This is a genomic window from Streptomyces sp. NPDC005263, from assembly GCF_042872365.1.
Taxonomy (GTDB): Bacteria; Actinomycetota; Actinomycetes; order Streptomycetales; family Streptomycetaceae; genus Streptomyces.
On record NZ_JBIAKJ010000003.1, the window covers coordinates 681,432 to 738,250 of the forward strand.

The 56,819-nt window shown below is 70.0% G+C and carries 54 protein-coding genes and 1 pseudogene (1 of these 55 only partly in view); 38 read left to right on the forward strand and 17 right to left on the reverse strand.

What is annotated here, in order from left to right:
- The 9 genes from ACFYRY_RS16765 to ACFYRY_RS16805 form a co-directional block, all read left to right on the forward strand.
- Positions 1–783, forward strand: partial view of an ABC transporter family substrate-binding protein gene (locus ACFYRY_RS16765; protein ID WP_389145313.1) — the 3' end only. Its footprint begins 1,437 nt before the window's first position; 783 of the gene's 2,220 nt are visible here — the last part of the coding sequence; the start codon falls outside the window, past its left edge; its stop codon occupies positions 781–783.
- Positions 784–913: 130 nt separating this feature from the next.
- The gene (locus tag ACFYRY_RS16770; RefSeq protein WP_389145316.1) at positions 914–1,264 is read left to right on the forward strand and encodes a type II toxin-antitoxin system RelE/ParE family toxin; all 351 of its coding nucleotides are present in this window, start codon (positions 914–916) and stop codon (positions 1,262–1,264) included.
- A complete protein-coding gene (locus ACFYRY_RS16775) occupies positions 1,261–1,566 on the forward strand; it encodes a helix-turn-helix domain-containing protein (RefSeq protein ID WP_389145319.1) in 306 nt (101 codons plus the stop codon). The genes ACFYRY_RS16770 and ACFYRY_RS16775 overlap by 4 nt, the downstream gene beginning before the upstream one ends.
- A gap of 143 nt (positions 1,567–1,709) precedes the next feature.
- Entirely contained in the window at positions 1,710–3,617 is a 1,908-nt protein-coding gene (typA, locus tag ACFYRY_RS16780; protein ID WP_389145321.1) for a translational GTPase TypA, read from the forward strand.
- 681 nt (positions 3,618–4,298) lie between these two features.
- Positions 4,299–5,924: an ABC transporter substrate-binding protein gene (locus ACFYRY_RS16785; RefSeq protein WP_389145323.1), complete on the forward strand. Its 1,626-nt coding sequence runs from the start codon at positions 4,299–4,301 to the stop codon at positions 5,922–5,924.
- Positions 5,925–6,064: 140 nt separating this feature from the next.
- Positions 6,065–6,997, forward strand: coding sequence for an ABC transporter permease (locus ACFYRY_RS16790; protein ID WP_389145326.1), 933 nt, complete (start codon positions 6,065–6,067; stop codon positions 6,995–6,997).
- Entirely contained in the window at positions 6,990–7,940 is a 951-nt protein-coding gene (locus ACFYRY_RS16795) for an ABC transporter permease (RefSeq protein WP_389145329.1), read from the forward strand. Before ACFYRY_RS16790 ends, ACFYRY_RS16795 begins: the two co-directional genes overlap by 8 nt.
- 11 nt (positions 7,941–7,951) lie before the next feature.
- Complete coding sequence (locus ACFYRY_RS16800; protein WP_389145331.1) at positions 7,952–9,001, forward strand: ABC transporter ATP-binding protein; 1,050 nt, start codon at positions 7,952–7,954, stop codon at positions 8,999–9,001.
- Positions 8,994–10,142, forward strand: a complete 1,149-nt coding sequence (locus tag ACFYRY_RS16805; RefSeq protein ID WP_389145333.1) for an ABC transporter ATP-binding protein — start codon at positions 8,994–8,996, stop codon at positions 10,140–10,142. The genes ACFYRY_RS16800 and ACFYRY_RS16805 overlap by 8 nt, the downstream gene beginning before the upstream one ends.
- A gap of 144 nt (positions 10,143–10,286) precedes the next feature.
- Here the strand turns inward: ACFYRY_RS16805 and ACFYRY_RS16810 are convergent, their stop codons facing one another.
- From ACFYRY_RS16810 to ACFYRY_RS16835, 6 genes are all read right to left on the reverse strand, one after another.
- Entirely contained in the window at positions 10,287–11,024 is a 738-nt protein-coding gene (locus tag ACFYRY_RS16810) for an SAM-dependent methyltransferase (RefSeq protein ID WP_389145335.1), read from the reverse strand.
- 177 nt (positions 11,025–11,201) lie between these two features.
- Positions 11,202–12,179, reverse strand: a complete 978-nt coding sequence (locus ACFYRY_RS16815; RefSeq protein WP_389145338.1) for an ABC transporter ATP-binding protein — start codon at positions 12,177–12,179, stop codon at positions 11,202–11,204.
- Positions 12,176–13,174, reverse strand: coding sequence for an ABC transporter ATP-binding protein (locus ACFYRY_RS16820; protein ID WP_389145340.1), 999 nt, complete (start codon positions 13,172–13,174; stop codon positions 12,176–12,178). Before ACFYRY_RS16820 ends, ACFYRY_RS16815 begins: the two co-directional genes overlap by 4 nt.
- Positions 13,171–14,130 carry an ABC transporter permease gene (locus ACFYRY_RS16825; protein ID WP_389145343.1) on the reverse strand — a complete coding sequence of 320 codons (960 nt, stop codon included), beginning with the start codon at positions 14,128–14,130 and terminating at the stop codon, positions 13,171–13,173. Before ACFYRY_RS16825 ends, ACFYRY_RS16820 begins: the two co-directional genes overlap by 4 nt.
- Positions 14,127–15,179, reverse strand: coding sequence for an ABC transporter permease (locus ACFYRY_RS16830; protein WP_389145346.1), 1,053 nt, complete (start codon positions 15,177–15,179; stop codon positions 14,127–14,129). Before ACFYRY_RS16830 ends, ACFYRY_RS16825 begins: the two co-directional genes overlap by 4 nt.
- Complete coding sequence (locus ACFYRY_RS16835) at positions 15,172–17,046, reverse strand: ABC transporter substrate-binding protein (RefSeq protein ID WP_389145349.1); 1,875 nt, start codon at positions 17,044–17,046, stop codon at positions 15,172–15,174. The genes ACFYRY_RS16830 and ACFYRY_RS16835 overlap by 8 nt, the downstream gene beginning before the upstream one ends.
- A 440-nt stretch (positions 17,047–17,486) precedes the next feature.
- Here ACFYRY_RS16835 and ACFYRY_RS16840 point away from each other — a divergent pair, with 440 nt between their 5' ends.
- The 9 genes and pseudogenes from ACFYRY_RS16840 to ACFYRY_RS16880 all read left to right on the forward strand — a co-directional run bounded on the left by ACFYRY_RS16840 (position 17,487) and on the right by ACFYRY_RS16880 (position 26,430).
- On the forward strand, positions 17,487–19,115 hold the full coding sequence (locus ACFYRY_RS16840) for an ABC transporter substrate-binding protein (protein ID WP_389145352.1): 1,629 nt from the start codon (positions 17,487–17,489) through the stop codon (positions 19,113–19,115).
- A 7-nt stretch (positions 19,116–19,122) separates the two neighbouring features.
- On the forward strand, positions 19,123–20,046 hold the full coding sequence (locus ACFYRY_RS16845; protein WP_389145355.1) for an ABC transporter permease: 924 nt from the start codon (positions 19,123–19,125) through the stop codon (positions 20,044–20,046).
- Complete coding sequence (locus ACFYRY_RS16850; protein ID WP_389145359.1) at positions 20,039–21,079, forward strand: ABC transporter permease; 1,041 nt, start codon at positions 20,039–20,041, stop codon at positions 21,077–21,079. Before ACFYRY_RS16845 ends, ACFYRY_RS16850 begins: the two co-directional genes overlap by 8 nt.
- Positions 21,080–21,088: 9 nt before the next feature.
- Complete coding sequence (locus ACFYRY_RS16855; protein ID WP_389145362.1) at positions 21,089–22,090, forward strand: ABC transporter ATP-binding protein; 1,002 nt, start codon at positions 21,089–21,091, stop codon at positions 22,088–22,090.
- A complete protein-coding gene (locus ACFYRY_RS16860; protein ID WP_389145365.1) occupies positions 22,065–23,123 on the forward strand; it encodes an ABC transporter ATP-binding protein in 1,059 nt (352 codons plus the stop codon). The genes ACFYRY_RS16855 and ACFYRY_RS16860 overlap by 26 nt, the downstream gene beginning before the upstream one ends.
- Before the next feature lie 441 nt (positions 23,124–23,564).
- Positions 23,565–24,620, forward strand: a pseudogene (locus ACFYRY_RS16865) (type IV secretion protein Rhs); the annotation flags it as partial.
- Between the two features lie 33 nt (positions 24,621–24,653).
- A complete protein-coding gene (locus tag ACFYRY_RS16870) occupies positions 24,654–25,250 on the forward strand; it encodes a nucleic acid/nucleotide deaminase domain-containing protein (protein ID WP_389146278.1) in 597 nt (198 codons plus the stop codon).
- Between the two features lie 39 nt (positions 25,251–25,289).
- A complete protein-coding gene (locus ACFYRY_RS16875) occupies positions 25,290–25,844 on the forward strand; it encodes an SUKH-4 family immunity protein (protein WP_389145367.1) in 555 nt (184 codons plus the stop codon).
- Positions 25,845–25,872: 28 nt separating this feature from the next.
- The gene (locus ACFYRY_RS16880; protein WP_389145370.1) at positions 25,873–26,430 is read left to right on the forward strand and encodes an SUKH-4 family immunity protein; all 558 of its coding nucleotides are present in this window, start codon (positions 25,873–25,875) and stop codon (positions 26,428–26,430) included.
- A 64-nt stretch (positions 26,431–26,494) separates the two neighbouring features.
- Here the strand turns inward: ACFYRY_RS16880 and ACFYRY_RS16885 are convergent, their stop codons facing one another.
- Positions 26,495–28,624, reverse strand: a complete 2,130-nt coding sequence (locus tag ACFYRY_RS16885; protein ID WP_389145373.1) for a prolyl oligopeptidase family serine peptidase — start codon at positions 28,622–28,624, stop codon at positions 26,495–26,497.
- Between the two features lie 188 nt (positions 28,625–28,812).
- On the opposite strand from ACFYRY_RS16885, the gene ACFYRY_RS16890 reads away from it, so the two are divergent.
- Positions 28,813–29,007, forward strand: a complete 195-nt coding sequence (locus tag ACFYRY_RS16890) for a hypothetical protein (protein ID WP_356768854.1) — start codon at positions 28,813–28,815, stop codon at positions 29,005–29,007.
- A gap of 84 nt (positions 29,008–29,091) precedes the next feature.
- On the opposite strand, the gene ACFYRY_RS16895 is transcribed toward ACFYRY_RS16890, so the two are convergent.
- Entirely contained in the window at positions 29,092–29,301 is a 210-nt protein-coding gene (locus ACFYRY_RS16895) for a DUF397 domain-containing protein (protein ID WP_389145378.1), read from the reverse strand.
- Complete coding sequence (locus tag ACFYRY_RS16900) at positions 29,298–30,176, reverse strand: helix-turn-helix domain-containing protein (protein WP_389145380.1); 879 nt, start codon at positions 30,174–30,176, stop codon at positions 29,298–29,300. The genes ACFYRY_RS16895 and ACFYRY_RS16900 overlap by 4 nt, the downstream gene beginning before the upstream one ends.
- A 154-nt stretch (positions 30,177–30,330) precedes the next feature.
- Here ACFYRY_RS16900 and ACFYRY_RS16905 point away from each other — a divergent pair, with 154 nt between their 5' ends.
- Together ACFYRY_RS16905 and ACFYRY_RS16910 are read left to right on the forward strand one after the other, a co-directional pair.
- The gene (locus tag ACFYRY_RS16905; protein WP_389145382.1) at positions 30,331–30,795 is read left to right on the forward strand and encodes an ATP-binding protein; all 465 of its coding nucleotides are present in this window, start codon (positions 30,331–30,333) and stop codon (positions 30,793–30,795) included.
- A 202-nt stretch (positions 30,796–30,997) separates the two neighbouring features.
- The gene (locus tag ACFYRY_RS16910) at positions 30,998–31,876 is read left to right on the forward strand and encodes a helix-turn-helix domain-containing protein (protein WP_389145384.1); all 879 of its coding nucleotides are present in this window, start codon (positions 30,998–31,000) and stop codon (positions 31,874–31,876) included.
- A gap of 97 nt (positions 31,877–31,973) precedes the next feature.
- Here the strand turns inward: ACFYRY_RS16910 and ACFYRY_RS16915 are convergent, their stop codons facing one another.
- Positions 31,974–32,936, reverse strand: coding sequence for a pentapeptide repeat-containing protein (locus ACFYRY_RS16915; RefSeq protein WP_389145387.1), 963 nt, complete (start codon positions 32,934–32,936; stop codon positions 31,974–31,976).
- Between the two features lie 344 nt (positions 32,937–33,280).
- Between ACFYRY_RS16915 and mshB the strand changes: the two genes are divergently transcribed.
- From mshB to ACFYRY_RS16950, 7 genes are all read left to right on the forward strand, one after another.
- Positions 33,281–34,201, forward strand: coding sequence for an N-acetyl-1-D-myo-inositol-2-amino-2-deoxy-alpha-D-glucopyranoside deacetylase (mshB, locus tag ACFYRY_RS16920; protein WP_389145389.1), 921 nt, complete (start codon positions 33,281–33,283; stop codon positions 34,199–34,201).
- Positions 34,198–34,614 (forward strand): DUF6113 family protein, encoded by a 417-nt coding sequence (locus tag ACFYRY_RS16925; protein WP_389145392.1) that lies wholly within the window; start codon positions 34,198–34,200, stop codon positions 34,612–34,614. The genes mshB and ACFYRY_RS16925 overlap by 4 nt, the downstream gene beginning before the upstream one ends.
- A gap of 158 nt (positions 34,615–34,772) precedes the next feature.
- Entirely contained in the window at positions 34,773–37,355 is a 2,583-nt protein-coding gene (locus tag ACFYRY_RS16930; protein ID WP_389145395.1) for a hypothetical protein, read from the forward strand.
- A 179-nt stretch (positions 37,356–37,534) separates the two neighbouring features.
- On the forward strand, positions 37,535–38,446 hold the full coding sequence (locus ACFYRY_RS16935; RefSeq protein WP_389145398.1) for an ABC transporter ATP-binding protein: 912 nt from the start codon (positions 37,535–37,537) through the stop codon (positions 38,444–38,446).
- Entirely contained in the window at positions 38,443–39,183 is a 741-nt protein-coding gene (locus ACFYRY_RS16940) for an ABC transporter permease (protein ID WP_389145400.1), read from the forward strand. The genes ACFYRY_RS16935 and ACFYRY_RS16940 overlap by 4 nt, the downstream gene beginning before the upstream one ends.
- 5 nt (positions 39,184–39,188) lie before the next feature.
- On the forward strand, positions 39,189–40,376 hold the full coding sequence (locus ACFYRY_RS16945) for a sensor histidine kinase (RefSeq protein WP_389146281.1): 1,188 nt from the start codon (positions 39,189–39,191) through the stop codon (positions 40,374–40,376).
- Positions 40,373–40,987: a DNA-binding response regulator gene (locus ACFYRY_RS16950; RefSeq protein WP_389145403.1), complete on the forward strand. Its 615-nt coding sequence runs from the start codon at positions 40,373–40,375 to the stop codon at positions 40,985–40,987. Before ACFYRY_RS16945 ends, ACFYRY_RS16950 begins: the two co-directional genes overlap by 4 nt.
- 132 nt (positions 40,988–41,119) lie before the next feature.
- Here ACFYRY_RS16950 and ACFYRY_RS16955 read toward each other — a convergent pair whose 3' ends face one another.
- Both ACFYRY_RS16955 and ACFYRY_RS16960 read right to left on the reverse strand, forming a co-directional pair.
- On the reverse strand, positions 41,120–41,971 hold the full coding sequence (locus ACFYRY_RS16955; protein ID WP_389145406.1) for a transglutaminase-like domain-containing protein: 852 nt from the start codon (positions 41,969–41,971) through the stop codon (positions 41,120–41,122).
- Between the two features lie 26 nt (positions 41,972–41,997).
- Positions 41,998–43,053 carry a GNAT family N-acetyltransferase gene (locus ACFYRY_RS16960; protein WP_389145409.1) on the reverse strand — a complete coding sequence of 352 codons (1,056 nt, stop codon included), beginning with the start codon at positions 43,051–43,053 and terminating at the stop codon, positions 41,998–42,000.
- 141 nt (positions 43,054–43,194) lie between these two features.
- Here ACFYRY_RS16960 and fdxA point away from each other — a divergent pair, with 141 nt between their 5' ends.
- Complete coding sequence (fdxA, locus tag ACFYRY_RS16965) at positions 43,195–43,515, forward strand: ferredoxin (RefSeq protein ID WP_003973842.1); 321 nt, start codon at positions 43,195–43,197, stop codon at positions 43,513–43,515.
- A 102-nt stretch (positions 43,516–43,617) separates the two neighbouring features.
- On the forward strand, positions 43,618–44,712 hold the full coding sequence (locus tag ACFYRY_RS16970) for a bifunctional succinyldiaminopimelate transaminase/glutamate-prephenate aminotransferase (protein WP_389145412.1): 1,095 nt from the start codon (positions 43,618–43,620) through the stop codon (positions 44,710–44,712).
- 115 nt (positions 44,713–44,827) lie between these two features.
- On the opposite strand, the gene ACFYRY_RS16975 is transcribed toward ACFYRY_RS16970, so the two are convergent.
- Complete coding sequence (locus ACFYRY_RS16975) at positions 44,828–45,277, reverse strand: ATP-binding protein (protein WP_389145414.1); 450 nt, start codon at positions 45,275–45,277, stop codon at positions 44,828–44,830.
- 280 nt (positions 45,278–45,557) lie between these two features.
- Positions 45,558–46,541, reverse strand: coding sequence for a heavy metal transporter (locus ACFYRY_RS16980; RefSeq protein WP_389145417.1), 984 nt, complete (start codon positions 46,539–46,541; stop codon positions 45,558–45,560).
- An 84-nt stretch (positions 46,542–46,625) separates the two neighbouring features.
- Here ACFYRY_RS16980 and dapE point away from each other — a divergent pair, with 84 nt between their 5' ends.
- Both dapE and ACFYRY_RS16990 read left to right on the forward strand, forming a co-directional pair.
- Positions 46,626–47,705, forward strand: coding sequence for a succinyl-diaminopimelate desuccinylase (gene dapE / locus ACFYRY_RS16985; protein WP_389145420.1), 1,080 nt, complete (start codon positions 46,626–46,628; stop codon positions 47,703–47,705).
- 110 nt (positions 47,706–47,815) lie between these two features.
- Positions 47,816–48,574 (forward strand): TIGR00730 family Rossman fold protein, encoded by a 759-nt coding sequence (locus ACFYRY_RS16990; protein WP_389145422.1) that lies wholly within the window; start codon positions 47,816–47,818, stop codon positions 48,572–48,574.
- 112 nt (positions 48,575–48,686) lie between these two features.
- Here the strand turns inward: ACFYRY_RS16990 and folP are convergent, their stop codons facing one another.
- On the reverse strand, positions 48,687–49,547 hold the full coding sequence (gene folP, locus ACFYRY_RS16995) for a dihydropteroate synthase (protein WP_389145425.1): 861 nt from the start codon (positions 49,545–49,547) through the stop codon (positions 48,687–48,689).
- A 130-nt stretch (positions 49,548–49,677) separates the two neighbouring features.
- Between folP and ACFYRY_RS17000 the strand changes: the two genes are divergently transcribed.
- Both ACFYRY_RS17000 and ACFYRY_RS17005 read left to right on the forward strand, forming a co-directional pair.
- Positions 49,678–50,031 carry a DivIVA domain-containing protein gene (locus tag ACFYRY_RS17000; RefSeq protein ID WP_389146283.1) on the forward strand — a complete coding sequence of 118 codons (354 nt, stop codon included), beginning with the start codon at positions 49,678–49,680 and terminating at the stop codon, positions 50,029–50,031.
- Positions 50,028–50,648 carry a DNA-3-methyladenine glycosylase I gene (locus ACFYRY_RS17005; protein ID WP_389145428.1) on the forward strand — a complete coding sequence of 207 codons (621 nt, stop codon included), beginning with the start codon at positions 50,028–50,030 and terminating at the stop codon, positions 50,646–50,648. The genes ACFYRY_RS17000 and ACFYRY_RS17005 overlap by 4 nt, the downstream gene beginning before the upstream one ends.
- Positions 50,649–50,683: 35 nt before the next feature.
- Here the strand turns inward: ACFYRY_RS17005 and ACFYRY_RS17010 are convergent, their stop codons facing one another.
- Positions 50,684–51,487 (reverse strand): enoyl-CoA hydratase/isomerase family protein, encoded by an 804-nt coding sequence (locus ACFYRY_RS17010; protein ID WP_389146286.1) that lies wholly within the window; start codon positions 51,485–51,487, stop codon positions 50,684–50,686.
- Positions 51,488–51,866: 379 nt separating this feature from the next.
- Between ACFYRY_RS17010 and ACFYRY_RS17015 the strand changes: the two genes are divergently transcribed.
- Positions 51,867–52,034, forward strand: coding sequence for a DUF3117 domain-containing protein (locus ACFYRY_RS17015; RefSeq protein ID WP_069086806.1), 168 nt, complete (start codon positions 51,867–51,869; stop codon positions 52,032–52,034).
- A 122-nt stretch (positions 52,035–52,156) separates the two neighbouring features.
- Here the strand turns inward: ACFYRY_RS17015 and ACFYRY_RS17020 are convergent, their stop codons facing one another.
- On the reverse strand, positions 52,157–52,855 hold the full coding sequence (locus tag ACFYRY_RS17020; RefSeq protein ID WP_389146289.1) for an O-methyltransferase: 699 nt from the start codon (positions 52,853–52,855) through the stop codon (positions 52,157–52,159).
- Positions 52,856–53,090: 235 nt separating this feature from the next.
- Here ACFYRY_RS17020 and sigE point away from each other — a divergent pair, with 235 nt between their 5' ends.
- The 3 genes from sigE to ACFYRY_RS17035 all read left to right on the forward strand — a co-directional run bounded on the left by sigE (position 53,091) and on the right by ACFYRY_RS17035 (position 56,635).
- Positions 53,091–53,792, forward strand: a complete 702-nt coding sequence (sigE, locus tag ACFYRY_RS17025) for an RNA polymerase sigma factor SigE (RefSeq protein ID WP_389146291.1) — start codon at positions 53,091–53,093, stop codon at positions 53,790–53,792.
- Positions 53,789–54,784, forward strand: coding sequence for an anti-sigma factor family protein (locus tag ACFYRY_RS17030; RefSeq protein WP_389145431.1), 996 nt, complete (start codon positions 53,789–53,791; stop codon positions 54,782–54,784). The genes sigE and ACFYRY_RS17030 overlap by 4 nt, the downstream gene beginning before the upstream one ends.
- A 147-nt stretch (positions 54,785–54,931) precedes the next feature.
- Entirely contained in the window at positions 54,932–56,635 is a 1,704-nt protein-coding gene (locus ACFYRY_RS17035) for a trypsin-like peptidase domain-containing protein (protein WP_389145434.1), read from the forward strand.
- Positions 56,636–56,819: the final 184 nt, after the last annotated feature.

The window sequence follows — 56,819 nt, forward strand, 5'->3', positions numbered from 1 at the left end:
GAAGAGGGCAACGAGTCCGGCGGGGGCAACAGCGCGGACGACCGGACTCGGGGTGAGTCGGACCGGGAGAAGGAGCACCGGCGCAACGACCGGGGCCAGGAGGGCTCACCGCACCAGGACGACAAGCGGTACGCCGACAAGCCGGAGCAGGGCGGCGCGCCCGGCGCCTACGCCCCCAAGGGCACCGCCGCCCCCGCGGACGCCGCGGACCGGCCCCTCGCCAAGGACGGCAAGCCACTCACCCTCCGCTTCGTCCTCCCCACCGGACCCGGCTCGGAGACCCTGCGCACGGTCGCCGACCGGATCACCGACATGCTGGAGGAGGTCGGCATCCGCACCGAGATCTCCAAGGTCTCGGACGAGAGCTACTTCAAGGACCACATCGCGTCCGGCCAGTACGACCTCGCCCTCTACTCCTGGCCCGCGTCCGCCTTCCCCGCCACCGACGCGCGCCCCATCTTCGCCAAGCCGGTCCCGGCCGCCGACGGCTCCCTGAACGTCGAGCAGAACTACACCCGTGTCGGCACCGACCAGGTCGACCAGCTCTTCGACCAGGCCGTCGGCACGCTGGACCAGGACGAGAGCCGGGGCCTGATCCGCAAGGCGGACGCCCGCATCTGGGCGGCCGCCGGTTCCATCCCCCTCTACCAGCGCCCCCAACTGACGGCCGCCCGCAAGACCGTCGCGAACGCCGGCGCCTTCGGCTTCCAGACCCCGGTCTACGAGGACATGGGCTTCCTGGCGAAGGGGGCGAAGGCGTCGGCGCACCCGTCGGACAAGTAGGGTTCCGCGGATTTTCGAAGGCTCCGGCCGCCGCCCCACGACGACGTGGGGCGGCGGCCGATTGCACGATCGGGTGAACGCGGGGTCGGTTGGCTGCGGGCCGGTCACCTGCGAACATAGCGTTGATGCTATGACATGGGGTGCTGTCGAACTGGAGCCGGAGGTCGCCAGGTGGCTGGCCGGACTGGACGACAAACGCTGGGCGCAGGCGCTCATGCACCTTGACCTGTTGGAGCAGCGGGGAGGCCATCTCGGTGAGCCGTACACGCGCCAGCTCGACGGCAAACTCAGGGAACTGCGCTTCTATTGCGGCGCCGAACGAGTACGGATCACGTACTGGACCGCGACGGGGCGCCGCATCATCATGCTCACCGTGTTCGCCAAGACGAGGATGCGTGAGTTCGCCGAGGTGGAGCGGGCTCGGCAGGCCATGAAGCGATGCCAGGCCGAAGGTCACACCGCGGACGAGGAGGAGCTGTGACGGAGACCAGGAGAACCAGCCTCGACGAGGCTCGTCGGGCCCGGCCCGTGACTCCTGAGATCGAGGAGGAGTACGCGGCCGCCCGTCTGCGCTTCGCCCTCGGTGAGGCCGTGCGCGGGCGGCGGCTGGACCTCTCGCTGTCGCAGCGTGAGCTCGGCCGCCGGGCCGGCATGACCCAGTCGGCCGTGGCGCGCCTGGAGGCCGGCGGCACCGTGCCGACGATCCCCGTCCTCGACCGCCTCGCCCGAGCCCTGGGACTCGAGCTGAGGGTGGAGCTGGCGCCGCAGGTCAAGAGCGCCTGAACCGGGCCGGGAACCCCTCTGGGGCCCGCTTCCGCCGACGCCCCGTACCATGGGGTGAGGCCGTGGCGTGTTCAGCCCGGCAGGGCCCGCGTAACACAGATGTACGCGAAGGCCTTCCTCACACTCCGGGAGTACGCCGCAATATGGCCACGCGCCACGACATCCGCAACGTCGCCATCGTCGCCCACGTCGACCACGGCAAGACGACCCTCGTCGACGCCATGCTGAAGCAGGCCGGTGCCTTCGCCGCGCACGCCGCCGAATCGCTCGACGACCGCATGATGGACTCGAACGACCTGGAGCGTGAGAAGGGCATCACGATCCTGGCCAAGAACACGGCCGTCAAGTACCACCCGAAGGATGGCGGCGACGTCATCACCATCAACATCATCGACACCCCCGGCCACGCCGACTTCGGCGGCGAGGTCGAGCGTGGTCTGTCGATGGTGGACGCGGTGGTCCTGCTCGTCGACGCGTCCGAGGGCCCGCTGCCGCAGACCCGTTTCGTGCTGCGCAAGGCGCTGCAGGCCCGCCTGCCCGTCATCCTGTGCATCAACAAGACGGACCGCCCCGACTCGCGCATCGACGAGGTCGTCAACGAGGCCTACGACCTCTTCCTCGACCTCGACGCCGACGAGGACCAGATCGAGTTCCCCATCGTCTACGCCTGCGCGCGTGACGGAGTGGCCTCGCTGACCAAGCCGGAGGACGGCACCGTCCCGGCCGACAGCGACAGCCTGGAGCCGTTCTTCTCCACGATCCTGTCGCACGTCCCGGCCCCGGAGTACGACGAGGCGGCCCCGCTCCAGGCGCACGTCACGAACCTGGACGCCGACAACTTCCTCGGCCGTATCGCGCTGCTCCGTGTCGAGCAGGGCGAGCTGCGCAAGGGCCAGACCGTCACCTGGATCAAGCGCGACGGCACCATGGCGCCGGTGCGCATCACCGAGCTGCTGATGACCGAGGCGCTCACCCGCAAGCCCGCCGAGAAGGCCGGCCCCGGTGACATCTGTGCCGTCGCCGGTATCCCGGACATCATGATCGGTGAGACCCTCGCCGACCCCGAGAACCCGATCCCGCTGCCGCTGATCACGGTCGACGAGCCCGCGATCTCGATGACCATCGGTACCAACACCTCGCCGCTGGTCGGCCGCGGCGGCACCGGCAAGGGCGCGGAGAACAAGGCCGCGGTCAAGGACCGCAAGGTCACCGCCCGTCAGGTCAAGGACCGCCTCGACCGCGAGCTGGTCGGTAACGTCTCGCTGCGGGTGCTCGACACCGAGCGTCCCGACGCCTGGGAGGTCCAGGGCCGCGGTGAGCTCGCGCTCGCCATCCTGGTCGAGCAGATGCGGCGCGAGGGCTTCGAGCTGACCATCGGCAAGCCGCAGGTCGTCACGAAGGAGGTCGACGGCAAGGTCTACGAGCCGGTCGAGCGCATGACGATCGACGTTCCCGAGGAGCACATGGGCGCGGTCACGCAGCTCATGGGCGTCCGCAAGGGCCGGATGGACAACATGTCCAACCACGGCTCGGGCTGGGTCCGCATGGAGTTCGTCGTTCCGTCCCGCGGTCTCATCGGCTTCCGTACCGAGTTCCTCACCGGTACCCGCGGCACCGGCATCGCCCACTCCATCCACGAGGGCCACGAGCCCTGGTTCGGCACGCTGACGACCCGTAACAACGGCTCGCTGGTCGCCGACCGCTCGGGTGCCGTCACCGCCTTCGCGATGACCAACCTCCAGGAGCGCGGTGTGCTGTTCACCGAGCCCGGCACCGAGGTGTACGAGGGCATGATCGTCGGCGAGAACTCGCGCTCCGACGACATGGACGTGAACATCACCAAGGAGAAGAAGCTCACCAACATGCGCTCCTCCTCGGCCGACTCCTTCGAGGCGATCGTCCCGCCGCGCAAGCTGTCGCTGGAGCAGTCCCTGGAGTTCTGCCGCGACGACGAGTGCGTCGAGGTGACCCCGGAGGCGGTCCGTATCCGCAAGGTGAACCTGGACGCCCGCGAGCGCGCCCGCGCCGCGAGCCGCGCCAAGCACGGCTGACGCACGGTCCGCACGGACACCCCGGGCACCCTCGCTGCACAGCGGGGGTGCCCGGCCTCGTCCCGGGGGCCCATAGGGAAAACCCTCGATTTGCACAGGGAGCTCCTCATGGGTGGGCCCTCCCCACTACCCTGCTGATGTGGAGTGACCCGTCCGCCGTCCGCGGGGCATGAGCCTCTGGACGCGCTGTGCCGTCGTCGGCACGCGTGCTCTCCCGTACGGGACGACGCGGAACTACTCTGGCACGGCGGCGTGTTGACAGTGCGTCACACAGCGTCCCGTTCGCGCCCCGGCACGCGGGGCACCCCGAGGGGAAGCCGGCACGGCCACCTCGGTAGGCGCAACTCATTTTTCGCTGCCGCACGTCCGGAATGCGGACACCCGCTCCCGATAGATGTGTAACAAGTCCGTTTCGCAGGGATCTTTCGGCAAACCGTTTGTCCGGATTTTGGAAGAAGTAGGTGGCAGGTGTGATCGAACCGAGACCTTAGGGATGTGGTTCGGTCATGGCGCATGGCAGATAGTTAGGCGCGTAGAGCTCGGATCAACGGGTCACGCGCTGCACACTGCGCCGACTCACGAGCGCGGGGGCATCTGACTTTCTCCGGCACCGGCGAGGTGACGGATGCGTGTCATGTGCACCCCTTTGCGGTGAACCAATGGACTCATGAGGAGGAACCCATGCGCGGTGCCAAGAGCGCCAAGTGGGTCGCGATAGCCGCGGCTGTGGCCCTGGGCGCGACCGCCTGTGGTGGTGGCAGTGACAGCGGCGACGACAGCAAGGCCGCGATCGACCCGAACGGAAAGTTCTCGATCGAGGTCGGCGAGCCGCAGAACCCGCTGCAGCCGGCGAACACCATGGAGTCCAACGGCAGCATCGTGACGAAGGCCCTGTTCACCGGGCTCGTCGACTACGACTCCAGCGGCAAGATCGTCATGATGAACGCGCAGTCGGTCGACAGCACGGACAACAAGACCTTCACGGTCAAGCTGAAGCCGGGCTGGAAGTTCCACGACGGCACCCCGGTCACCGCCGAGTCCTACGTCAAGGCGTGGAACTGGGCCGCCGCCCCGGCGAACAAGCAGACCAACAGCTTCTGGTTCTCGGACATCAAGGGCTACGCCGACGTCGCCCCCGAGAAGGGCAAGCCGAAGGCCACCGAGATGTCCGGCCTGAAGGTCGTCGACGACAACACCTTCACCATCACGCTCAGCAGCCCGATCCCGTACTTCGTGTACAAGCTGGGCTACGAGGTGTTCTCGCCGCTGCCGGAGTCCTTCTACAAGGACCCGAAGGCCGCGGGCGAGAAGCCGGTCGGCAACGGCCCCTACAAGTTCGTCAGCTGGAACCACAAGAAGTCGATCGAGGTCGCCCGCAACGACGACTACCAGGGTCCGAACAAGGCCAAGAACGGTGGTGTGATCTTCAAGAACTACACCAACCTGGAGACGGCCTACGAGGACCTGAAGTCCGGCAACGTCGACGTCCTGCGCCAGCTCGCCCCGCGTGACCTGCCTGTCTACAAGCAGGACCTCGGCGACCGCGCGGTGGACCAGTCCTACTCCGCGGTCCAGACGATCGCTCCGGCCTTCTACACCAAGCAGTGGAAGGGCATCGACCCGAAGGTCCTGCAGGGCCTGTCCATGGCGATCGACCGGCCCACCATCACGAAGACCGTGCTCCAGGGCACCCGTGAGCCGGCCACCGGCTGGGTCGCCAAGGGCGTCCTCGGCTACCAGCCGAGCCTGGGCACCGACATCTTCAAGTACGACCCGGCCAAGGCCAAGCAGCTCATCAAGGAGGGCGGCGGCGTTCCGGGCAACAAGATCTCCATCCAGTACAACGCGGACGGCGGTCACAAGGAGTGGGTGGAGGCGGTCTGCAACTCCATCACCAAGGCGGTCGGCGTCGCCTGCACCGGCGACTCCAAGGCCGACTTCCAGGCCGACCTCCAGGCGCGTGACGCCAAGGAGGTCAAGTCGATGTACCGCTCCGGCTGGGTGCTCGACTACCCGTTCAACGCGAACTTCCTCCGTGACCTGTTCGGTACGCACTCGTCCGGCAACCAGAGTGGCTTCTCCAACAAGGAGATCGACACCCTGATCAAGCAGGCCGACGGCGCCAAGACGCTGGAGGACTCGGAGAAGCTGTACCAGGCGATGGAGAAGAAGCTTCCCAACTACATGCCGAGCATTCCGCTCTGGTACTACAAGGTCAACGCGGGCTTCTCGGAGAAGGTCAGCGGCGTGAAGTACGCCCAGGACGGCGACCCGATCCTGACCGGCGTTCAGGTCAAGAAGAAGTAACCGCAACAGCCCGTTGAGCCGGGCGCGGTGAGTCCGCGTCCGGGGGCGGCAGCGGCCGGGGGGCCCTTCCCACACGCATCTTCAGGTGATGCGCGCGGGAAGGGCCCGTCGGCTGCCGCTGTGACTGACATGGAGGCACGATGGGGCGCTACGTCGCACGACGACTGCTCCAGATGATCCCGGTGTTCATCGGGACAACTCTGCTGATCTTTCTCATGGTCTACGCCCTGCCCGGCGACCCCGTGCGTGGCCTCTTCGGCGACAAGGCCGGCAGCCCGCAGGTCATCGCGGCGCTGAGACATGAGTACGGCCTGGACCAGCCGATCCTGGTGCAGTACTGGAACTACATGAAGGACATGATCCTTCATGGCGACTTCGGCACGCAGATCGCCAGCGGCCGCCCCGTCACGGACGTGCTGGGCGACGCCTTCCCGGTGACCCTGCGTCTCGCCTCCCTGGCCTTCGCCATCGAGGTCGTCCTGGGGATCGCCCTCGGCGTGGTGGCGGGCCTGCGCGCCGGCCGGCTCACCGACAACGTGGTCCTCGTGATGACGCTGCTGTTCATCTCGGTCCCGGTCTTCGTCCTCGGCTTCATCGCCAAGCTGGTCTTCGCCGAGCAGCTCCACTGGCTGGACCCGAACGTCAACGACTCGACGAACTACGGTCAGTTGCTGATGCCGGCGATCGTCCTGGCGACCGCGTCACTGGCCTATGTGACCCGGCTGACCCGGACCTCCATCGCCGAGAACCGGCGCGCGGACTACATCCGTACCGCGATCGCCAAGGGGCTGCCCAAGAAGCGTGTGGTGGGCGTCCACCTCATGCGCAACTCGATGATCCCCGTGATCACCTACCTGGGTACCGACATCGGTGCGTTGATGGGCGGCGCCGTCGTCACCGAGGGCCTGTTCAACATCCAGGGCGTGGGCGGCACGATCTACCAGTCCCTCGTCCGCCGCGAGGGCACCACCCTGGTCGGCCTGGTGACGATCCTGGTCCTCATCTACCTCCTCGCCAACCTCCTCGTCGACCTGCTCTACGCGGTCCTTGACCCGAGGATTCGTTATGCCTGACGTGACCAAGACCGACGTCAAGACCGGCCGGGTGGACCCGGTGGGCGGGGCACCGGCGGTGCCGCCCGTCGAGTCCAAACCCGAGAAGACACGCAGCCTGTGGGGCGACGCCTGGGCCGACCTGCGCCGCAGCTGGATCTTCATCATCTCCAGCGTGCTGATCTTCTTCCTGCTGCTGATCACCTTCTTCCCGGGCTGGTTCACCAGCGCGGAACCGATCCTCGGTGACCTGTCCAAGCACTACCTGCAGAAGCCCAAGCTGGGGGACGTCGGCTCGGCCGACTGGCTCGGCTACGACCAGCAGGGCCGCAGCGTGTACGCCCGGGTCATCTACGGCACCCGGGCCTCCATCGCCGTGGGCTTCGGCACCACCATCCTCGTCACGCTCGTCGGTAGCCTGGTCGGCATGATCGCCGGGTACTTCGGCGGCATCGTCGACTCGATCCTGTCGCGGTTGGCGGACGTGTTCTTCGGCATCCCGTTCATGCTCGGCACCATGGTCGTGCTCAACTCCTTCCCGGAGCGCACGGCCTGGGTCGTCATCGGCGCTCTCGGCTTCTTCGGCTGGACGCAGATCTCCCGCGTGATGCGCGGTGCGGTCATCACCACCAAGCAGGCCGACTACGTGCAGGCCGCCAAGGCGCTGGGCGCGAGCACCCCGAGGATCATGTTCCGGCACATCCTGCCGAACACCCTCGCCCCGGTGATCGTCGTCGCCACCATCTCGCTCGGCGTCTACATCGCCGCCGAGGCGACGCTGTCCTTCCTGGGCCTCGGCCTCAGTGGCGTGTCGTGGGGCAACGACATCTCCGACGGCGGCGCTTCGATCCGCGTGGCCCAGTGGATCATGCTCTACCCGTCGATCATGCTCAGCATCACGGTGCTGGCGTTCATCATGCTCGGTGAGGCCGTACGCAACGCCCTCGACCCGAAGATGCGCTGAGGGAGGCGTACGTGACCGTCATCGAAGAAGTATCCGTGCCCTCGCCTCGCGAGGGCGACGGCGGACCGCTGCTCGAAGTGCGTGACCTGCACGTCGAGTTCCACACCCGGGAGGGTGTGATCAAGGCCGTCAACGGCGTCAACTACAGCGTGGACGCGGGCGAGACGCTCGCCGTGCTCGGTGAGTCCGGCTCCGGCAAGTCCGTCACCGCGCAGGCGATCATGGGCATCCTCGACATGCCGCCGGCGAAGATCCCCCAGGGGGAGATCTTTTTCCGCGGCCAGGACATGTTGAAGATGTCCGGCGAGGAGCGCCGCAAGATCCGCGGCCGCCGGATCGCCATGATCTTCCAGGACGCGCTCAGCTCGCTCAACCCGGTGCTCAGCGTCGGCTACCAGCTCGGCGAGATGTTCCGCGTCCACCAGGGCCTGTCCAAGAAAGAGGCCAAGGCCAAGGCGATCGAGCTGATGGACCGGGTGAAGATCCCGGCCGCCGCGGCCCGGGTCAACGACTACCCGCACCAGTTCTCCGGCGGTATGCGCCAGCGCATCATGATCGCCATGGCGCTGGCCCTGGAGCCGGACCTGATCATCGCCGACGAGCCCACCACGGCTCTCGACGTGACGGTCCAGGCCCAGGTCATGGACCTGCTCGCGGAGTTGCAGCGCGAGTACAACATGGGCCTCATCCTGATCACCCACGACCTCGGTGTGGTCGCCGACGTCGCGGACAAGATCGCGGTGATGTACGCGGGCCGGATCGTGGAGCGCGCCCCGGTCCACGAGCTGTACAAGCGCCCGGCGCACCCCTACACGCGGGGTCTGCTGGACTCGATCCCGCGCCTGGACCAGAAGGGCCAGGAGCTGTACGCCATCAAGGGCCTGCCGCCCAACCTGCTGCACGTCCCGACCGGTTGCGCCTTCAACCCGCGCTGCCCCAAGGCCCAGGACATCTGCCGCACGGACGTCCCGGACCTGTTCCCGGTCACCGAAGAGGACGGCAGCGAGCTGGTCGGCCGTGCCTCGGCATGCCACTTCTGGAAGGAGACGATCCATGGCTGAGCTCAGCAAGAACGACGAGCCGCAGGACGCCACGCCGAACGTCTCCGACGTCGAGGTCGTGGACGCCGCATCCGAGACCGAGGCGGTCGCCGCGATCGAGGCGCCCGTCGAGCGGGGCGAGCCGATTCTCCAGGTGCGCAACCTGGTGAAGCACTTCCCGCTCACCCAGGGCATCCTGTTCAAGAAGCAGATCGGCGCCGTCAAGGCCGTCGACGGTGTCTCCTTCGACCTGTACCAGGGCGAGACGCTGGGCATCGTGGGCGAGTCCGGCTGTGGCAAGTCCACGGTGGCCAAGCTCCTGATGACTCTGGAGCGGGCTACCGCCGGCGAGGTCTTCTACAAGGGCCAGGACATCACCAAGCTGTCCGGGCGTGCGCTGAAGGCAGTGCGGCGCAACATCCAGATGGTCTTCCAGGACCCGTACACCTCGCTCAACCCGAGGATGACGGTCGGCGACATCATCGGGGAGCCGTACGACATCCACCCCGAGGTGGCACCGAAGGGCGACCGGCGCCGCAAGGTGCAGGAACTCCTCGACGTGGTGGGCCTCAACCCGGAGTACATCAACCGGTACCCGCACCAGTTCTCCGGCGGTCAGCGCCAGCGCATCGGCATCGCGCGCGGCCTGGCGCTCAACCCGGAGATCATCATCTGCGACGAGCCGGTGTCGGCGCTCGACGTGTCGGTGCAGGCGCAGGTCATCAACCTGATGGAGGGACTGCAGGACGAGTTCAACCTCTCCTACATCTTCATCGCGCACGACCTGTCGATCGTCCGGCACATCTCCGACCGGGTCGGGGTCATGTACCTCGGCAAGATGGCGGAGATCGGCAGCGACGAGCAGATCTACGACCACCCGACGCACCCCTACACCCAGGCGCTGCTGTCCGCGGTCCCGGTTCCGGACCCGGAGGCTCGTGAGGGGCGTGACCGGATCATCCTGACCGGCGACGTGCCGTCCCCGGCCAACCCGCCCTCCGGGTGCCGTTTCCGCACCCGGTGCTGGAAGGCCGAGGACAAGTGCGCCGAGCAGGAGCCGCTGCTGGCGGTTCCGGAGCGCTTCAAGGGCGTGGACACCCCGGCGGCACACGAGTCGGCGTGCCACTTCGCCGAGGAGAAGGACGTCGTGCACGCGGCCTGACGCCTCTCACCTCGTACGCACACCCTGAGCGGGTGGCCGCCGACCGGAGACGGTTCGCGGCCGCCCGCTCTTGGTCTTGGCCGGGCGGCATCCGTACTCTCCGTGCTCTCTCTGCTCGGAGATTGGCCGCCAGTCCAGTCCGGTTCAGTCGGACGTCCGGCGCAGGATCAGGCAGACGAAGCCGAAGCTGTCCCGGTAGACGCGCAGCCATTCGGCGCGGTGGGCGGTGGCTGCCGCCAGTGCCCGGGGACTGTCCGGATCGCCAGGGTGGTCCAGGGCCCACGACGCCAGCGAGCCCGTCCAGGCCCATTCGTAGTCGTCCAGCTCCTGGCGGGTGCTGATGTGCCCGTGAACGGGTGTCCATCCGTCAGCGATGACGCGGTCCACCGTGGTCGGCAGGTCGGTGAAGTCGCCGAGCATCTCGATGGCATCGGGGGAGGGCTCGTGTTCCCAGAAGGCGTCACCGATCAGGACGCGTCCGCCGGGAGCCAGGTGCGTGCGGGCCGCCGCGAGGGTGGGGAGCAGGCCGCCGAAGGCGTGGGTGGCCCCGACACTGATCACCAGGTCGAACAGGTGCGGGGCGACGAAGTCCGCGGCGTCCTCGTGGTGGAGGGCGAGGCGCTCCTGGAGGCCGCGGGTGCGGGCGCCTTCAAGAGCGTGCGCCAACGCCCTCTTGGAGGTGTCGACGCCTTCGGCCAGCAGCCGCGGGTGCGTGGTCAGGGCGCGCAGCAGCCACTCTCCGCCTCCGCAGCCGAGATCGAGGACGCGGGTGCTGTCGCGCCGGATGCCGCGTTCCAGCAGGCGGCGCACGGAGTCGTCGTCGAGCGGGGCGGCGATCGGATGATCTGTATGAGCGAGCCTGGAGATCTGTTCACGGTCCACCGGCGGAGCCTGACATGGACAGGGACCGCACGCACCTGCTTTTCCTCCGGAGACAGGCGGGGCACCACGCAGTCCCCGGCGCTGCCCCCGGTTCACCACGAGCACACGCAGCCGGACCTCAACCACCTGGCCTTCACACCAGGAGCAGCCACCAGGTCGACGCCCTGGCGGCCGAGGTCACGCGGTGATGGTCGCCCGCGCCCAGTGACAAGCCACCTCCCCCTCCCCGCCCCCGCCCAGCACTCCGGGATCCTCCCCCCGGCACGCCCCCGCGACGCCCGCCCGTTCCGCCTCGCCGCTCGCCAGGACCTGGCAGCGGGCGTGGAAGCGGCAGCCGGAGGGGATGCGGGACGGGTCGGGGGGCTCGCCGGAGAGGACGACGGGGGCTCCGGGGGCGTCCGGCAGGACCGACAACAGGGCCTGGGTGTACGGGTGGCGGGGAGCCGTCAGTACCTGCTCGACGTCCCCGGTCTCCACGATCCGGCCCAGGTACATCACCGCGACCCGGTCGGCGATGTTCCACGCCAGGCCCAGGTCGTGGGTCACCACCAGTGCGGAGAGGCCGAGTTCGTCGCGCAGCCGCAGGAGGAGGGCGAGGATCTCGCCGCGTACCGAGGCGTCCAGGGAGGCCACCGGCTCGTCGGCGACCAGGAGTTCGGGTTCGAGGACCAGCGCGCCCGCGATGACGACCCGTTGGCGCTGACCGCCGGAGAGTTCGTGCGGGTAGCGCAGGAAGAAGCGCTCGGGGGGTCGCAGACCCGCCCGGGACAGGGCGTCGGCGACCGCTGCCCGCTCGTCGCCGCCGTACCCGTGGATCCGCAGCCCCTCGGCCACCGCGTCGTACACCGTGTGCCGGGGGTTCAGTGATCCGGTCGGGTCCTGGAGGACCAGCTGGACGCGTCTGCGGTACGCCTTCAGGGACCGGGAGGAGTACTCCAGCGGCTGCCCGCCGAAGCGGACGCGGCCCTCCGTCGGCCGGACCAGGCCCAGCAGGGCGCGGGCCAGGGTCGTCTTGCCGCAGCCGGACTCGCCGACCAGGGCGACGATCTCGCCGGGCCGGATGTCGAGTGCGACGCCGTCCACCGCGCGGGCCGGTGGGTCGCGGTGCCGTCCGGGGTAGGTGACGTGGAGTCCTTCAGCGCTGATCAACGTCATGTGCCGCTCCTCGCGTCCTCGGCCGTGACCGCGGTCCCCGGCGGCGCCGCTCCCACGTGCACACACGCCGCTCTCCGCTCCGGGCCCGCGTCCCGCAGCTCCTGGTCGTCCACCGCGCAGGAGTCCAGCGCGACCGGGCAGCGTGGGTGGAAGGTGCAGCCGGGAGGCAGGGCGGCCGGGTCGGGCGGGTCGCCCGGCAGGCCGCGCGGGGCGAACCGGGAGGCCGGGTCGCCGATCCGGGGGAAGGCGGCCGACAGGGCCTTCGCGTACGGGTGCCGGGCGTCCTCGTGGACCTCCCGGGCCGGGCCCTCCTCGACGACCCGGCCCGCGTACATCACCGCGAGCCGGTCGCAGGTGTCGGAGAGCACCGTCAGATCGTGGCTGATCATGATCAGGCCCAGATCCTGCTCGGCGACCAGCTGTTCGATCAGCCGCAGGATCTGCGCCTGGATCATCACGTCCAGGGCGGTGGTCGGCTCGTCGGCGATGATGAGGCGGGGCGAGCAGGCGAGTGCCATGGCGATCATGACGCGTTGGCGCTGGCCGCCGGACAGCTCGTGCGGGTACGCCGACGCCCGCGCCGCCGGCAGGCCCACGTGTTCAAGGAGCTCACCGGCCTGTTTCCTCGCCGCCGCCCGGGTGGCCCCGCGGTGCAGCAGGATCGGCTCGGCGATCTGGTCGCCGACGCGGCGCACGGGGTTCAGCGAGTGCATGGCGCCCTGGAAGACGATGGAGGCGCCCGCCCAGCGGACCGCCCGCACCTGCCCCCACCGCATCGTCAGCACGTCCTCACCGTCCAGCAGCACCTGCCCGCCGACGCGGGTGCCGGCCGGCAGCAGCCGCAGCAGCGCGAGCGCCAGCGTGGACTTGCCGCACCCCGACTCGCCCGCGATGCCGAGCTTCTGACCCGCCGCGAGCCGCAGGTCCACGCCGCGCACCGCGGCGGCCCCGCCCGGGTAGGTCACCTCCAGCCCGCGTACCTCGAGGAGTGTCAACGGTCCACCCCCAGCCGGGGGTTGAGCACCGACTCCACGGCACGTCCGCACAGCGTGAACGACAGCGCGACCGCGGCGATCGCGATGCCGGGCGGCACCAGATACCACCAGTCTCCGGAACTCACCGCACCCGCCTCCCGAGCCTCCTGGAGCAGCCCGCCCCACGACACCACCGTCGGATCGCCGAGCCCGAGGAAGGCCAGCGTCGCCTCGGCGAGGATCGCGGCGGACACCATCAGCGTCGCCTGCGCCAGCACCAGCGGCATCACGTTGGGCAGCACATGCCGGGACATGACGTGCCAGTGGCCGCCGCCCAGCGCCTTCGCGCGTTCGATGTACGGCCGTGACTCCACCGCCAGCGTCTGCGCCCGCACCAGCCGTGCGGTGGTCGGCCACGAGGTCACGCCGATCGCCAGCACCACCGTGCCGAGGGAGCGGGACATCACAGTGGCGAGCGCGATCGCGAGCACCAGCGTCGGCATCACCAGGAACCAGTCCGTGACCCGCATCAGCACGGTCGCGTACGCGCCCTTGAAGTGCCCTGCCGTCACCCCCACCAGCGTGCCGATGGCCACCGAGAGCACGGCAGCCAGCAGCCCCACCAGCAGCGAGACCCGCGAGCCCCACACCAGCAGGCCCAGCAGATCGCGCCCGAACCGGTCGGTGCCCAGCGGGAACTCGCCGCTCGGACCTTCCATGGGCTGCCCCGGAGCGTCGGTCACCCCGGCCACGTCGGAGCCGACGGTGAGCGGCGCGGTCAGCGCGACCAGCGCGAACAGGGTGAGGGCGACCAGGCCCACCAGCCCGGCGTGGTGGGTGCGGTAACGCGTCCAGAACCGTACGACGGAGCGTCGGCGGCGCTGCCGGGCGAGCCGCCGCGGACCGGATCCGGTCGCCGGGTCGGGGCCGTCGGCCTGGTTGCCGGCCGGGGCGTCGGCCGGGGTGCCGGTCGTCATCTGCCCACCCGTGGGTCGAGCAGCGGGTAGACCAGGTCGGCCAGCGTGTTCATGATGATCACCGCCGCGGCGAAGAAGAGGAACAGCCCCTGCACCAGGGGCAGGTCGGGCACGCTCAGTGCCTGGTAGAACAGTCCGCCCAGCCCAGGCCAGGAGAACACGGTCTCCACGAGGATCACGCCCGCGACGGTCCGGCCGAGGTTGACGAAGACCAGCGTCACGGTCGGCAGCAGCGCGTTCGGCACGGCGTGCCGACGCCGGACCAGGTCGTCCCGCAGGCCCTTGGCGCGGGCCGTGGTCAGGTAGTCGCTGCCCATCTCGTCGAGCAGCGCCGAACGGGTGACCAGCAGCGTCTGCCCGTACTCGACCGCGACCAGGGTGATGACGGGGAGGACCAGATGGTGGGCCACGTCGAGGACGTACCCGAATCCCTCCTCGCCGCCCGACTCCATGCCGCCGGTGGGGAACAGCCCGGGGATCGGGCCGACGCCGACCGAGAACACGATGATCAGCAGCAGGCCCAGCCAGAACGACGGGACGGAGTAGAGGGTCAGCGCGAGACCGGTGTTCAGCCGGTCCCCGAGCCTGCCGTGGCGCCAGGCCGCGCGGGTGCCGAGGACGATCCCGAGGGCGGTGTACAGGACGAAGGCCGTGCCGGTCAGCAGCAGCGTGTTCGGCAGCGCCTCGCCGATCTTGTCGACGACCGGGGCACGGAACTGGTACGAGGTGCCCAGGTCGCCGGTGAGCGCCTTGGCGCAGTAGTCCGTGAACTGCTGCCACAGCGGCAGGTCCATCCCGAACTCCCGACGGTAGGCGGCCAGTTGCGCCGCCGACACCGGGCGGCCGCCGGTCATGGTCTTGACCGGGTCGCCCGGGATCAGCCGGAACAGGAAGAACCCGGTGACCAGCACGGCGAACAGGGAGACGGCGGCGCCGCCGACCTTGCCGGCGCCGTAGCGGACGTACGCCGTGCTGCTGCGCGCCCGCGGGGTGCGTACCGCCGGTTCGGCGAGGGCCTCAGGGGCGGCGGCCTTCTGGACGCTACTCACGGTCGTCGGCGGTGGACCGGCGGCGCAGCACGAAGAACACCGCGGCGCCCACCAGGACCACGGCGGCCACGACACCGCCGATGACCGCGCCGGTCGAGCCGCCGGAGTCGTCGGACGATCCGTCCGAGGCCGCGGGGACAGCCGACCACCAGCTCCAGTAGCCGTCCTGGCCGTAGATGTTGCCCGCCGCGCTCGGCATCGTCCGGATCGACGCGATCTGGTCGGTCCGGTAGGCCTCGACGGCGTTCGGGTACGCCATGACGTTCATGTACCCCAGGTCGTACAGCCGGGACTCCATCTGCTTGACCAGGGTGGCCCGTTTGGCGGGGTCGTACTCGGCGAGCTGACGGGCGTACAGGTCGTCGTAGCGCTGGTCGCAGACGAAGTTGTCGGTGGCGCCGGTGTCCTTCGGGGTGGCGGGCAGGGCCGCGCAGGTGTGGATCGACAGGACGAAGTCCGGGTCGGGGTTGACGGACCAGCCGTCGAAGGCGAGGTCGTAGGTGCCCGCGAGCCAGGGATCGGTGACGTTGTCCAGGCAGTCGAGGGTGATCCCGATGCCGAGCTTGCCCCACCACTCCTGGAGGTACTGGCCGACCGCCTTGTCGTTGGGGTCGGTGGCGTGGCAGAGGACGCGGTAGGTGATCGGTTTGCCGTCCTTGCCGAGGCGTTTGCCGGAGCTGTTCTTCTTGTAGCCCGCCTGGTCGAGGAGCCGGCCCGCCTTGGCCGGGTCGTAGGCGAGTTCCTGGCTCGCCGAGGGTTTCCAGAAGTACTGCGAGAAGCGGGGCGGGATGTACCCCTCGCCCTCGACGGCGTGCCCCTGGAACACCTTGTCGATGATGGTCCGGCGGTCGACCGCCATGAACAGGGCGTGCCTGACGCGCGCGTCCAGCAGGGAGGGGTCGCCGTCGCCGAACTTCTTGCCGTTCTTCGCGCGGGCGCCAGGGTTGGTGGCGAGGGCGTAGAAGCGGCGGCCGGGGGCGTCGTTGACGCGGATGTTCTTCTCGTTCTTCAGGGAGGCCGCCTGAGCGGGGGTCAGCGACGGGGACCCGGCGACGAAGGAGACCTCACCCTTGCGCAGGGCGGCCACCGCGGCGTCCTGGTCCTTGTAGTAGCGGAAGACCAGCTCGTCGAACTTGGGAGCGCCCCGCCAGAAGTTCTTGTTCGGCTTGAGGCGTACGTAGCTGTCGGGCTTGTAGTCGGTGAGGACGAACGGCCCGTTCCCGACGACCGGGAAGCTCTTGTCGTTGTTGAACTTCGAGAAGTCGTCGACCTTCTCCCAGACGTGCTTCGGCACGATCGGCACGTCCAGGGCGGTCATCGTGGCCTGCGGCTTCTTCAGCTCGATGACCAGCTGGGTGGGGCTGGGCGCGGTGACCTTCCGGAAGTTGGAGACGAAGCTGCCGTTGGTGGTGGCGGCGCCCTCGTCGGTCATCATCGTGTTGAACGTCCAGGCCGCGTCCTCGGCGGTGGCCTTCTGGCCGTCCGACCACGTGGAGTCGGAGCGGATCGTGTAGGTCCAGGTCAGCTTGTCGGCGGACGGCTCCCACTTGGTGGCCAGGCCCGGGACGGCGTGGTTGTCCTTGGGGTCGTAGTTGGTCAGGTACTCGTACATCAGCCGGTGGATGCTGGTGCTGACCAGCCGTTGCGCCAGGAACGGACTCAGCGAGTCGACGCTCTGGGCGACCGCCACGGTCAGGACGCTCTTGCTGTCGGCGGCCGCGGCCTCATGGGGCGCCGGATCGAGCGGGGTCGCGAGCCCGGCCGATAACGCCAGGGCGCCGGCACCGGCGACGGCGGCGAGCCGGGCGACGCGGGGCCGTGAACTCCTCGGGCCCGAGAGCCCCCTGCCATGGACTTGTGTGCTCATGGGTCGTGACCTCGCGTCATCGCTCGCACAGGAACGGCTTGTCGGAGTGCTGATGGAGTGCTGTGGGAGTGCTCTCTCTCAGTGCTGGACCGGACCGGATCAGGTGTCGCCGACGGGAATGATGAGTGTGTCTATCAGCGCGTTCCACGCGCGTCAACGGCGCGTGAAGGCCGTGTGGCCTGCGGAAACAATCCGATGAGGCGAACGCGGCAGTCATTGGTACACACCTGTGAAGGGCCCCAGGTCAAGGCGTGGCGGCGTTTGCGGCCTGACGTTCCGTCGTACGGGCGAGGGGGCGGGACGGCTGGGCGGACGGTGACCCATCCGGCCCGCGCTCGCATGCGCTATGGGTGCTATGGGCTGATATTGGCCGGTAACGGTTCAGGATCCCGGCGTCGGCTGCACACCGCACTGCACGGGCACTCAGGAGGAGGCACTCCATGCGCGGAGCCACGCACGCCAGATGGGCCGCCTGCGCGGCGGCGGTAGTCCTCGCGGCGTCCGGCTGCGGCGGCGACAGCAGCGCCAGCAGCGACGGCGACGGCGTCCTCAGTGCCTCCTGGGGCGATCCGCAGAACCCCCTGGAGCCCGCCAACACCAACGAGGTGCAGGGCGGCAAGGTCCTCGACATGATCTTCCGGGGCCTCAAGAGGTACAACCCGACGACCGGTGCGGCCGAGGACATGCTGGCCCAGAAGATCGACACCTCGGACTCGCAGAACTACACCATCACCATCAAGGACGGCTGGACGTTCAGCAACGGCGAGGCCGTCACCGCCAAGTCCTTCGTCAACGCCTGGAACTACGGCGCCAGCCTGAAGAACAACCAGCGGAACGCGTACTTCTTCGGCTACATCGACGGCTACGCCCAGGTCCACCCGGACAACGGCAGCAAGCAGACCGCGGACACCCTCTCCGGTCTCAAGGTCGTCAACGACAAGACCTTCACCGTCAAGCTGAACCAGAAGTTCTCGACGTTCCCGGACACCCTCGGATACTCCGCCTTCGATCCGCTGCCGCAGTCCTTCTTCGACGACCACGCCACCTGGGTGCAGAAGCCGGTCGGCAACGGCCCGTACACCGTCGACTCGTACACCAAGGGCTCCCAGATGTCCCTGCGGAAGTGGAACGACTACCCCGGCCCGGACAAGGCGCAGAACGGCGGCGTCGACCTGAAGGTCTACACCGACAACAACACCGCCTACACCGACCTGATGGCAGGCAACCTCGACCTGGTCGACGACATCCCCGCCGCCCAGCTCAAGAACGCCAAGAGCGACCTCAACGGCCGGTACCTCAACACCCCGGCCGGCATCATCCAGACCCTCGCCTTCCCGTTCTACGACAGCGACTGGAACCAGAGCGGGTCCGTCAAGGTCCGTACCGGCCTGTCCATGGCGATCGACCGGAAACAGATCACGGAAACGATCTTCCAGAAGACCCGCACCCCCGCCACCGACTGGACCTCCCCGGTCCTCGGCACGGACGGCGGCTACCAGAGCGGCCTGTGCGGAAACGCCTGCCTGTACAACCCCGCCGAAGCCAAGAAGATGATCCAGGAGGGCGGCGGGCTCCCGGGCGGCCAGGTCAAGATCACGTACAACGCGGACACCGGCTCCCACAAGGAGTGGGTCGACGCCGTCTGCAACTCCATCAACAACGCGCTCGACAACGACAAGGCCTGCGTCGGCAACCCGGTCGGCACCTTCGCCGACTTCCGCAACCAGATCACCGACCGGAAGATGAGCGGGCCGTTCCGGGCCGGGTGGCAGATGGACTACCCCCTCATCCAGAACTTCCTCCAGCCGCTCTACTACACCAACGCCTCCTCCAACGACGGCAAGTGGTCCAACAAGGACTTCGACAACCTCGTCAACCAGGCCAACGCCGAGACCGACACCGCCAAGGCCGTCCAGACCTTCCAGAGCGCCGAGAAGGTCGTCCGGGACAACATGGCCGCCATCCCGCTCTGGTACCAGAACGGCAGCGCCGGCTACTCCGATCGGCTGTCCGACGTGAACCTCAACCCCTTCAGCGTCCCCGTCTACAACGAGATCAAGGTCAGCTGAGCCGGCCATGGGCCGCTACGTCGTCCGGCGCCTGCTCCAGATGATCCCGGTGTTCATCGGGGCCACCCTGCTGATCTTCCTGATGGTGAACGTGATGGGCGACCCCATCGCGGGCCTGTGCGGCGAGCGGCAGTGCGACCCGGCGACGGCGGCCCAGCTGAAGAAGGAGTTCGGCCTCGACAAGCCGGTCTGGCAGCAATACCTGACCTACATGGGCAACGTCTTCACCGGCGACTTCGGCACCGCGTTCAACGGCCAGAAGGTCACCGAGCTGATGGCGACGGCCTTCCCGGTCACCATCCGGCTGACCATCGTGGCGATCCTCTTCGAGATCGTCATCGGTATCACCCTGGGTGTCGTCACCGGTCTCAAGCGCGGGCGGCCCGTCGACACCTCGGTCCTGCTGCTCACCCTCGTGGTGATCTCCGTGCCCACCTTCGTCACCGGTCTGCTGCTCCAACTCCTGCTCGGTGTCGAGTGGGGCTGGATCAAACCGTCGGTGTCGACCGACGCCACGTTCGGCGAGCTGATCGTGCCCGGCCTGGTCCTCGCCTCCGTGTCGCTCGCCTATGTGACCCGCCTGACCCGCACGTCCATCGCGGAGAACAAGCGGTCCGACTACGTCCGTACGGCCGTCGCCAAGGGGCTGCCGAGGCGGCGCGTCATCACCCGGCACCTGCTGCGCAACTCCCTGATCCCCGTGGTCACCTTCATCGGCGCCGACATCGGCGCGCTGATGGGCGGCGCGATCGTCACCGAGCGGATCTTCAACATCCACGGCGTGGGCTACCAGCTCTACCAGGGGATCCTGCGCCAGAACACCCAGACCGTCGTCGGCTTCGTGACGGTGCTCGTCCTGGTGTTCCTGATCGCCAACCTGCTCGTCGACCTGCTGTACGCCGTCCTCGACCCCAGGATCCGCTATGCCTGAGCCGATCCCGCAGGAGCCGTACCAGTCGGGCGGGGGCCGCGCGTCCGAGGACGGCGCGATCGCCGCGACCGGGATGGGCGGCGCCATGGACCTCGCCACCAGCGAGGGCGAGGGGCTGGAGCAGCGCTCGTCGGACGACGCCGACGGACCCGACCCGGACGCACCGGGGGGTGCGGGCCCGTCCGGCAAACCCCGCAGCCTCTGGTCCGACGCCTGGCGCGACCTGCGCCGCAACCCGGTCTTCATCATCTCCGGACTGGTGATCGTCTTCCTCGTCGTGATCTCCATCTGGCCGTCGCTGATCGCCTCCGGCAGCCCGCTCAAGTGCGACCTCGCCAAAGCCCAGGAGGGCTCCCAGCCGGGCGCACCCTTCGGCTACGACGGCCAAGGCTGCAACGTCTACACCCGCACCGTCTACGGCGCCCGGACCTCCGTCACGGTCGGCGTCTGCGCCTCGCTCGGCGTGGGGATCCTCGGGTCGGTCCTCGGCGGGCTCGCCGGGTTCTTCGGCGGGCTCCCGGACTCGTTCCTGTCCCGGATCACCGACGTCTTCTTCGCGATCCCCGTCGTCCTCGGCGGTCTGGTGCTGCTCTCCGTGGTGACCAGCAACACCGTCTGGCCGGTCATCGGGTTCATGGTGCTGCTGGGCTGGCCGCAGGTCTCCCGCATCGCCCGCGGCTCCGTCATCACCGCCAAACAGCACGACTACGTCCAGGCCGCACGGGCGCTGGGCGCCTCCAACTCCCGGCTGCTGCTGCGGCACATCACACCGAACGCCGTCGCACCGGTGATCGTCGTGGCGACCATCGCGCTCGGCACCTACATCGCGCTGGAGGCGACCCTGTCGTACCTCGGCGTGGGGCTGAAGCCGCCGTCGGTCAGCTGGGGGATCGACATCTCCGCGGCGTCCGCCTACATCCGCCAGGCCCCGCACATGCTGCTCTGGCCGGCCGGGGCGCTCGCGCTCACCGTGCTCGCGTTCATCATGCTCGGCGACGCGGTGCGCGACGCCCTCGACCCGAAGCTGAGGTGAGCCGCCGCGATGCTGCTCGAAGTGCGTGACCTGCACGTGGAGTTCCGGACCAGGGACGGCGTCGCCAAGGCCGTCAACGGCGTCGACTACGGCGTGGACGCCGGCGAGACGCTCGCCGTGCTCGGGGAGTCCGGCTCCGGCAAGTCCGTCACCGCGCAGGCGATCATGGGCATCCTCGACATCCCGCCGGGCCGGATCACCGGCGGCGAGATCCTCTTCCAGGGCCAGGACCTGCTGAAGCTGAAGGAGGACGAACGACGCAGGATCCGCGGCGCCCAGATGGCGATGATCTTCCAGGACGCGCTGTCCTCGCTGAATCCCGTGCTCTCCGTCGGCGACCAGCTCGGCGAGATGTTCGTGGTCCACCGGGGCATGTCCCGCAAGGACGCGCGGGCCAGGGCCGTCGAGCTGATGGACCACGTCCGCATCCCCGGCGCGAAGGAGCGGGTGAAGCAGTACCCGCACCAGTTCTCCGGCGGTATGCGACAGCGCATCATGATCGCCATGGCGCTCGCGCTCCAGCCCGCGCTGATCATCGCCGACGAACCCACCACCGCCCTCGACGTCACCGTCCAGGCCCAGGTCATGGACCTGCTCGCCGAGTTGCAGCGCGAGTACGCCATGGGCCTCATCCTGATCACCCACGACCTCGGTGTGGTCGCCGACGTCGCCGACCGGATCGCCGTCATGTACGCCGGCCGGATCGTCGAGTCGGCCCCGGTCCACGACATCTACAAGGCGCCCGCCCACCCGTACACCCGGGGCCTGCTGGACTCCATCCCGCGCCTGGACCAGAAGGGCCAGGAGCTCTACGCCATCAAGGGCCTGCCGCCCAACCTCATGAACATCCCGCCCGGCTGCCCCTTCCACCCGCGCTGCCCGATGGCCCAGGACGTCTGCCGCACCGACCTGCCCCCGCTGTACGAGGTGACCGACTCGGACGCGGCCCGGGGCAGCGCCTGCCACTTCTGGAGGGAGTGTCTGCATGGCCCCGACCTCGACCTCGACTGAGCCGATCCTGGAGGTCAGCGGACTGGTCAAGCACTACCCGCTCACCCGGGGCATCCTGTTCAAGAAGCAGGTCGGCGCGGTCAAGGCCGTCGACGGCGTCGACTTCACCCTGGACCGGGGCGAGACCCTGGGCATCGTGGGCGAGTCCGGCTGCGGCAAGTCCACGGTCGCCAAGATGCTGGTGAGCCTGGAGCGGCCGACGGCCGGGGAGATCCGCTACAAGGGCGAGGACATCACCCAGCTGTCCGGGCGGGCCCTGAAGGCGGTGCGGCGCAACATCCAGATGGTGTTCCAGGACCCGTACACCTCGCTCAACCCCCGGATGACCGTGGGCGACATCATCGGGGAGCCGTACGACATCCACCCCGAGGTGGCACCGAAGGGTGACCGGCGCCGCAAGGTGCAGGAACTCCTCGACGTGGTGGGCCTCAACCCGGAGTACATCAACCGGTACCCGCACCAGTTCTCCGGCGGCCAGCGCCAGCGCATCGGCATCGCCAGGGGGCTCGCACTGCGCCCGGAGGTCATCGTCGCCGACGAGCCGGTGTCGGCACTGGACGTCTCCGTCCAGGCGCAGGTCATCAACCTGATGGCCGGCCTCCAGGACGAGTTCGAGCTGTCCTACGTCTTCATCGCGCACGACCTGTCGATCGTCCGGCACATCTCCGACCGGGTCGGCGTGATGTACCTCGGGCGGATCGTGGAGACCGGCAGGGACGCCGAGATCTACGACCACCCCACCCACCCCTACACCCAGGCGCTGCTGTCCGCGGTACCCGTCCCGGACCCGGAGGCCCGTGAACACCGCGAGCGGATCATCCTGGCGGGCGACGTGCCGTCCCCGACGAACATCCCCTCCGGCTGCCGCTTCCGCACCCGCTGCTGGAAGGCGCGGGAGCGGTGCGCCCTGGAGGTGCCCGCACTCGCGGTGCCCGCCGAGTTCCGGTACCTGCCCGGCCCCGCCGCCCACGACTCGGCCTGCCACTTCGCGGAGGAGAAGCGGGTGGTGCCGGCGGAGGAAGCGGGGGAGTGAGGCTGCGGGGGAGACGAGGGGTGAGGCGGTGGAGGACGCGAGTGGCAAGGCGGCGGAGTACGTGAGGGGCGAGGGCGGCGGATGATCTCGCCGAGGGGCGGAAAAAACCGCACAAATGACCACCAACCGCGTTAACACACAGGCAACTTCACCGACCCGATCCCGATATACGGACGCGTCAGGCTGAACAGCGTACGGCCGTGCGGGTGCCGTAAACGGGCCGGGAGCGCCATGTCTCCCGGCCCGTTTTTCCGCGCCCGAACCGCCGTGCCGACCTCGCGGGACGCTGCCCGTCGGCTATCCCGGTCATGCCATGAATCCCTGAGCTTCCTCAGCTCCCTCTTGCGTCCCCATCCACCCGTCCCACTACAGTTTCGAACGTGCGCTCTTTGATCGCATGCGCGAACCAACTGTGCTATGGGGGAAGGCGGTTCACGGAGAATGGGTTACACGCTGCCCGGCTGGCTCGACGAGATCCTGGACTTCATCGGCATCAACTTCCCGAACGTCGACGAGGACGACTACCGCGACATGGCGGACGCCATGCGGGACTTCGCGGACAAGTTCGAGGGGCACGGCGGGGACGCCCACAAGGCGGTGACCCGGATCCTCTCCTCTTCGGAGGGGTGGGCGGTCGACGCGATGGAGAAGCACTGGTCCCACGTCAAGGCGTCACATCTGGAGAAAGTCCCGGAACTGGCACGGCTGTTCGCGGACGCCTGTGACGTGGTCGCGGACATCATCTTCGGGATGAAGCGCAAGGCCGAGGTGGAACTCGGCGTGATGGCGGGGTCGGTGGGGCTGTCGATCGGGTTGGCGGCGTTCACCGGAGGTCTCTCCGCCGTCCTCGGAGCGGCCGAGATCACGGCGATGCGCCAGCTGGTCAAACGGATCGTCGACGAGGCGGCCGACCGGATCGTGGAGGAACTCCTCGCCCGGGTCACCGAACCGGTCAACGCCAAGCTGCAGGCGATGATCGAGGACGTGGTCCTCGACCTGGCCGAGGGCGCCTTCTCCCTCCCCCCGGAGGCGGGCGCCGACTCCCCGGCCGGCAAGGGCGCCGGACACGGCGGAATGCAGCTGGCCTCGGCCGGAGGCAGCGACGGCGGCGCGGGCGAGGCGAAGGTGACCCGCATCGACCATGTGGAGTTCGAGGACGGGGCAGGCAAGGTCTCGGGCCACGGCGGAGAACTCCACCTCGCCAGTTCGGCGTCACTGTCCCGAGCCAAGGGCGCCTTCGGTCGCACCCGCGGAAAGGACCCCTTCACCCAGGCTTTCGACGGCGTACTGCATGCCGCCGTGGAGGGCTCCGAAAAGGCCCTGAAGAAGGTGGCCAAGCACGTCTCCGAGACCATCCCGGACCGGGTGAAGGCGACCTCCCAGACCCACAAGAGCAACGACATCGACATCGGCAAACGTGCCGAGGGCGTCAAGATGTACCTGCTCAACGTGGACGGGAGCGTTGACCGGCTGCACGCCGACGGCCGCCGGGACCCGGTCACGGGCAAGGAGGCGGGGCTGCCCGACATCGTGGGCGCGGACGGCAGGGTCTGGCGGCCTCGCAGCACGGACACGGACAAGAACCCCTTCGGTTTCTCCCCCTCGGACACCAATCCCAAGGTCAAGTCGAGGCGTCTGAGCCCCGACGAGACCAACGACCTGGCCTACGCAACCCAGTTGGCCCGTTACTCCAAGAAGGACTACAAGGGCGGCAACTATGCCGCGGCGCATTACGTGGACTCCAACGGCGAGTCGTTCGTCCTGGTCGGCCACAGCAAGGGCGTGCACTCCGAGCGGACCATCGGATACCCGGTGCTCAGAGACGGCGATCCGGACGGTGTGGGGCCCCTGTACACCGAACGAGAACCCTGTCAGGAATCGAGTTCATGGTGCGACCAGTGGCTTGCCGAGCACTTCGGCGCGGACAAGGACGTCACGCACTCCGTCAGCTACGACCAGTCGGCCGTGGACGGCAAACGCCCTTCCTCCTACAGCATCGACAGCGAACACCGGGACTACCGGAAGAACCTGGAGGAGTGGCACCGGCAGCATGGCCTGGGCGCTGGGATGATGACGGAGTCCGACGGCGCAGCCATGGAGGCTGCCAGGAAGGGAAGGCGAGGCTGACAGGTGCTCTTCGATATTGGGTACGAGGTGCTGGCGGGCGTGGTCGGCGTGGAGGAGGTCCACCGTCTGCCCGAGGCGACAGCCGCGCGGTACGGCTTCGCCGGCGAGACCCTCGATTTCCTCGTCCGTACCGGAATTCCCAGCGCTGAAGAGTACGAGCTCTCCTTCGGCCTCCCGCCGGAATTCGATGCCGGATTCATATGGGACTGTGCGGAGGCGGTTGAACGCGGCTGGACCTTCCCCGACGGTGTCAAGAAACTTGTCAAGATCGGCAACTTCCCCATCAACGCGGTCGTCGTCGACCCGGAGACGGGGGTGGTGTACCAGTACACCGACGCGTCGAAGGAGGCGATTCCGGTCCACGGCGACCTTTCGTCGCTCGCGAAGACCCTGATTTCCTTCCTCGGCTATGTGGAGTCCTACAGCACTGACGAGGACGAGGACGAGGACGACGACGCGGAGTACGTACGCCGCAAGCGCGAGGTCGATGAACTGGCGGCAGGAATCCGACTGGTCGACCCGCTGCCCTTCGCCCACGAGTACAGCGAGTGGGTCGAACTGTTCGACAACCTAGAGGGCGGCATGTACACGTGACCGACGGTCGGTGGTGATGGAAACACCCGTGAATTTCGCGGTGACCCCCGGCAGGATGATCGAGGCGTACGGGCTGGCCAATGTCGTCTACTTTCCTCGGTACCCGGTGGGCGCTCCCGTGGACGTCGCGGCCGCGATGCTTCTGAGTTCTGTGGGTCTTCCCCGTTCAGAAGTATTCACGTCGAAAGAGGATCCGGCGGACCCGTACGATCCGGGCTTCGATCCGATTGTTATCGGAAGCCGTTTCGATCATTACGGAATCGAGTGCCCGCCGGAGAGCCGTCCGTGGTGGTTGTTGGGTTATTTGTTCACGTCGCTCATCGCTCTCGACCCGGAATCCGGAAAGGTGTATGCATTCTCCGAGAGTGAGGCGGTGTACGGAATTCTGCATCGCGACGTCGAGTCGCTGTTGTTCAGCCTCATCGAGTTCCGCAAGCTCGAAGTCGACCACGACAACGACGTCGACCCGGAGGAGCTGGTCGCACGCTTCAAGCGGGTCGTCGGAGCCTTCGATCCCACCCCCTTCGCCGACGAGGACTCGCAGTGGAATCTGTCCCTCGAAGAGCTCGAACACGGCATGTGGTGAGAGAGGAGGGAGGGACGGCGCGGCTCACGGAACCGAGCACGTCCCCCTCGCGTCGCCTTCGAGCTCACCTCAGTGCGAGCGCCCGCCTGAGGAAGTCCACCTGGAGCAGCAGCAGGTTCTCCGCGACCTGTTCCTGGGGGGTCATGTGAGTGACGCCGGACAGCGGCAGCACCTCGTGCGGGCGGCCGGCCGCCAGTAGGGCCGAGGACAGGCGCAGGGCGTGGGCGAAGACCACGTTGTCGTCGGCCGTGCCGTGGACGATCATCAGCGGGCGGTGCGGATCGGCGGGCGAGGACAGGCCCCCGTCCGTCACCAGCGAACTCCGCGCGTACGACTCCGGGTGCGCGGCCGGGTCGCCCAGGTACCGCTCCGTGTAGTGGGTGTCGTACAGCCGCCAGTCCGTGACCGGGGCGCCCGCGATGCCCGCGTGGAAGACGTCCGGGCGGCGCAGTACCGCCAGCCCGGCCAGCCAGCCGCCGTAGGACCAGCCGCGGATCGCCACCCGGGAGAGATCCAGGGGGTACCTCTTCGCCAGGTCCTGGAGTGCCTCCACCTGGTCGTCCAGGGAGACCGTGAGGTCGCGATGGATCGCCTTCTCCCAGGCGGGGGAGCGACCCGGGGTGCCCCGGCCGTCGGCGACGACCACCGCGAAACCCTGGTCGGCGAACCACTGCGAGGTGAGGTGCGCGTTGTGCGCGGCGACCACGCGGGGGCCGTGCGGACCGCCGTAGGGGTCGAGGAGGACCGGAAGGGGATTGTCCTCGGTGTAGTCCGTAGGCATAAGCAGGGCGCACGGGATTCGGCGTGCGCCCCCCTCGGTGAGTGTCACGCGCGGGGACATACCAGGATTTTCGGCGTACGAGGTGACAGTCGCCGTCGATTTTCCGTCCCGCAGAACCCGCGCCCGGGCGCCCGCCCGGTCGAGGGCCGCGGACACCAGCACGGTCACGCCCCCGGCGCGCACCGCCGAATGCACGCCCGGCTCCTGCGACACCCGCTCCACCCCGAGCTCGTTCACCCGGTACACGTGCACCTCCCCGATCTCCGGGAATTCGGCCTCCTCGCCCGCCGACGCCGAGACCAGAACGTCGTGCGCGGAGACGTCCAGCACCGCACGGACCTGCAACTGGGCGCCGGTCAACGGGCGTTCACCGACCGCGAGGACCCGCGCGCCGCCCTCGTCCGCGATTCGGACCAGCTGCCCGGACGGGCTCCAGCACGGCACCCCGGGGAAAAGATCAAGCCAAATTGGATCTTCGTCCGCGTGCACCATCCGGGTCCGCCCGGTATCCGGATCCACCGCCAGGAACAGCTGACTGCGCTGGTCGCGCGCTTGTACGAGCAGCAGCGGAGCACCCGCGTCTGACCAGTGCACATGTGCCAGATACGGGTACCGCGCCCAGTCCCAGACGACCTCGGTGCGCACCCCGTCCAGGCCGATCACGAACAGCCGTACGTCCGCGTTGTCGGTGCCCGCCGCCGGGTACGGCACGCGTTGTGGATCACGCTCCGGGTGGGCCGGATCGGAGATCCACCACCGCCGCACCGGCGTGTCGTCCACCCGCGCGACCAGCAGCCGGTCCGACTCCGGCGACCACCAGAAGCCCCGTGAACGTCCCATTTCCTCGGCCGCGATGAACTCCGCCAGACCGTAGGTGACCTGGGTCGCCTCCGTCGAGGGTTCCGGTTCGGCCAACGGCCGGTCGCCCTCGCCGTCGGCGCCCGTCACCCGCAGGGCGCCCTTCGAGACGTACGCGACGTGCCGCCCGTCGGGGGAGGGGCGCGGGTCGATCACCGGGCCGGGGACAGGCAGTTCACGTGCCGTGCCCACCCGCAGCTCCGCCGCGAAAAGCCGCCCTGACAAGGCGAAACACGCCAACTCCACGGCCATGTCGGTGGCATAGCCGACGATGCCGCCACCGCCCTCCCGGCTGCGCTCGCGCCGCGCCCGCTCCTCCGGCGAGAGGTGCTCCGTCGCACCTCCGAGGAGGGCGCGCGGGTCGGCCGCCACGCGCTCCCCGCCGTCCGCCAGGTCCAGCACCCACAGCGAGTTGGCCCGGTCGGTACCCGAGCTCGAGCGGAGGAACACGACACGCGAACCGTCGGGCGACACGGTGAACGCGCGCGGCGCGCCGAGCGTGAAGCGCTGGGTACGGGCGTGCCGGCGGGGGAAGGAGTCAGGCTCGGTCGTCATCCCCTGACCATATTGGCCATGCGCCCCCTTGTGCGGCCGTGCGCCGATCGATGCGCACGTACGGATAGTTATGATCACTAGCGCATAGTGGGTATCAACCTGCTGGCTGTAGTACGGATTTATCTATCCCTCGTGTTCCGTTCCCGTCCGATCCCCCATGTCCCTGGGTTCTTTGGAGGTGAGCCGCCTTGGCACTCTCGATTTCGGCGGTAGTGCTGCTGGCGATCGTCGTCTTCCTTCTGATCAAGAAGTCAGGGTTGAAGGGAGGGCATGCGGTCGTGTGCGTCCTGCTCGGCTTCTACCTGGCCTCGTCGACGATGGCCCCGACGATCAGCGAGCTGACGACGAACATCGCGGGCATGATCGGCAGCATCAAGTTCTGACCCGCGCCGTCAGGTGGGCACGTGGGCTCTGGGCTGCGTATGTGCCAGAGCCCACCGGCTGGACCGACGGCCGGCGAAGGAGCGTCAGCGTTCGCGCGTGTATGACACGAAGGCGGCCCAGGCCTCCGGCTTGAGCGCGAGCCGAGGACCGACGGTCTGCTTGGAGTCGCGGACGTGGATGGTGCCGGGGGTGGTGGCGATCTCGACGCAGGACTCGCCGTCGTTGCCGCCGCTGTAGCTGCTCTTGAACCACACCAGTCCGGCGGCATCCTCGATAGCGGGCTTGCGGATCATGTCTCTCCCAGCACTTGCTCGATGAGGGCCAGCGACTCCCGTGGAGAGAGCGCCTGCGCCCGGATGGTGCCATACCGCAGCTCAAGGATGCGCAGCTGTTTCGGATCAGAGGTCGCGCGGCCATTGAACGCGCCGTCGGACCGCCCGACTGCCGTGCCGTCCGGGAACTTCAGCACCTCGATCCTTCCGTCCAGGCCGGAGTGGATCTCGCAGTTCATCGGCATCACCTGAAGCACGACGTTGTGCAACTGAGCGGCCTCCATCAGGCGTTCGAGCTGCCGTCGCCACGCCATTGTGCCCCCAATGGGGCGACGCAGCACCGCCTCTTCCAGTACGAAGTGGATCGACGGGGCATGGTCGCGTTCGAAGACGGACTGCCGGGCCAACCTGGCAGCCACCATGCGCTCCACGTCATCCGGCGAGTACGGCGGCTGTGCAGCCTGGATCACGGCCCGCGCATGCTCCGGCGTCTGCAACAACCCGGCGATGACGTTGCACTCGTACACGCCGATCTCGACCGCCATGCCCTCCAGTTTCCCCAGCTCCCGCACCTTCTTCGGGTACCGGACCTTCTTCACGTCCTCCCACGTGGCGGAGATGAGCCCGCCCGCCTTCAACACCTCGTCGGCCTTGCTCAGGTACTCCTGCCGGGGAATCCGCTTGCCGCCCTCGATCTTGTAGACGAGGTCCTCGCCGTACCCGACGGCCTCACCGAAGTCGGCGGCCCGCATCCCCACGGCCTCCCGCCGAAGCTTCAACTGCCGGCCGACGGTCGCGATGACCGCCACGCCCCACTCGTCGTCCGGATCCACCTCCCAACCCGGCTCGTCCGCCTCGGTCTTGAGCCGGACCGCTTCGCTGTCCACCTGCGTCATCCCGCACCCCTCCGTCGTACGACCGTGCCGCGACGCCCCTACCCGTAGGCGCCGTCCCGACAGCCCGGACACGACCGGACAAGCACTGGACAGTTACTCTACGTACCGGCATCGTCACTGTTCACGGTAAGCAGGGGCGGCCACCCTGAGTGACGTGAACCAGAAAACCGCCACCCCCGTCCGCAACTTCAGCGTGCAGCTGTCCCCCACACCACGCGGAGCCCGCCTCGCCCGCCTTCTGGCGACCGAACAACTCCGTTCTTGGGATCTCCCGCTGGACCCGGCGGCCCACATCGTGGCGGAACTGGCCGGCAACGCAGTGACCCACGGCAAGGTCCCGGGGCGCGACTTCCGACTCACGCTCTACGTTGTCGGCGGCACTCTGCGGATCGAGGTCAGCGACACTCGCGGGGACCGTTCGCCCCGCCCGCGACAGTCGTCTCCGGAGGACGAGTCCGGTCGTGGTCTCGCCATCGTAGACGCGCTCGCCGATCGCTGGGGGACGGTCCCAGGCCCCCACCCGCGCAAGACCGTGTGGGCCGAACTCGCCCTGCCACCGGAGCCCGACCGTCCATGCTCCGGTGCCAGGGGCGGTCTTTTCCAAGACCCACGACGGTGAAAGAACCCGACCAAGCCCCACCCCTCCCGCCCGCGCCGAGTGCCAGTCACTCCCGAGAGTGAACATCGCCAACTCGGCTGGCTTCCGGGCCCTTTGCCTGCCTTACGCTCAGCGCAGCACAACCGCAGACATGCAACGGCCCTCGCCGGGACGGCAATCCCAGTGCGAGGGCCTCACCACCAAGGAAGCAAGGACCTTCCCGATGGATACGCAGAACCCTAGCGCGCCCTCGCGCGCCCATGGCCCGGTTGCGGGCAACAAACACCCGAACCGGCGCCCCCAGCAGCACCCCGGCGGACTCGATCACGACCACACGCGCCACACCACCCGCTTCACGGTCGTCGGCAACCATCTGGCCCAGCACCCGGAACTCTCACTGGTCGCGATCGGGCTCGCGCTGCACATCCAGTCGCTGCCCAAGGGCGCCCGCGTCGACATCAAGACGCTCGCTCTCCGCTTCACGGAAGGCGCCACCCGCATCGCCGCCGCCCTGCGTGAACTGGAGGCACACGGCTACCTGCGCCGCGTACGCGAACGTGCCCCCGGCGGCCGTATCGTCACGCGCACGATCTCCTGCAATCAGCCTGGTCACCGCAGCCCGACCGCCGTCGACCACACCCCGGGAACCTCGAAGAAGCCGGAACAGCCGAAGAAGCGCGTGCCCCGCAAACCGCTCCCCGCCGTACCGCGCCCCGCCCATCCCGCGCCCGCTCTCCTCCAGGCCGCCACCGACCTCCTCGCCGACCTCCGCCGACACGACCCCCGCCTCTTCCTCTCCGCCTGCGACGCCGCCCACCTCGCCCCCGGCGTCGCCGCCTGGCTGGAGCGCGATGTCACCCCCACCGCCGTACGCCACGCGCTCACCGCGGCCCTACCGCCCGAGGGCCTCCGACGAGCTGCCGCCCTCCTGGCTCACCGCCTCACCGCCCAGCTGCCACCCCTGCCGCCGTTCCGCGCGCAGACCCCGCCGCCGACGGTCCGGCACCCCCTCCAGAACTGCGACGGCTGCGACCGCGCCTTCCGCTCCCCAACCCGGGGACGCTGCCCTGACTGCCGCACTCCCGCTTCCGCCGTCGCCTGAGCCTGTTCCTGGCCAATGCGCTCTCAAGCCTGGAATGGCGTTCGACCACATAAGTCGGGTCGCAGCAGCTGCGGATCCACTGTGCGACGCGCGGCCTCTAGCTCTCCTGTGGGAGCCCGCGCGCGCCGCTCCTCAACGCACCATTCAGTTTCGCCCCAGTCATCTTGGCGCCACGGAAGTCGGCGTTGGTCAGGTCGGCGCCGGTCAGGTCGGCGTCGGTCAGGTCCGCGTAGCGCAAATCCGCACCCGTCAAGGTCGCCTTCGAGAGTCTCGCGCCAATCATTTTGGCGTTTCGAAGATCCGCGCCTTTCATTAGGGCGTCCTGCAGGTCCACGCAATCCGTTCGCTGCACCTCCTCTTGGGTCTCTTCATCAAACACGCCGCCCGCACATGTCATGTCTGCTCCACGAAGGTTCGCGTGTTCGAGCACTGCTACGGAGAAGTGCGCCCCCGATAGATCGGCACCACTGAGGTTGGCCCTTTCAAGGGAGGCCTCCTCCAGGTTCGCGTAAAGCAGGGACACTTTGCGGAGGTCGACGGCACGGGGGGTCACCAGGGAGTACCAGCCGCTCAGATCGGCCCAACGGAGATCCGCGTGGTCCAGTTGCGCCCCAGGGAGCTTGATGGGGGCCTTGCCGGTGAAGCTGAGGCCACGGAAATCAGACTTGCTCAGGTCGATGACCGTCCCGCTGTCGCGGTCGGGGCGGCGCCTGGCCAGCATGGCGATCGCTGCCTTGACATCAGCGGCTGGACTGTAGCTGTCGGAATTCTCGTCGGCCGACTCTTTGAGGCTCTTGGTGCTTGATCCGGCGTGCCGCTGCACGAAGGCGGCCAGGACGGAGACGACCGTCGGTTGGTCGCGGGCGGAGTCCTGCATGATCCGCTGCAGGGCGTAGATGCCGCCCAGCCGGATATCGAGGGACTGCGACCCCAGGTTGCCGATCGCGTTGTTGAACCGGCTGGTGATCTCTCCGTGCTCAGCGATCCGTAATTCTTTACTCTGCTGTCCGACCTGCATCCAGGTGAACAGGAGAGCGCCCAGGGCGGCGAGCCCTGGCAAGCTGGCCGCGATCAGTAAGACCCATTGCGTCCGGTCCCGGCCCTCGGACCTGGGCGCCGCCGATCGGCCGTGGTGCGGACGCCGACGAGCGATACGGCGAAGCCCATCGATGCTCGGTTTCCCAGCCACCTGCTCATAGCATCCCGCAGTCCAAGCGTCAGCAACTTCTACTGCTCCAAAAAGAAGAGGTGCTGCGCCAGGTCGCGGAGTTGGCGGCAAAGGACAGTCCTGACGCGTACCTCGCTGAACGAGCCCTCGCCATCGCCCACGTGCTCGACGACGAGAGGGGACAGGCGGCCGGGCAGGTGGCTGGGGAACGGTGAGGGCCTCGTAGGCTGGGGGCCATGACGGACATGCCCGCCCGGCGTCTGCTGCTGGTGCACGCGCACCCGGACGACGAGTCGATCAACAATGGCGCGACCATGGCCCGCTACGCGGCCGAGGGTGCCCGGGTGACCCTGGTCACCTGCACGCTCGGTGAGCGGGGCGAGGTCATCCCGCCCGACCTCGCGCACCTGACCGGCGCCGCCCTGGGCGAGCACCGGCTGCGCGAGCTCACGGCCGCGATGGGCGCACTCGGCGTCGAGGACTTTCGTCAGCTGGGCGGCGCGGGCCGCTACCAGGACTCCGGGATGATGGGCCTCGCCGACAACGACGATCCCGCCTGCTTCTGGCAGGCCGACCTCGATGAGGCCGCCGGGTACCTCGTGGACGTGATCCGCGAGGTCCGTCCGCAGGTCCTGGTCACATACGACGAGAACGGCGGCTACGGCCACCCCGACCACATCCAGGCGCACCGGGTGGCCATGCGGGCCGTCGAGCTGGCCGCGGAGTCGGGATACGAGATCCCCAAGGTCTACTGGAACCGGGTGCCGCGCTCCGTCGCCGAGGACGCCTTCGCACGGCTGGAGCGGGAGCTGCCCGGCCTCCCCTTCGCCAAGTCGGCCGTCATCGACGACGTACCGGGTGTGGTCGACGACGGGCGGATCACCACCGAGATCGACGGCGCCGGGTACGTCGCCGCGAAGACCGCCGCGATGCGCGCGCACGTCACGCAGGTCACCGTGGCGGAGCCGTACTTCGTCCTCTCCAACGAACTCGCCCAGCCAGTCTTCGGCACCGAGTACTACGAGTTGGTGCGCGGAAATCCGGCAGGTGGGGCGGGTAGGTCGTACGGGGAGCGGGCTCATGGGCGGGAGGCCGACCTGTTCGCCGGTGTCGAGACCGCGGGTGTCGAGACCGTCGGTGTCGAGGAGGCGTCATGAGTACCGCAGGCCGTCCTTCCGCGCTCGCCCAGCCGCTGCGACGCCCCTCCGCCGGACGGGCCGCCGCCTACCTGGGGCTCTTCGTGCTCGGTGCGATCGTCGGAGTGGCCGGGGCGCTGGTGCAGTCCGGCCTGTTCCCGGGGGGTCTGCTGCTCGCCCTCGCCGGTGAGGCGGGCCTCTGCGTCGGCGGGGCACGCGCCGCGAGGAGCCGGGGCGGGGCCGTCGCACCGGCCGGCGGCTGGATGCTCGCGGTCATCCTGCTCACCGCCAGCCGCCCGGAAGGCGACTTCGTCTTCGCCGCGGGAAGCGGCTCGTATCTCTTCCTGCTCGGCGGTATGGCCGTGGCTGTGATCTGCGCCACCCTTGCTCCGGGGCGGCAACCGGACGACGACGCCGTCCGACTTGGCAAGTGACGTACCACTTCGCCGTACGAAGTCCGTGGGAGTCCCGTGATGGTTTCCCCAGCGGTCGTGGGATACGCGCCAGACGTGGCCAGTATGGTGGTGCGCGCCGCCGAGTCGCCCGAGAGAGGTCGTAACGCGGGCGGCGGAGCCAACCGGGAGAACCTGCCTTGAGTCGTGAAACTGACAGTCCGTCCTCCGGGCCCAACGGGCGCGGCGGAGCCGCATACCCTTCGGGAACCCCGCCGTACGGTACGCCCGTGGCTTCCGACGGCGGTCCGGACGCGGGTCGTTCGGCCGCGCGGCCGGAGGAACGCAAGACCGAGACCACGCTGACGACCCGGATCCGGATCAACATCCCCGGATCCCGGCCCATTCCGCCGGTCGTCATGCGCAAGCCCGTCGCCGGGGCCGAGGTCTCGGAGGACAAGAAGGACACCGAGACGCCGTCGGCGCCCGGGGCCACCATGTCCACCGGCATCGCCGAACCGTCCGCCGAGCCCTCGCCGGCCGGCGAGGAGAAGACCAGCGACTGGTTCGCGCCCGTACGCAAGTCCGGGCCTGCCAAGGGCGGTCAGGGCGGTGGCTCCACCAACGGGGCCGGTCTGCCGGTCGGTTCGGGCGGCCCGGGTGCGTCCGGTGGCGCCGGTTCGTCCGGTGGCGCGCGGTCCGGTGGGGCCCGGCCCGGAGGCGTGGTCGGTTCCATGAGCGTGCCGGGCGCCCCCCGTCCCGGCGGCACGAACGGTGCCGGGCTGAGCGGTGCGACCGGCGGCCCGGTGGCTCCCGGCCACGGCGGCGGCACCGGTTCCTTCGACGTCACCGAGGCGCTCGCCGCGGGCCCGCTGGGCAACGGCTCCCGCCCCGACGAAGCACGCCGCGACGAGCTGCCGTTCTTCTCGGACAACGGCGGCCAGAACGGCAACCAGAACGCGAACCAGAACGGCGGTCAGGGCGGCCGGGGCGCACAGGCGGGCCCCCAGGAGGGCCAGAACGGGCAGAGCGCCCTCAGCGCCTACGACCAGGACCTGAGCGGCCTCGGCGGTCAAGAGGGCCCAGGCGGCCAGGGTGCCTACGGCGGCCCCGGCGGCTTCAACGGACCGAACGGTCACGGCGGGCCGGGCGGTCCGGGCGGTCCGCAGGGCCGGGGTCCCGCGGGTCCGACCGGCGGCCCGGTCACCGGTGACGGACCGATGGTGCCGCCCGCAGGCCCGCGAACGGACAGCTTCGGCGGGTCCCGTGACTTCAACGCCCCGGACGGCTTCAACGCGGGCGACACCCTCGGCGGGGGCAACGGCTTCCGCGGGCCCGGCGCCCCCGGCGGTCCGGGAAGTCCGTCCGGGCCTGCCGGCCCTGACGGCCTCCGTGGTCCCGGCGGGCCTGGCAGCCCCGGTGGCCCTGGCGGCCCCGGCACCCCCGGTGGGGTCCGCGGCCCCGGCGGTCCCGGAGGCCCAGGCCGTCCCGGCGCCCCCGGCGGCCCGAACGGCCCCGGTGGCCCGGGCGCGCCCCTCGGCTCCGGCCCCCACGCCGGTCGCGCCCCCGGCGCGGGCCCGGCCCAGGGCTCCGGCGGCCTGAGTGACGACACCGCGATCCTCACCCCGCAGAAGCCGGCCCCCGAACCGGGCGGCCCCCACTTCGGCGGCGCCTCGGACAACGTCTCCGGGCACACCGTCAGCAGCGGCATCCCCGTGGTGCCGTCCGACCGCAAGGCGACCTTCCCGCCCGGGGCGCACGCCGACGGGCCGGCCTCGCAGACGGCCCCGAAGCCGTCCGACACGGGCACGCAGAAGAAGCCCGCCGCCGCGCCCAAGAAGAAGGGGCGCAGCAAGCTCGGGCTCCTGGTCGGCGGTGTGATCGTGATCGGCGGTGTCGCCTACGGCGCCGGGCTGCTCATGAACCACTCCGACGTGCCCAAGGGCACCACCGTGCTCGGCGTCGACATCGGCGGCGGCACGCGCGACGACGCCGTCGAGAAACTGAACGGCGCCTTCGACTCCCGGGTGAAGAAGGACCTGAAGCTCTCGGTGGGCGGTAAGACCGTCACGCTGAAGCCGGACCAGGCCGGGCTCCAGTTCGACATGCAGGCCACGGCGAGCACGGCCGCGACCAGCGACTACAACCCCGTCTCCGTGATCGGTTCGCTGTTCGGCAACCACCGGGTCGTCGAGCCGGTCATGCCGGTCGACGAGGAGAAGCTGCACGCCGAACTCCAGGACGCCGCGGGCGGTTCCGGTTCGGCGAGCGACGGCACCATCGAGTTCAAGAACGGCAAGGCCGTCGCCGTGTACGGCAAGACCGGCCAGGGCATCGACGTGAACCGGTCGACCGCGGCGGTCGAGGAGGCGTACCGCACCCAGGTGGAGACCGGCACGGCCCCCGCGGTGGCGCTTGCGACGACCACCAGGAAGCCGACGGTCTCGAACGCCGAGGTCGACCGGATGATGAAGGAGTTCGCAGAGCCCGCGATGTCCGGCCTCGCCACCGTTCAGACCGACGCGGCGCACAGCATCAATTTCGGCGCCCTGTCACTGCCGAAGATCCTCGGATTCAAGGCCGTCGACGGCAAGCTCGTCGAGACGTACGACCTCAAGGCGCTCAAGGAGGCGTACGGCACCACCTTCGTCGGCGTAAAGATCGACGGCGCGAGCGGAAAGCGTGACGTCCTGCCGCAGGACGTCGCCTCCGCGCTGGGCAAGGCGCTGCGTGGCAAGACGACGGCGGAGCGCACCGTGGTCATCGACACCACCCCGAACTGACCCGGCACCGACGCTCCGTGCACGTGTGAAGGCCCGGCCCTGCGGGGGCGGGCCTCACGCGTCTCACCGGCCCGAGGCGCCGTACGGCTGCCGTACGGCATGTCACATGACATCTGTCATGCGGCACTCCGGACGCCCGACACTGCCCGCGCCCGTACCCCCGAAGCCACCATGGCCGTATGACAACGACAGCCTCGGTGGTCGCGTTCGACCAGGTGAGCAAGGCATACGGCGCCGTCCGGGCAGTGGACGGCCTGACCCTGACCCTGAGCCCGGGGGAGACCGTGGCGCTGCTGGGCCCCAACGGTGCCGGCAAGTCGACCACCCTCGACCTGCTGCTCGGCCTCAAGCAGGCCGACAGCGGCAGCGTCCGGCTGTTCGGCAGCACCCCGCGTGAGGCGATCGTCGCCGGACACGTGGGCGCCATGCTGCAGAGCGGCGGACTGATGGACGAGGTCACGGTCGCGGAGCTGGTGCGGCTGGCCTGCGCCCTGCACCCCAGGCCGTACCCGGTCGGTGATGTGCTCGCCCGCGCGGGCGTCGCGCAGATCGCCGACCGCAAGGTCGACAAGCTCTCCGGCGGGCAGGCCCAGCGCGTCCGCTTCGCCCTGGCCACCGCGGGCGACAGCGACCTGATCGTCCTGGACGAGCCGACCACCGGCATGGACGTCACCACCCGCCAGGCCTTCTGGGCGACCATGCGCGAACAGGCCGACCAGGGGCGTACGGTCCTGTTCGCCACCCACTACCTCGAAGAGGCCGACGCCATCGCCGACCGGGTGCTCGTCCTGCACCGGGGCCGTCTGCTGGCCGACGGCACGGCCGCCGAGATCAAGGCGAAGGCGGGCGCCCGCCGGATCTCCTTCGACCTGGACGGCGAGATGGACGCGGCCTCGCTGCGGGCGCTGCCCTTCCTCACCGCCCTCGACACGAGCGGGCACACCGTCCGCATCCAGTCCTCCGACGCCGACGCGACCGTCCACGCCCTCTACGGCCTCGGCATCTACCCCCGCAACCTCGAAGTCTCCGGCCTCGGCCTGGAGCAGGCCTTCGTCGCCATCACCGCCGCCGAGGAGGCGAAGTCGAAGTGAACAGCCTCATCAAGCTGGAACTCACCCGCGCCCTGCGCAACCGCAAGTTCCTGTTCTTCTCGGTGATCTACCCGTCGGTCCTGTTCCTGATCATCGCGGGCAACGCGGACGGCACCACGAAGGTCGACGGCACCGGCCTGACCGTCCCGACGTACATGATGGTCTCGATGGCCTCCTTCGGCGCCCTGACCGCCGTCCTGATGGGCAACAGCGAACGCATCGCCAAGGAACGGGAGGCCGGCTGGGTACGGCAGCTGCGGCTGACCACGCTGCCGGGCCGGGGCTATGTCCTCGCGAAGACCGCGAGCGCCGCGGTCGTCAGCCTCCCGTCGATCGTGATCGTCTTCGTGGTCGCCGCGGCCGTGAAGAACGTACGGCTGGACGCCTGGCAGTGGCTCGCGCTGACCGGCGCCATCTGGGCCGGCAGCCTGGTCTTCGCCGCGCTCGGCGTCGCCATCGGCTACCTCGCCAGCGGGGACGCGGTCCGCCCGATCACCATGCTGACGTACTTCGGCCTGTCGATGCTGGGCGGGCTGTGGATGCCGACGACGACGTTCCCGGACTGGCTTCAGGACATCGCCAAGTGGCTGCCCACTCACGCGTACGCTGCCCTGGGGCAGGCAATCGAACAGAGTCGCGCCCCGCACCTCCAGGACCTCGCCATCCTCGTCGTCTCGTTCGTGCTGTTCGCGGGCGGCGCGGCGTGGCTGTACCGGAAGGACACGTTGAAGGCGTGAGCGTCATGAGGCAGGGCCGCGCGGCAGACGATGTGCCGCTGATGCCGCTGGGGCAGTCTCCCGGTAACCGGCGTGAACTGCTGCCGAAGGTGCTGTGGATCGGTGTCTGGCTGGTCTTCCTCAGCTCACCCGTGCGCGACCTGGCCTCCGGCCACCACAGCACCGGCGGCACGCTGGCCGGCTCGCTGGGTCTGGCGGCCTTCGTCGGGATCTATCTGACCCTGGTGTTCCGGAACATGAGCAGGTCGGTGCTGCCCGCCCGGCTCGTCGGGGCCCTGATCGCCGTCCTCGGCGCGCTCGCCGTCCTGCTGAGCCTCACCCTCGGCTCGCACTGGCTCGGCCTGTTCGTGTACGTCTCCGTCGCCTGCGGCGCCACGCTCCCGCAGCGGGCGCCGTACTGGACGATCCCGCTGACCGCCGGCGCGATGACCCTGGTCGGCCTGCACGTCGGCGAGGACGAGGCGCTCGACCTGGTCATCCTGGTCCTGCTCATAGGGTTCGCGATGACCGGCATACGCCACCTCGTGCGGACCACCGTCGAGTTGCGTCAGGCCCGTGCCACGGTCGCCCAACTGGCCGCGAACGAGGAGCGGTTGCGTCTGGCCCGGGACCTGCACGACCTGCTCGGCCACTCGCTGTCCCTGATCACCCTCAAGAGCGAGCTGGCGGGCCGGATGCTGCCCGCGCATCCTGACAAGGCCGCCCAGCAGGTCGCCGACATCGAACAGGTCAGCCGCCAGGCCCTGGTCGACGTCCGGGAGGCCGTTTCCGGCTATCGGCGCCCGCGTCTGGCCGACGAACTCGCGGGTGCCCGGGTCGCGTTGACGGCGGCCGGCATCACCGTCGAGGTCCCCGCCGAACCGGCCCTGGAGGGCGTCGGCGAGGACAGCGAGTCGGCCCTCGCCTGGGCCCTGCGTGAGGCAGTGACCAACGTCGTACGGCACAGCGGGGCCGGTCGCTGCACGGTGGGCCTGGTGCGCCGCCAGACCCTCGACGGACCGGTCCTCGAACTCTCCGTAGAGGACGACGGCTCCGGCGGTCCCGGCGCCGCCGCAGGCAACGGCCTGACCGGCCTCACCGAGCGTCTGGAGAAAGCGGGCGGCTCCCTCGACGCGGGCCGGACCCGGCACGGCTTCCGCCTGGTCGCCCGCGTGCCGGCCGACTCACCGGCCGACGTAGGATCCGGCGCATGACCCGCACGATCAAGGTCCTGCTCGCCGAGGACCAGTCGATGGTCCGCGAGGCGCTGGCCGCCCTGCTCGGCCTGGAGGACGACATCGAGGTCGTCGCCCAGGTGGCCCGCGGCGACGAGGTCCTGGACGCCGCCCGGGAGCACGCGGTGGACGTGGCCCTCCTGGACATAGAGATGCCGGGCGCCACCGGCATCGAGGCCGCGGCGCAACTCCACCGGGAGATACCGGAGTTGAAGCTGGTCGTCCTCACCACCTTCGGCCGCCCCGGCTACCTCCGCAGCGCCATGGAGGCCGGCGCCGACGCCTTCCTCGTCAAGGACGCCCCGGCCGCGCAACTGGCCGCAGCGGTCCGCAAGGTGCTGGCGGGGGAGCGGGTGATCGACCCCACGCTGGCGGCGGCGGCCCTGGCGGAGGGCGCCAACCCGCTGACCGACCGGGAGCGGGAGGTGCTGCGCGCGGCGGCCGACGGCTCCACCAACGCCGAACTGGCGACGACCCTGCACCTGTCCCAGGGCACCGTCCGCAACTACCTCTCCACGGCGATCCAGAAACTGGCGGTACGCAACCGTGCGGAGGCGGTACGGATCGCCAGGGAAAAGGGCTGGCTGTAGCGGCAGCCGCCCGCACTCGCGTGCAGGCGGTCGTCGGGGTCCCAGAGGGCGGCGGACGCTGGTGCTCGCGCGGCGGCGGTCGCCGCGTCAGGGCCCCGGAGGGCGGCAGCCGTAGGAGACCGCACGGCGCAGTCAGTTGAGCATCGCTCGCGCGGCATGGGCCTGTTTCCGTACTCCCGCGGCGGCCGGCTCGTCCACCGCGGCCACGACCTCGGCGTACGCCTCCAACGCCGCGGCCCCGGCGAGGAAATCCCCCCGCTGGACCAGCAACTGCGCACGCTCGTACCGCAATCGCGCCGGATGCGAGGGCAGCAGCAGCGACAGTTCGACGGCCCACAGCGAGACGTCCGACCGCTCCGGCCGGGGCGCGGCCCACGCCCGCACGTTGTTCAGGATCCGCAGGACCACATCCAACGGCTCCGCGGGGCTCAGCATCGACGGGTCCAAGGAGACCCCCGTCGCCCCCACCACCAGCACCTCCGCGTCGGGCCCGGTCAGTACCCGGCCGCCGTCGAAGGGATCGGCCAGCACCTGCTCCTCGCGCGGACCGAACCCGACCACGAAGTGCCCCGGCAACGCCACCCCGTACACCGGCGCCCCCGCCCGCCGGGCCACCTCCATCCACACCACCGACAGCAGGATCGGCAGCCCGCGCCGCCGCAGCAGCACCCGGTGCAGCAACGACGACTCCAGACGCTGGTAGTCCCCGGCGCCCCCGCGAAACCCGTACCGCTCGCCGAGCAGCTCGCCCAGCGCGACCGCCCAGGACCGCGGCCCGCCGGGCCGGAACGGCAGCTGCCCGGCCAGCCGGTCCAGCTCGATCTGCGCGGCGTCCATTCCCGCCTCGTCCAGCGTCCCGTCCGCCTCCGCGCCGACCAGCAGGCACAGCAGGGACAGATCGGGCCGCTCGGAGCGGGCCTCTTCGGCGAACCGCCGCCGCAGCTGCGCGGAGCGTTCGGGCGGTGGCGGGTTGGGTGGAGGCATAGCAGGCTCGTGCCCTCTCACGGCGGTCAGTACCGCCCGTTCTCGACACTTCCGGGAGCCCGGTAGTGGTGGTACGCGTGATGCGCCGAGAATCCCATCCCCGCGTACAGCGCCCGCGCCCCCGCGTTGTCAGCCTCGACCTGGAGCCACGCGGCCGAGGCGCCCTCGTCGAGTGCCCGCCGGGCGAGCGCGGCCATCACGGTGGTCGCCAGCCCCCGCCGCCGCTGCTCCGGGTCCACCTCCACGGCGCCGAAACCGGCCCACCGCCCGTCGACCACACACCGCCCGACGGCCGCGGGAGCGTCGCCCGGCGACGAGCCGGGGACCGTGGCGAACCACACCGACGGCCCGCCCTCACTCTCGGCCTCGCTCGAGCGGAGGGACTCCGAGCCCAGCACCCGCAGGGCCACCTCGCTCACCCCCTTGCGCTGGTAGCGAGCCAGCCACGCCTCGTCCGCCTCCCGGGACAGCGCCACCGCCGAGGCATCCGCCCGGTCGGCGACCGGCGCCAGCGCCCCGGTCCACAGCTCGGCGGTCACCTCCCGCGTCCAGCCGCGCCGCTCCAGCTCCGCGCACAGCGTCTCCTGCGTGCCCTCGGCCCCGGTCGCGGTCTGCACATAGGCGGGCAGCCCACGGTCCTCGTACCAGCGTCGTACGGCGGTCAGGGCCGTGTCGAGAGGCAGACCGGGGTCGCCGAGCGGCAGCACCGAGTTCGCCCTCCGGGTGAAGCCGGAGGCAGCCCGCAGCTCCCAGTCGCCCAGCCGCTCGCTCTCCACCGGTCGCCAGGCCCGCGCGGCGACGCGCGCCAGCTCCTCGTAGGACGCGGCGGGGCCGCGCCGCCGGGCCGGGGCGGCCGGTATGACCTTGCCCGCCACCAGCGCGGATTCCGGAATACGGACACTTTGGCCGTCCCGGCGGGTGATCCACAGCACACCCTCGTCCCATGATGTGAGAACGCCCACCGTGTCGGTGAACTTCTCATCCGCGACTCCGGGCTCGGCCAGCCGCCGGACGGACACCCGTTTGCCCACGTCAGCTGCGGAGATACGGACCACAAGGCGTCCTGTCGCAGAGATTTCCACAGGTCAGTTCGCCCCTCCTGTTCGGATCATGCCCAAGAACGGAGATACTAGGGGCGGGCATCGACGACGCCGCGCTCCCGCGCGCCAGGTGGCGGAGCCTGAAGACGGCTCGCCAGCGCCCTATCGAGGAGGAACGACAGCGTGACCTACGTCATCGCGCAGCCTTGTGTCGACGTCAAGGACAAGGCGTGCATTGAGGAGTGCCCGGTCGACTGCATCTACGAGGGCCAGCGGTCCTTGTACATCCACCCGGACGAATGCGTCGACTGTGGTGCCTGTGAGCCGGTCTGCCCGGTCGAGGCGATCTTCTACGAAGACGACACTCCCGAGGAGTGGAAGGACTACTACAAGGCGAACGTCGAGTTCTTCGACGAGCTCGGCTCTCCGGGCGGCGCCAGCAAGCTGGGCCTGATCGAGCGCGACCACCCCTTCGTCGCCGCGCTCCCGCCGCAGAACCAGTAAGAGCGGCCCGCAGGCGTGCCGCCTCGGTCCCGTACGGCCTGATCACCCTTGATCGCCGTACGGGGCCGAGGCGTTTGCCGTAGCAGAAAGTGAGCCAGACCCGTGTCCGCAGTCTCCGACCTTCTTCCCACCTTCCCCTGGGACAAGCTGGAGCCGTACAAGAAGACCGCCGCCGCGCACCCGGACGGCATCGTGGACCTCTCCGTCGGCACTCCGGTCGACCCGGTTCCCGAGCTGATCCAGAAGGCGCTCATCGACGCGGCGGACTCCCCGGGCTATCCGACGGTGTGGGGCACCCCCGCGCTGCGTGACGCGATCACCGGCTGGCTGGAGCGCCGACTGGGCGCCCGCGAGGTCACCCACCAGCACGTCCTGCCGATCGTCGGCTCCAAGGAACTCGTGGCCTGGCTCCCCACCCAGCTGGGCCTCGGCCCCGGCGACAGGGTGGCCTACCCGCGCCTGGCCTACCCGACCTACGAGGTCGGCGCCCGCCTCGCCCGCGCCGACCACGAGGTCTACGACGACCCGACCGAGCTGGACCCGGCGAACCTCAGGCTCCTGTGGCTCAACTCGCCGTCCAACCCGACGGGCAGGGTGCTGTCGAAGGACGAACTGACCCGGATCGTCGCCTGGGCCCGCGAGCACGGCGTCCTGCTGTTCTCGGACGAGTGCTACCTGGAGCTGGGCTGGGAGGCCGACCCGGTCTCGGTACTCCACCCGGACGTGAACGGCGGCTCGTACGACGGCATCGTCGCGGTCCACTCGCTCTCCAAGCGCTCGAACCTGGCGGGCTACCGCGCGGCCTTCCTGGCCGGTGACCCGGCCGTCCTCGGCCCCCTGCTGCAGATCCGCAAGCACGGCGGCCTGATGACGTCGGCCCCGACCCAGGCGGCCGTGGTGGCGGCACTCGGCGACGACGCCCACGTCCGAGAGCAGCGTGAACGCTACGAGGCCCGCCGAGGTGTTCTGCGCGAGGCCCTGCTCGCCCACGGGTTCCGCATCGAGCACAGCGAGGCCAGCCTCTACCTGTGGGCGACGAGGGACGAGTCCTGCTGGGCCACCGTCGGCCACCTGGCCGAGCTGGGCATCCTGGTGGCCCCGGGCGACTTCTACGGCGAGGCGGGCGAGCAGTTCGTCCGGGTGGCCCTGACGGCGACCGACGAGCGGGTGCGGGCGGCCGTGGAGCGGCTGACGTAGGCACGCGCGAAGGCGGCCACAGGCACACGGAAACGGCGGGGCCCAGGGAGAGAAACCCGGGCCCCGCCGCCGTACCGCCAGACGTCCAGCCGATGCAAGCCGGTGTCAGCTGATGTCAGCCAAGGGGAAGACCCTTCGCTGGCAGCTGGTCGGTCGACGGGAGCCCGCCCTTGGTCAGCGAGTCCGTCGGCAGGCCGCCCTTGGTCGCGGTCTTCGTCGTGTCACCGACGACGCCCTTGGCGGAGCCCGCCGCGTCGGCCGCCACCTTCTGCGCCACGGGCGCCGCCTGCTTCACGGCCTTGCCGCCGGTCTTGCCGACCGTCGGCACCGCCTGCTTGGCCGCCTTGCTGCCGGTGTCACCCGCGGTGCCGGTCAGGTGCTGCGCCGCGCCGTCGACACTGGTGCCGACGTTGGCCCCGTCCAGGGCGGTCAGCCCGCCGAGGTTCGGGGCGGCAGGCAGCTCGGGGGCCGCGCTGGCGGAGCCGGCCGCACCGACCCCGGCCGCGGCTCCCGCAGCGACGAGCAGCGCGGCACGGGCGATCCGTCGGGTCAGGGGGAGGGACATGTTGCTCCTTCGACGAGGAAACGATCTCGGACGCAGTGACTACCGCTCGAAGCCCGCGAAGGTTGCGGCGGGCCAACGTAAAGAGTTGGTAATGCGTCGCATTATCATCTGCGGGCAAAATCGGGTAAAAGGGACCCGATCTGACAGTCTGCTGAATCCTTACGGCCCGTTGCCCCCAAGGGCTTCGACCGACCGGGGAGTGACGGGCCGAAAGCCTGCGCACACCGAGCCCCGAACCGGGCGGACGTGACCCTTCCGAGTGGGTCTCCGTACTACTGCACTACTGCGCAGTCACGATCCGCACCGTGCGGGTGTCCTTCGCCGTGCCGGCGCCGCTCGCCTCGCCGCCCGGACGCCACTGGCTGTTCGTGTTCCCGGCGGCCCACTGCCGTCCGCCGTACGACACGCGGTCGATGTGCAGCGCTGAGGCGTTGGCGACCGCCCAGTGGGCCAGCTGCCAGCCCCGCTCCCGCAGGCTCCGGCCGGCCCCCGGAGCCGTCTCCTCGGGCACCGACAGCGTCACCGTCCGCCCGTCGCCGCCGCTACCGGCGCTCGCCGAGGGCGTGGGCGTGGACCCGGCCGCGCCGCTCACCACGGCACCGGCCGGCTCCAGCGCGTCCCGCCCGAAGTCCCGGGCGAGCGCGGAGCGCACCGCCTCCGGACCCGCGGCCGAGGTGGCGGTCTGACGTCCCTCGCAGGTGAGCGTGGCCGCCGACTGTCCGGTGAGGGCGGCGGCGAGGATCTTGGCGTCCTGCTCGTGCTTCGCGTACGCCGACGGGAAACCGCTGCGCTGCACACGCTGCGCGGCGACGGTCAGCGGAAGGTCCTGGTAGTCCGTCACCTTGGCCAGGTGGGCGTAGAAGATGTCCGCCGAGTACGTCGGGTCCAGAATCTCCTCCGGCTTCCCCCAGCCCTGCGAGGGACGCTGCTGGAACAGGCCGAGCGAATCCCGGTCGCCGTGTTCGATGTTGCGCAGCCCGGACTCCTGGAGCGCGGTCGCCAGCGCGATCGTCACCGCCCGCTCGGGCATCCCGCGCCCGGTACCGACGGCGGTGATCGTCGCCGCGTTCACCGCCTGCTCGGGAGTGAACTCGTACGTCATCCCGTCGCCCTTGCCGGAGACGACCTTGCACCCGGGCGCGCCCCCGCCTCCGGTGACGTACTGCACCACGAGGTAACCGGCGACGGCACACAGGACGACGAAGGCCGCGAGGAAACGGGGCAGTCGGCCGCGACGCTTGGGAGTAGGGGACAGCTCTGGCATCCGCACAAGATACTGGAGCGTAGTGTGGCGGGAGTGCCGGATGTGGACACTTGCTCGAAGGGCCCGGGCGTTAGGGTCGACAACATGGCCGACACCCCACTTGACCTCACGCTGGATGCCGCGCGGCTCACCGCGCAGCTCGTCGACTTCCCCTCCGAGAGCGGCACCGAGAAGCCGCTCGCGGACGCGATCGAGACCGCTCTGCGCGCTCTGCCGCATCTGACCGTCGACCGGTACGGCAACAACGTCGTCGCCCGCACCGACCTGGGCCGATCGGAACGCGTCATCCTCGCCGGCCACATCGACACGGTCCCCATCGCGGCCAATGTCCCCTCCCGGCTGGACGACGAGGGGTACCTGTGGGGCTGCGGCACCAGCGACATGAAGTCGGGGGTGGCGGTGCAACTGCGTATCGCGGCGACGGTCCCGGAGCCCAACCGGGACCTGACCTTCGTGTTCTACGACAACGAGGAGGTCGCCGCCCATCTGAACGGCCTCGGGCATGTGGCCGAGGCACACCCGCAGTGGCTCGAAGGCGACTTCGCGGTGCTGCTGGAGCCGACGGACGGACAGGTGGAGGGCGGCTGCCAGGGAACCCTCAGGATGTTCCTGAAGTTCACCGGAGAGCGGGCGCACTCCGCGCGCGCGTGGATGGGATCCAACGCGATCCACGCGGCCGCCCCGGCCCTCGCCAAGCTCGCCGCCTACGAGCCCCGCAAGCCGGTCGTGGACGGCCTGCAGTTCCACGAGGGCCTCAACGCCGTACGGATCGAGGGGGGCGTCGCCACCAACGTCATCCCCGACGCCTGCACGCTCGTCGTCAACTTCCGCTACGCGCCCGACCGCAGCGAGCAGGAGGCGGAGGCCTTCGTACGCGAGTACTTCGCGGACTGCGGTGTGGACGAGTTCGTCGTCGACGACCACACCGGCGGCGCCCGCCCCGGCCTGACCCACCCGGCCGCGCAGGCCTTCATGGCGGCGGTCGGCGGCGTGGCCCGCCCCAAGTTCGGCTGGACGGACGTGGCCCGCTTCAGCTCGCTCGGGGTGCCCGCGGTGAACTACAGCCCGGGCGACCCGCTCCTCGCCCACAAGGTCGACGAGCGGGTGAAGGTGTCGCTGATCCCGCAGACCGAGGAGCGTCTGAGGTCCTGGCTGACGTCCTGACGGCATGCTGTGCCGGGTGGCGCTTCGTGGCGGACATGCGCAGGTCCCCCCTCCGTAACCCGCGTGGATCTACGCTGAGGTGGAAAAACCTGCAAGCGGAGGGAGCGCACATGGCTACTGGCAACCCCGAGGGCAAGAAGCGGCCACCGGAGGAGCAGCGCCTCGGACCGGTCCTCCGCAGGCGCGAACAAGTCCAGGCGAGCACCACCGACCAGCGTCTGCTGGACGCGGGCGGCCCCTCGGACTGGGTCCACACCGACCCCTGGCGGGTGCTGCGCATCCAGTCGGAGTTCATCGAGGGCTTCGGCACACTGGCCGAACTCCCGCCCGCGATCAGTGTGTTCGGCTCGGCCCGGACGCCCGTGGACTCGCCGGAGTACGAGGCGGGCGTGCGGCTCGGCCGGGGCCTGGTGGAGGCCGGGTTCGCGGTCATCACGGGCGGCGGGCCCGGCGCCATGGAGGCCGCCAACAAGGGCGCCCTGGAGGCGAAGGGCATCTCCGTCGGCCTGGGCATCGAGCTGCCCTTCGAGCAAGGGCTGAACCCCTACGTCGACATCGGTCTCAACTTCCGCTACTTCTTCGTGCGCAAGATGATGTTCGTGAAGTACGCGCAGGGCTTTGTGGTCCTGCCGGGCGGCCTCGGCACGCTGGACGAACTCTTCGAGGCCCTGACCCTGGTCCAGACCCAGAAGGTCACCCGCTTCCCGATCGTCCTCTTCGGCACGGCGTACTGGGGCGGCCTGGTGGACTGGCTGACGAACACCCTGATCGCCCAGGGCAAGGCGTCCGAGAAGGACCTGATGCTGTTCCACCTGACGGACGACGTGGACGAGGCGGTGGCGTTGGTGTCCAAGGAGGCGGGCCGCTAGCCGCTCGCTGGTGCGAGGGGTGGGTCGGAAGAGCGCCCCTCCGGTGGGTTGCTCCGGTGGGTCTCTCGGCCCACCGGAGCAACCCACCGGAGCGACGTGCCCGGCCCGTGCCCTACGCCAGTCCCCGCCGGGCCACCGCGGGATCCCGGTGGCCCGCGATCGACGCCACCATGTCCAGCACCTGCCGGGTCTCGGCCACCTCGTGCACCCGGTACACCTGCGCCCCGAGCCACGCCGAGACCGCCGTCGTGGCCAGCGTCCCGACCACGCGCTCCTTCACCGGCCGGTCCAGGGTCTCGCCCACGAAGTCCTTGTTGGACAGCGACACCAGCACCGGCCACCCGGTGGCGACCATCTCGCCGAGCCGCCGCGTCGCCTCCAGGCTGTGCCGCGTGTTCTTCCCGAAGTCGTGCCCGGGATCGATCAGCACGGACTCCCGGGGCACCCCCAGGGACACGGCCCGTTCGGCGAGCCCCACGGTCACCCTCAGGATGTCGGCCATGATGTCGTCGTACGCCACCCGGTGCGGCCGCGTCCGAGGCTGGGCACCGCCCGCGTGGGTGCACACCAGTCCCACGCGGTACCGGGCCGCGACCTCAGCCAGCCCGGGGTCCACTCCGCCCCACGCGTCGTTCAGCAGATCCGCCCCGGCCTCACAGACCGCCTCGCCGACCTCGGCCCGCCAGGTGTCCACGCTGATCACGACGTCCGGGAAGCGCCTGCGCACCTCGGCCACGAAACCGACGGTCCGCCGCGCCTCCTCCTCGGCGGTCACCTCCTCGCCCGGCCCGGCCTTCACCCCGCCGATGTCGACGATGGCCGCGCCCTGAGCCACCGCCTGCTCCACGCGCGCGAGGGCGGGTTCGTCGCGGAAGGTGGCCCCCTGGTCGTAGAAGGAGTCCGGGGTCCGGTTCACGATCGCCATGATCACCGGTTCGTGCGGCTCGAATTCCCGCCTGCCCAGCCTGAGCATCCCCTGTGACCTCTCCTAGTTCGTACGGGCAACCGACCGCCTGCGACCCTAACTGTCAGACTCGCATGGCACGATCGGACCCTGACACATTCGACACCGAGCTCAGACCGTGGGGACGTCAGCGATGGTTATGTTCTTGTTCCTGGTCATCGCGCTTGCCGTGGTGGTCGCCGCGGTGACGCTCGCCGTGGTGGGGGGCGGCGAGGGCGGCGGCCCGCTGCCGGAGGCGGCCCCCGAGCGGCTGCAGGACCCGCTGCCCCCGGACCGCCCGGTGAACCGGGCGGACGTCGAGACGCTCCGCTTCCCGCTCGCCGCCCGCGGCTACCGCATGGCGGACGTGGACGACGCGCTCGGCCGCCTCGGCGCCGAACTCGCCGAGCGGGACGCCCGTATCTCCGACCTGGAGTCCGCCCTGGCCGGCGCCCAGGCCGCCGCGGCGCACCTGTCCCTCGACAAGTCCGCCCGCCGGGAGGACCAGCCGTGAGCGACTCAGCGGCCCTCGCCGGTCCGGACGGCGCGCCGCGCTGCCCCTGGGCCCTGTCCACCACGGACTACGTGACCTATCACGACGAGGAGTGGGGCCGCCCGGTCCACGGCGACGACGCCCTGTACGAACGCCTCAGCCTGGAGGCCTTCCAGTCCGGGCTGTCCTGGATCACGATCCTGCGCCGCCGTGAGGGCTTCCGCGCCGCCTTCGCCGGCTTCGACATCGCCAAGGTGGCCGGCTTCACCGACGACGACCGCGAGCGCCTCCTCGTCGACGAGGGCATCATCCGCAACCGCGCCAAGATCGACGCGACACTCGCCAACGCGCGGGTCCTGGCCGAGTGGGCGCCGGGCGAACTCGACGACCTCATCTGGTCGTACGCCCCGGACCCGGCCGGCCGGCCCGCCCCCAGGACACTGGGAGACGTACCGGCGGTCACCCCGGAATCGACGGCTCTGTCGAAGGCTCTGAAGAAGCGGGGCCTGCGTTTCATCGGCCCGACCACGGCGTACGCGCTGATGCAGGCGTGCGGACTGGTCAACGACCACTTGGAGGACTGCGTCGCGAGGAGCGCCCCTTCGGGGGCGCCGGGAACCGCGCGATCAACCACGTAGAACCCGCAGCCCCTGACGGCGCCGAACCCCCGAGCTCACCGGCCCAGGTACGTCGGCTTCTCCTTGTTGACGAAGGCCTGCACAGCGATCGCGTGGTCCTGGGACGAACCTGCCCGCGTCTGCAGCTCGTCCTCCTTCTCCAGCGTCTCGGCCAGGGAGTGGGACAGCCCGTACGCGACGGCCTCCTTGATCGCGCCGTACGCCACCGTCGGGCCCTCGGCCAGCGCCCGCGCCACCTGCTCCGCCTCGCCCCGCAGCGACCCCGCCGGCACGATCCGGTTGGCGACACCCAGCTCGTACGCCTCCTGCGCCTTGATGGTCCGCGGGAAGAGCAGCAGGTCAGCGGCGCGGCCGGGGCCGACGACCCGCGGCAGCGTCCAGGAGACACCCGAGTCGGCGGTCAGCGCCACGCCCGCGAAGGAGGTGTTGAAGGCCGCCGTGTCCGCCACCACCCGGTAGTCCGCGGCGAGCGCGAAACCGAACCCGGCACCGGCCGCGACCCCGTTCACCCCCGCCACCACCGGCTTGGGCATCTCCGTCAGCGCCCGCACGATCGGGTTGTAGTGCTCCCGGACCGTGCTCATGGTCTGTCCGGTGCCCGCCTCACGGTCGGCGGCCAGCAGCCCGATGTGCTCCTTGAGGTCCTGCCCCACGCAGAACGCCCGGTCCCCGGCGGCGGTCAGCAGCACCGCGCGTACCGCGTCGTCGTCCGCCGCGGACCGCACCGCGTCCCGGAGGGCGACCTTGGCCGCGATGTTCAGCGCGTTCATCGCCTCGGGGCGGTTCAGCGTGATCGTCGCGAGTCCGTCGCGCACCTCGTACAGCACGGTGTCGGCCATGGCGGTGTCCCCTCCGGTGTCGGCTTCGGACGTACTGGTCAGTACGTCCCGGTGTCCGAAGGACAGCATGGCGGAGATCGCCACCCGGGAACCGGAGCGGACGTGTGACCTGCGTCAAAGAATTCTGGGCCGTCTCCGGGGAGCGGTGGTCCCGCGCGAGGGCGCAGTATCGCAGTCACATCGCCGAATTGAGTGGTTTTGCTCGCGCGCGTTGCCCAAGCGATGCCGACTGATGTTGGTCATCGGGTCCTGAGATGCGGGATAATGGCTGGGAAGCAATGTGTTCGATGCCGGTGTCGCGTGTCCCACTCCAGGAACCCGCGTGCCCTCCAGGGCTGTCGGCTTTGACTATGAGCTGGTTTCAGGAAGGGGAACGAGCATGGCGGCCATGAAGCCGCGGACGGGCGATGGCCCGCTCGAGGTGACCAAGGAGGGGCGGGGCATTGTCATGCGCGTTCCGCTCGAAGGCGGCGGGCGGCTCGTCGTCGAGCTGACCCCTGATGAGGCCGGCGCGCTCGGTGACGCCCTCAAGAAGGTCGTCGGCTGAGCGGAAGCGACCATACCCTTTCGGCTGCCCCCGGTATCGCATGCGATACCGGGGCGGCTTTTTTCCGGGCGCGGATCACTTGAAGGGCGGGCCTGGACGGTTTTTTCGCCCGGTCGGGCGGGTCACCGTTTGACGGCGCACAGCAGTCCGTCGCCGACGGGGAGCAGCGACGGCATCAGGTCCTGGCTCTCGCGCACGGCCCGCAGCAGCTCGCGCAGCCGCAGGACCTCCGTGGGCTGCGGGCCCGAGTCCACCGTCCGGCCGTTCGCGAAGACCCCCTCGAAAACGACGAGGCCCCCGGGGCGCAGCAGCCGCAACGATTCAGCGAGGTAGTCGAGGAACTCCTGCCGGTCGCCGTCACAGAAGACCAGGTCATAGCCCGCGTCCGCGAGCCGGGGCAGCACGTCCAGGGCGCGGCCGGGGATGAAGCGGGCCCGGTTGCTGGCGAAGCCGCCGGCGCGGAAGGCCTGGCGGGCGAACTGCTGGTGTTCCGGCTCGGGGTCCACCGTGGTGAGGACGCCGTCCGGGCGCATGCCGTGCAGCAGATGGATCCCGGACACGCCGGTCCCGGTGCCGATCTCGGCGACCGCCTTGGCGTCCACGGTGGCAGCGAGCAACCGCAACGCCGCACCCGTGCCGGGCGACACCGAGCGCAACCCCGCCTCGCGGGCCCGGTCACGGGCCCAGCGCAGGGTTTCGTCCTCGGCGACATAGGCGTCGGCGAACGCCCAGCTCGTCTGCCGGTTGCCGGTAATGACCCTCTCCTGTCCCCGTGGTTGCCTGGGCGTGACTGTATCCGTTGGCGTCGGGAACCCGCTGATGGGACCGGGCGTTTAGAGGGGTGGGAGACAGAGCGGGGGGACACAGTTGGATCACGGTGACGAGCGAGAGCTCGAGCAAGTGCTGACGCAGCGGCCTGAGCTGTGTCAGCCCAGATCAAATTCTCGTAAAACCGCTTATCCGGAGCTAACGGGCGAGGTGGCTATGGTAGGGGCTCCACTGGACACCACCAGAGCCGACAGGGGAGGTGCGGCCGTACCTGTGGATCGGGGAGGAGTGCTGCGGCGCTTTCTCGGGTCGGCGGGCAGGCCGAAATCCGTGAACGACACCGCTGCTGACCACAGCCACGCCGCTGAGTACGCCCAGACCGCGACCTTCTCCACCGACGCGGACGGGCAGGCGTGGACTCCGCCCACCTGGGAGGAGATCGTCAGCACGCACAGCGGCCGGGTCTACCGGCTCGCGTACCGGCTGACGGGCAACCAGCATGACGCCGAGGACCTCACCCAAGAGGTCTTCGTCCGCGTCTTCCGCTCTCTTTCGACCTACACGCCCGGGACTTTCGAGGGTTGGCTGCACCGCATCACCACCAACCTCTTCCTGGACATGGTCCGCCGCAAGCAGCGCATCCGTTTCGACGCCCTCGGTGAGGACGCGGCCGAGCGCCTGCCCAGCCGGGAGCCATCGCCGCAGCAGCTCTTCAACGACGCGCACTTCGACGCGGACGTCCAGCAGGCTCTGGACACCCTCGCCCCGGAGTTCCGCGCCGCGGTCGTCCTGTGCGACATCGAAGGACTGTCGTACGAGGAGATCGCCGCGACCCTGGGCGTCAAGCTCGGTACGGTCCGGTCCCGCATCCATCGTGGCCGCTCGCAGCTGCGCAAGGCCCTCGCGCACCGCTCGCCGGAGGCCCGGGCCGAGCGCCGGTCCTTCATGGCCCGTGTTCCCGCGCTGGGGGGAGGGGGCGCGACCGCGTGAGTGGATCACGGCCCAAACCCGGCGAGGGGCGCCTCGCGGAACAGCATCTGGGAGACCGGCTCGCCGCCCTGGTGGATGGAGAGCTCGGTCATGAGTCGCGCGACCGTGTGCTCGCGCACCTGGCCACCTGCGCCAAGTGCAAGGCCGAGGCCGACGCACAGCGCCGACTGAAGAACGTCTTCGCTCAGGCCGCCCCGCCACCGCCCTCGGAGAGTTTCCTGGCCCGCCTCCAGGGGCTCCCGGCCGTCGGCGACCCGGCGGACGACGACATGCCGTTCGGCGGGTCGGGCATCACCGGCGGACTGGGCGGGCGTCCCGGGCACACCGGGGTCTTCGGCCTGAAGCGCGGCGAGCGGTTCGAGTTCGGCTACGTTCCGGCTGGTTCGCACGCCTCCCTGTTGTCGCCCTCCTCCGTGAATCGCGGTTTCCGTATTCACGACGTCAGCCGTCACGAGGGCGACCGGTCAGGATCGCGTGGACGCCGGTTCGCTTTCGCCGCCGCCGGGGCGGTGTCCCTGGCCGCGATCGCGCTGGGCGGCGTCTCCACGGTGACACCGGGCGACCTCACCGCGGACGCGCGCGGCTCCACCGGCACCGGCAGCAACGTCACTCCGGCGCGCACACCGGGCACCACAACCGCCACGTCGGCCGAGAGCCAGCGCCGCCGTGGGGCGGGTCCGCTGCTCGCGCAGACCCAGGGTCCGCTCGGCAGCACCCCGGTCGCCCCGACCGAGGTGTCCGCACCGCTCCTGCCCGGAGTGCCGAAGCCCGCCGCGAGCGGGTACCAGGAGGCCGTGCACGCACTGGCGGCACCCGTGGTGGCCGGCGCCGCCGCCATGTCGCCGCTGATACGTCCGCTCAGCGCCACGCCGCCGGTCGCCCTGCCCACGTGGTCCAGCACCCCGGACCTCGCCTCGCTCGGGCTGTTCGCCGCGACCATCCCCGACCTGCCCTCCGGCCCCTCCCCCTCCGACTCCGGCACCCCCCGCTGACCGGTCTCCGCGTGGCCGCCCGCGAACCTGGTTGAATCCAGGGGAGTCGACGAACATCGGCCACCGCCGACGACCCGCACGGGGCGTCGGCCGGACCGGCGGACCAGGTCACGGCCTGCCCCGGTGGCCGTGACTGTGGGGGAGAGCATGAACGAGGGGAAGCCCACGAAGGCGGACCGACCGGCGCCGACGCCGGACGAGGCGACCGACCTGAGCGGGGCGGCGAGGGACGGGGCGGCCGCGGCGGAACCTCCGTCGATGTCGATGTCGACGGCGACACCGACCGGCGCCGGGCCGAGTGCCCGCGCCACGCATCCCGATGCCGCCGGTCCTGACGGTGACTTCGCGCTGAGGCCGCCGCACGTCCCGTCGGCGGAGCCGGACGGGGACTATGAGCTCACGGCCCCGGAACCCGTCGTGCCCCACGCTCCGGTCAGCCCGCCCGAGAGACCCGGGCCCCTGCACGATCCCGACCCCTACAGCACCCCTCCGTACGGCCACCCCGGCCCCTGGGCGCCCGCTCCGCCCGTACAGCACCCGACCGCCCCTGCCCCCGAGCCCGCGCCGGCCGCGGCGGCCGTAGCCCCGGACGTGGCGGCCCCGGCGCCCGCCCTCGCCCCCGCCGCAGAGGCACCGCCCCCGTCCACCCCTTGGCAGAACTACGACCCCTGGGCCCCCGTGACCGGCCCGCTCCAGCAGACCGGCGCCGCTGTCGCCGGCCGGGACCAGCGGCGCAAGCGGGTCAGGAAGGCACTCGTCGGTTCCGCGGTGCTGCTCGCTGTCGTGTCCGGGGGCGTGGGCGGCGTCGTAGGGGCGCATCTGGAGCGCAACGGTGGGCTCGGGGCGGTGGAGCTGCCGCAGGCGGCCGCCGAGCCCACCGGACGGGCTCCGGACAGCGTGGCCGGGATCGCCGCCCGGGCCTTGCCCGGCGTGGTGACGCTGCACGTGAACGGCGCCGCGGAACAGGCAACCGGTACCGGGTTCGTGCTCGACGCCCGCGGACACATCCTCACCAACAACCACGTCGTGGAGCCCGCCGGTGCCGACGGCGAGATAACCGTGACCTTCAGCAGCGGCGACACCGCAAAGGCCACCGTCGTCGGCCGGGACAGCGGCTACGACCTCGCTGTCGTCCGGGTCCGAGGCGTCAGCGGTCTCACGCCGGTGCCCCTGGGCAACTCCGACAACGTCCAGGTCGGCGACCCGGTCGTCGCCATCGGTGCCCCCTTCGACCTGGCCGGCACCGTCACCTCCGGCATCATCAGCGCGAAGGAACGTCCCATCACCGCCGGCGGTGAAGGCGGCGAGGGGAGCGACGGGACTGACGTGTCCTACGTGGACGCCCTGCAGACCGATGCGCCGATAAACCCCGGCAACTCCGGCGGCCCCCTCCTCGACGCCCGGGCCCGTGTCATCGGCATCAACTCCGCGATCCGCTCCGCAGACAGCGGCTCCGACCCCGACGGCGGCCAGGCGGGCTCCATCGGCCTGGGTTTCGCCATACCGATCAACCAGGGCAAGCGCGTCGCCGAGGAGCTGATCAACACCGGTCGGGCAACCCATCCGGTCATCGGAGTCACCCTCGACATGGACTACTCCGGCGACGGCGCCCGCGTCGACACCAAGGGCGCCGGCGGCGGCCCCGCGGTCACCGTCGGCGGTCCCGGGGCCCGGGCCGGGATCAAGGCCGGCGACGTCATCACCGAGGTCGACGGCCGGCGCGTCCACTCCGGCGAGGAGCTCATCGTCAAGACCCGCGCCCACCGGCCGGGCGACCGGCTGGAACTCACCGTGGAGCGCGAAGGCGAGAAGAAGACCCTGTCGCTGGTTCTCGGATCGTCCGCGGACTGACAAAACCTCACAGGTGACGGGCCCGGGCCCCGCCCGCAAGGCAAACAACCCGGAAAACCGCCCATCCGGTCCCAGCCGGAACCCCCGGGACAGTACCGGTCGTACAGGATCGCCGGGTACCGTGGACCCGGCCCGGACCACGGAAGACCCGCACTGACCACCGAGGGCCGAGGACCGAGGACAT

Bases quoted from the DNA above. Each gene is read 5' to 3' on its own strand.
- dapE (WP_389145420.1), top strand. From the start codon at position 46,626: ATGGCCGACACCCCACTTGACCTCACGCTGGATGCCGCGCGGCTCACC.
- ACFYRY_RS16835 (WP_389145349.1), bottom strand. From the start codon at position 17,046: ATGAGCACACAAGTCCATGGCAGGGGGCTCTCGGGCCCGAGGAGTTCA.
- ACFYRY_RS16790 (WP_389145326.1), top strand. From the start codon at position 6,065: ATGGGGCGCTACGTCGCACGACGACTGCTCCAGATGATCCCGGTGTTC.
- ACFYRY_RS16795 (WP_389145329.1), top strand. From the start codon at position 6,990: ATGCCTGACGTGACCAAGACCGACGTCAAGACCGGCCGGGTGGACCCG.
- ACFYRY_RS16885 (WP_389145373.1), bottom strand. From the start codon at position 28,624: ATGACGACCGAGCCTGACTCCTTCCCCCGCCGGCACGCCCGTACCCAG.
- ACFYRY_RS16770 (WP_389145316.1), top strand. From the start codon at position 914: ATGACATGGGGTGCTGTCGAACTGGAGCCGGAGGTCGCCAGGTGGCTG.
- typA (WP_389145321.1), top strand. From the start codon at position 1,710: ATGGCCACGCGCCACGACATCCGCAACGTCGCCATCGTCGCCCACGTC.
- ACFYRY_RS16910 (WP_389145384.1), top strand. From the start codon at position 30,998: ATGGATACGCAGAACCCTAGCGCGCCCTCGCGCGCCCATGGCCCGGTT.
- ACFYRY_RS16840 (WP_389145352.1), top strand. From the start codon at position 17,487: ATGCGCGGAGCCACGCACGCCAGATGGGCCGCCTGCGCGGCGGCGGTA.
- ACFYRY_RS17015 (WP_069086806.1), top strand. From the start codon at position 51,867: ATGGCGGCCATGAAGCCGCGGACGGGCGATGGCCCGCTCGAGGTGACC.
- ACFYRY_RS16990 (WP_389145422.1), top strand. From the start codon at position 47,816: ATGGCTACTGGCAACCCCGAGGGCAAGAAGCGGCCACCGGAGGAGCAG.
- ACFYRY_RS16815 (WP_389145338.1), bottom strand. From the start codon at position 12,179: ATGACGTTGATCAGCGCTGAAGGACTCCACGTCACCTACCCCGGACGG.
- ACFYRY_RS16925 (WP_389145392.1), top strand. From the start codon at position 34,198: ATGAGTACCGCAGGCCGTCCTTCCGCGCTCGCCCAGCCGCTGCGACGC.
- ACFYRY_RS16935 (WP_389145398.1), top strand. From the start codon at position 37,535: ATGACAACGACAGCCTCGGTGGTCGCGTTCGACCAGGTGAGCAAGGCA.
- ACFYRY_RS16955 (WP_389145406.1), bottom strand. From the start codon at position 41,971: ATGCCTCCACCCAACCCGCCACCGCCCGAACGCTCCGCGCAGCTGCGG.
- ACFYRY_RS16785 (WP_389145323.1), top strand. From the start codon at position 4,299: ATGCGCGGTGCCAAGAGCGCCAAGTGGGTCGCGATAGCCGCGGCTGTG.
- ACFYRY_RS17000 (WP_389146283.1), top strand. From the start codon at position 49,678: ATGTTCTTGTTCCTGGTCATCGCGCTTGCCGTGGTGGTCGCCGCGGTG.
- ACFYRY_RS17010 (WP_389146286.1), bottom strand. From the start codon at position 51,487: ATGGCCGACACCGTGCTGTACGAGGTGCGCGACGGACTCGCGACGATC.
- mshB (WP_389145389.1), top strand. From the start codon at position 33,281: ATGACGGACATGCCCGCCCGGCGTCTGCTGCTGGTGCACGCGCACCCG.
- folP (WP_389145425.1), bottom strand. From the start codon at position 49,547: ATGCTCAGGCTGGGCAGGCGGGAATTCGAGCCGCACGAACCGGTGATC.
- ACFYRY_RS16895 (WP_389145378.1), bottom strand. From the start codon at position 29,301: ATGATCCGCAAGCCCGCTATCGAGGATGCCGCCGGACTGGTGTGGTTC.
- ACFYRY_RS16850 (WP_389145359.1), top strand. From the start codon at position 20,039: ATGCCTGAGCCGATCCCGCAGGAGCCGTACCAGTCGGGCGGGGGCCGC.
- ACFYRY_RS16975 (WP_389145414.1), bottom strand. From the start codon at position 45,277: ATGTCCCTCCCCCTGACCCGACGGATCGCCCGTGCCGCGCTGCTCGTC.
- ACFYRY_RS16860 (WP_389145365.1), top strand. From the start codon at position 22,065: ATGGCCCCGACCTCGACCTCGACTGAGCCGATCCTGGAGGTCAGCGGA.
- ACFYRY_RS16855 (WP_389145362.1), top strand. From the start codon at position 21,089: ATGCTGCTCGAAGTGCGTGACCTGCACGTGGAGTTCCGGACCAGGGAC.
- ACFYRY_RS16825 (WP_389145343.1), bottom strand. From the start codon at position 14,130: ATGACGACCGGCACCCCGGCCGACGCCCCGGCCGGCAACCAGGCCGAC.
- ACFYRY_RS16845 (WP_389145355.1), top strand. From the start codon at position 19,123: ATGGGCCGCTACGTCGTCCGGCGCCTGCTCCAGATGATCCCGGTGTTC.
- ACFYRY_RS17035 (WP_389145434.1), top strand. From the start codon at position 54,932: ATGAACGAGGGGAAGCCCACGAAGGCGGACCGACCGGCGCCGACGCCG.
- ACFYRY_RS16805 (WP_389145333.1), top strand. From the start codon at position 8,994: ATGGCTGAGCTCAGCAAGAACGACGAGCCGCAGGACGCCACGCCGAAC.
- ACFYRY_RS16950 (WP_389145403.1), top strand. From the start codon at position 40,373: ATGACCCGCACGATCAAGGTCCTGCTCGCCGAGGACCAGTCGATGGTC.
- ACFYRY_RS16900 (WP_389145380.1), bottom strand. From the start codon at position 30,176: ATGACGCAGGTGGACAGCGAAGCGGTCCGGCTCAAGACCGAGGCGGAC.
- ACFYRY_RS16945 (WP_389146281.1), top strand. From the start codon at position 39,189: ATGAGGCAGGGCCGCGCGGCAGACGATGTGCCGCTGATGCCGCTGGGG.
- ACFYRY_RS16980 (WP_389145417.1), bottom strand. From the start codon at position 46,541: ATGCCAGAGCTGTCCCCTACTCCCAAGCGTCGCGGCCGACTGCCCCGT.